Genomic DNA, 56,247 nt, shown 5'->3' with positions numbered 1-56,247 from the left:
CGGCGCTGGTGGTGGCCGTGCTGCTGCTGGTGGGCGCGCCCCTGGCAGGGGCCGTCGCCGGCCTGTGGGCCCATGAGGACGCGCGGGCGACGGCGGCCGAGCAGCGGGCGGAACGGCATCGGGTGCGGGCCGAGGTCGTCAGCCGGCCGCCGGACACGCTGCCGACTGCGGAGGGCATCCGGGACTCCTACCGGGTCACCGTGCGGTGGACGGAGCCGGGGCAGACGACGCGGACGGCCACCGCGCGGGTTCCGGCGGGCACCCAGCAGGGTGACGTGGTCCCCGTGTGGTTCGACGCGCGGGGCCGGAGCGTCGAGCCGCCGACGGACGGCACGGCGGTGTGGCAGCACACGATCGTCCTCGGTGTGGCCACGGCGGGCGGCACGGCCGCCGTCGTCCTGCTCGGGCACACGATGGTGCGCCGGGTGGCGATGCGGCGCCGGCTGGACGAATGGGACCGGGAGTGGGCGCGGACGGGCCCCGAGTGGAGCCGACGCAGCGCGTGAGCTCCCCGGCGCGGACAGACCGTCGCGAGGACCCGGCCGGTGCGTGGACAGGGTCTGGCGAGCGCTTCCACCGCCCACGTACGGTGTGATCATTCGTTCGGCCACTGTACAAAAGGCGGTTGTTCATGGCCCTGTTCGACCTGTCCCTCGAGGAGCTTCGCGAGTATCGGAGCGCGTCCACCGAGCCGGAGGACTTCGAGGCGTTCTGGTCCAAGACCCTCCAGGAGGCCCGCGAACACGACCTGGACGCGCGCTTCGAGCCCGTCGACACGGGGCTGGCGACGGTGCGCGTGTACGACGTGACGTTCTCCGGGTTCGGCGGTCATCCCGTGAAGGCGTGGCTGACGCTGCCCGCCGGGGCCGAGGAACCGCTGCCGCTGGTCGTGGAGTTCGTCGGGTACGGCGGTGGCCGCGGCCTGCCGCACGAGCACCTGCTGTGGGCGTCGACGGGCCGTGCGCACTTCATCATGGACACCCGCGGCCAGGGCAGCGCGTGGGGCGGCGGGGGCGCCACCGCCGATCCGGTGGGCGGCGCGCCGGCGTACCCGGGTTTCATGACGCGGGGCATCGACGCACCGGAGAACTACTACTACCGCCGTGTGTTCACCGACGCGGTGCGCGCCGTCGAGGCGGCCCGGTCGCATCCGCTGACCGACGCGGCGCGCACGGCGGTCCTCGGCGCGAGCCAGGGCGGCGGCATCAGCATCGCCGTGGGCGGCCTGGTGCCGGACCTGGTGGCGGTCGCCCCTGACGTGCCGTTCCTGTGCGACTTCCCGCGCGCGGCGACCCTGACGGACCGTCACCCGTACCGGGAGATAGGCCTGTTCCTCAAGACCCACCGCGGGCGCACGCAGGACGCGCTGCGCACCCTGTCGTACTTCGACGGGGTGCACTTCGCGTCGCGCGCCTCGGCTCCCACGCTCTTCTCGGTGGCCCTGGAGGACCAGACCTGCCCGCCGTCGACGGTGTTCGCCGCCTTCAACGCGTGGGCGCACGAGGACAAGGCGATCGAGGTGTACGACTTCAACGATCACGAGGGCGGCGGCCCTCACCACGAGGCGGCCAAGGTGCGCTGGCTGCGCTCGCACTCCTGAGACGCTACGACCTTCCCTCCGGTCCGACCAGTCGGTATGTTCGGGGAGCCCGGGCCGCACGGCCGCCGTCCGGGCTTCCGGCGGATCACGGAGGGCCCATGTCCGAGCACGCGCCACAGGTCCACGGCCACTGCGACGCGCGCTTCGCCGCGGTGCGGACGGCGTTCGAGGAGAACTTCCGGGAGCCGGGCGAGCTGGGCGCCGCGGTGACCGTCATGGTGGACGGCGTGACCGTGGCCGACCTGTGGGGCGGCTGGGCCGACCGGGCGCGCACGCGCGCGTGGGAGCGGGACACCCTGGTCAACGTGTGGTCGACGACGAAGGGCCCGGTGGCACTGTGCGCGCACATCCTGGCCGACCGGGGGCTGCTGGACCTCGACGCGCCGGTGGCCGCCTACTGGCCCGAGTTCGCGGCGGCGGGCAAGGAAGGGGTGCTCGTCCGGCACCTGCTGTCCCACCGCGCGGGGCTGTCCGGTCTGCGCGAGCCGCACACCCTGGAGCAGCTCTGCGACTGGGAGCTGACGACCGGCCGCCTCGCGGCGATGGAGCCCTGGTGGGAACCCGGCACGCACTCCGGCTACCACGCGATGACATACGGCTTCCTGGTCGGCGAGGTCGTGCGGCGCGTCTCCGGTCTGCTGCCGGGAGCCTTCCTGGAACGGGAGGTGACGGGTCCGCTCGGCATCGACTTCACCATCGGGCTGCCGGAGAAGGAGGCCGGGCGGGCCGCCGAGCTGGTGCATCCGCCGGCCGCGTCGAGCGGTGAGCAGTCCGCGGTCCTCAGCCGGCTCGCGCCCGCCGCCATCGCCGCGCTGGCCAATCCCCCGTTGGGCGCGGAGCAGGCGAACTCGGCCGAGTGGCGGGCCGCCGAGATCCCGGCCGCGAACGGCCACGGCACCGCACGGGCCGTCGCCGCGCTGTACGCCATCCTGGCCGGGCGGGGTTCCCACGCCGGCCGCCGCGTCCTGTCCGCCGAGGCCGCCGAGCGGGTGCGCGAGGGACAGGGCAGCTGCCGGGACCTGGTGCTGGGCGCCGGTCTCGCGCGTGACACGGAGATCGGGCTCGGCCTGTGGCTCAGCGGCCCGACCGGCTCGTACGGGCCCAATCCGCGGGCTTTCGGACACGACGGCTTCGGCGGCTCCTGCGGCCTCGCGGACCCGGAGGCCGGGTTGTCGATGGGGTACGTCATGAACCGCATGGGCCCGCACATCGCGGACGACCCGCGCAAGACGGCGCTGGTGAAGGCCGTGTACGAGGCGCTGTGAGGGTGTGCGGGGCGGTCCGGTTTCGGCCGATCGGACCGCCCACCCTTCCCTATTGGTTTAGACCAATGCTAGATCTGGTGGCGCACAAGCCCGCTCGGCACGCACCCCCAGGAGGCGCGCGGCATGGCCCGCACCACCCCCCACGAACGGCCCATGTACTGGCGGATAGCGAAGGAGTTGCTCGACGAACTGCGCGACGGCACCATCCCGCCCGGTGAACGCCTCCCCGGTGAGCGGCAGTTGGCGGAGCACTTCGGGGTCAGCCGGGTGACCGTCCGGCACGCGCTGGACGTGCTGCGCCGGGACGGGCTGGTCGCGACCGACCGACGAGGCACCCACGCCGCCCTCCCCGGAGCGCCGGTCGGCACCCTGTCCTTCCTCGCCTTCCCCGTGGGCGCCGGGACCGGGGACGACCCCGCGGCGGTGGACCGGGCCACCGTCGCGTGGGGACCGCCCCCGCCGGGGCACGCCGAGGCGCTCGGACTCGCCCCGCACCGCCCGACGCTGGTCCACCGTTACGCGTCCGGGGGAACCGACGGTCGCGGGCCGCGCACGGCCGTGACCTCCTTCTCCCCGATCGCCGTCGCCGAGGTGCCCGAACTCGCCCGCTACCGCGACCGCGCCGACACCACCGGATCACCGGAACTGCGCCGCGCCTACGACTGGATGCGCCGGGCGGGCCTGACCCTGCACCACCGGGACGCCCTCACCGTCGACGACGAGGCCCGCGCGCTGCGGGTCACACGCCGCGTCCACGACCAGTACTCCCGGCTGCTGGAGATCACCGACCTCGTGATGGACGCCCGGCACGAGGAACTGGTCTACGCGTTCACCCTTCCGGCGGCGGACGCGCCGTACCCCGCCGGGACCCCGCACGGTGGGTGCAGAGCCGTGCGCTCTGAGTCGATTCGCGCGCCGCGTCCGCTGTCAGTATCGGCGCATGACGACGCATGACGCGCAGCAGATCGAGGCGGCCAACGCCTCCGACCGCACTCCGGTCGTCTTCGTGCACGGTCTGTGGCTGCTGCCGAGCAGCTGGGACCGCTGGGCGGCCCACTTCGAGAAGGCCGGCTACGCCCCGGTCTCCCTGTCCTGGCCCGACGACCCGGAGACGGTCGAGGAGGCCAACGAGCACCCGGAGGTCTTCGCCGGCAAGACGGTCGGGCAGGTCGCCGACCACCTGCAGCAACTGATCGGCTCCCTCACGCGCAAGCCGGCGATCATCGGCCACTCCTTCGGCGGCCTGCTCACGCAGATCCTCGCCGGGCGTGGCCTGTCGGCCGCGTCGGTGGCGATCGACCCGGCGCCGTTCCGGGGTGTGCTGCCGCTGCCGATATCCTCGCTGCGCGCGGCGGCGCCGGTGCTGACCAACCCGGCCAACCGCAACCGGGCCGTGCCGCTCACCTACGACCAGTTCCGCTACTCGTTCGCGAACGCGGTGAGCGAGGAGGAGGCCAAGGAGCTGTACGAGACGTTCGCGGTGCCCGCGCCGGGCGCGCCGCTGTTCCAGGCGGCGACGGCCAACATCAACCCGTGGACGGAGGCGAAGGTCGACACCGAGAACCCGGACCGCGGCCCCCTGCTGATCGTCTCGGGCGAGAAGGACCACACGGTGCCCTGGGCCCTCTCGCACGCCTCCTTCAAGAGGCAGCAGCACAACCCGGGCGTCACGGAGATCGTCGAGATCAAGGACCGCGGGCACGCGCTGACCATCGACCACGGCTGGCAGAAGGTCGCGGACACCGCCCTGTCGTTCGTACGGCGCTTCGTCTGACCCGCGGGTCAGGGCACCCGTCGCGCCTCGACCATCCGGACGCGTGGGCTTCCGTCGCTCCTGGTGCCGAACTCGGGCAGGGTGCGGAGGTCCACGCGGAAACCGGCGCGTTCCAGTTCGCGGCGCACCTCACCGAGCCGGAAGGCCCGGTAGTACATCACGAACGGCGGCCGCCACACGGCGTTGCGCACCCGCATCACGGCGTCGAAGCCGAGGAGCATCCAGAAGGCCGGGGAGGACGGGCGGGGCGGCGCGAGCACCGGGAAGGCGAAGCGGCCGCCCGGTCGCAGCGCCCCGTGCACCTGCGCGAAGAGACCCGGCAGCTCGCGCGGCAGGAAGTGCCCGAACGCACCGAAACTGACGACGAGGTCGAAGGCGGCCGTGAACGGCAGGGCGCGGGCGTCCGCCCGCACCCAGGACACCCGCGGGCCCTCCGGACGCGTGCGCTCCCGGGCGACGGCGAGCATGCCGGCGCTGAAGTCGACCCCGGTGACGCTGCGCCGGCACACGGTCGCCAGCACCTCGACGCCGGCGCCGGTGCCGCAGCACAGGTCGAGTCCGTCGTCGTACGGGCCCGTCCGGCGCAGGGCCGAGGCGACCGCGTCCAGGACGGAGTCGGGGGTGCGGAAGGGCGTGTGGTCGAACTTGGGCGCGAGCAGGTCGTAGCCGTGCTCGACGGACGACAGCGCCTGGACGGCGAGTTCGCGCAGCGTGGGGCCTTCGGGGCTGAACATCGGCGTCAGCCTATCCCCGCCGGGTGAGGGCAGCGCGGCGCTCCAGCACCGTGAGGGCACGTTCGCACCAGCGCACGTTCTGCTCCTCGAAGCCGATGCCGCCCATCAGGGTCAGGTAGGGGCCGATCCGGTCGGCCTCGCCCAGGTACTCGTCCTCGCTGCGGCCGTCGAGGAGCCGTTCGCGCACGCGCTCGTAGCGGGCGAGCTTGGCGCGCGCCCAGGTCAGGCGCTCCTCGATCTGGGCACGGGTCACCCCGGGATCCACGCCGTCCATCGCCTGGATCCTGACGAGGAGTTCGTCGCGGATGGCGGTGGGCCGGCGGGGCGGGGTCGCGGCGAAGGCGCGCAGGTCCTCACGGCCGGCCTCGGTGAGCGTGAACATCCGTTTGTTGGGCCGGCGTTCCTGCTGCACGACCCGTGCCTGGATCAGTCCGTCCTGCGCGAGCTTCTCCAGTTCCCGGTAGAGCTGCTGCGGGGTCGCGGGCCAGAAGTTGGCGAGTGAGACGTCGAAGGTCTTGGACAGCTCGTAGCCCGAGGCCTCGCCTTCCAGGAGGGCGGCCAGGACGGCGTACTTGAGGGACATGTGGACATGGTACGGGCCGGTGATTATTGTCATCGGCACCTATTCAAATAGTTGTCCATGAGGGGATCTCGATGCGCGCGTTCCGTGAAGCGGTGGAGGCCGGCGACCTCGAGGCCGTGGAGGCTCTTCTGGCGGAGGACGTGGTGTTCACCAGTCCGGTCGTGTTCAAGCCGTACCCGGGCAAGGCGATCACCGCGGCGATCCTGCGGGCCGTGTCGCAGGTCTTCGAGGACTTCCGGTACGAGCGGGAGCTGGCCGGCGCGGAGGGCCGTGACCACGCGCTGGTGTTCACCGCCCGGGTGGGTGAGCGCGAACTCACCGGCTGCGACTTCATCCATGTGAACGAGGACGGCCTCATCGACGAGCTGACGGTGATGGTGCGGCCGTTGTCGGGTGCGCAGGCGCTGGCGGCGGCGATGGGGGCGCGGTTCGAGGAGATCGTGAAGGCTGCGGAGGCACGGTCGGCCTGACCGGGCCGGGGACGCGAGGGCGTCCCCGGGCGGGCGGTGCCGGCGTCAGTTCCTGAGTTCCTCCAGGGTCGCCCTGCTGTCCGCCTTCAGCCAGTCGGTCACCTTGTCGAGCTGCGGCGGGTCCTGGTCCTCGTCGTAGGAGGAGAGGTAGACGCTGTAGTTCATCGTGTACGTCACCCAGCCGTCACGCACCGCGAGCGTGACGTCCATGGAGCCGCTGTCGGAGCCGGTGGTGGTGTCCTCGCTGACGACGTAGGCCTCGTCACCGATGCCCGTCACGGTGTCGACGTCGTAACCCGAGCGGCTCTGCCCGTAGTTCTTCCACCGGGCCGTGAACTCCGGCCCGGGGTCGGTCTGCTTGTGGAGGCCCAACTCGATGGAGAGGTAGGCGTCCGAGTAGGTCGAACCCGACTTCTTCAGGCTCAGACTGCAGTAGCTCTCGTCGAGCGCGTCGTGCTCGAGTTCGTTGTGGGTGGGGGAGCTGTCGTCCTCCGGGTACTCCTCCTTGAACGACGAGTAGTCGGCGCTGCTGCAGAGGTTCGAGGGCGCCGAGTAACCACCCAGGTCCGCGTCGGCTCCCCGGCCGCCGATCAGGAAGACGCCGGCCGCCCACGCGGCGGAGGCCACCACCGCGCCGGCGACGGCCCACAGGACCGCCCGGCCGGCACCGCCCGAACCGCCGGCGGGCGGGAGCGCCGCGGGGCCGTACGGGCTCTGCTGCAGGTACGGATTGGCCGGCTGACCCGGACCCGGCTGACCCGGCTGACCCGGCTGACCCGGCTGACCCGGCTGACCCGGCTGACCCGGTTGACCCGCCAGGGTGGGCTGGGCGTAGAAGGCCTGTTGGCCCGGCTGTGAGGCCGGTGCCGGCGGCGGGAAGGCCGCCGTCCCGCCGGGGCCCGGCGACTGCGGGTGCGGATAGGGGTACGCGCTCGGCTGGGCCGGCGTCTCGGAGGGCTGCTCGGGCTGGGACGGGGGCTGAGGCGGGGTGGACATGTCGTGAAGATAAGGCAACGATGGCGGTCAAGTCCCTTGTCGGCAGGGATCGTTATGGTCTGGGGACATCTGGTGCAGGATGAAGACACCTCGGTCCGGACCAGGCTTCCGCACCCTCGGTGACCGTTGCCGTTCGCAGCACGGGGCACCGATGCGGGGAGCACGGGAACAGACGGGGCGCCCACCACGTTCACCTCAGCAGGGGTTCCGCGCCCCGTAGCCACGGCCGCACGCCCGGTGCTACGCTCGCGTCAGCATCTGTGTTCGCCGCCTTTGCCGGCGCCGATGCCAGTTCTCCTTTCAGTGCGCTGATCCACCCCTCTTCAGGCCGGTGCGACAGCTTCTCCGCAGCCCTGGTGAGCGTGACGACCGCGTCGCACCCGAGGCTTCGCTCCACGCCGTCGGAGGCGCGCGCTCACGCCCCTTCCCTCACGGCTCCCTCCCCCTTCCCCCGCGCATGTCTCATGCCTTCCGTCCTCGAAAGGACCGACCACCATGACCACCACCCTCGAACACCCCCTGGTCCAGCGACAGCCGGCCCAACTCGTCACCGGTGTCCTCGACATCGACGGCAGCGGGAAGGGTCACCTGCGGGCCGAGAACTGCCTGCCCTCCCCCGCCGACCTCCAAGTTCCGCCCGCCCTGATCCGCCGACTCGGCCTGCGCAAGGGCGACTTCGTCACAGGGATGCGCGGCGCGCAGCGGGCGCTGACCGACGTGGCGTGGGTCAACGGACGCGCGCCCGAGGAGTTGCGTGGTCGCCGTCACTTCCGTGACCTCACGCCCCTGCACCCGCACGAGCGGCTCCGCCTCGAGCACCCGGCGGCCGGCCTCGCCGGGCGCGTCACCGACCTGCTCGCGCCCGTCGGCAAGGGTCAGCGCGGGCTGCTGGTCGCCCCGCCCAAGACGGGCAAGACCGTCCTGCTCCAGCAGATCGCCGCCGCCGTCGCCGGCAACCATCCCGAGGCCCGACTGATGGTGGTGCTGCTCGACGAACGCCCGGAGGAAGTGACCGACATGCGGCGCTCCGTGCGCGGCGAGGTCTACGCCTCGACCTTCGACCAGGCGCCCAAGCAGCACATCGCCCTCGCCGAACTCGTCGTCGAGCGGGCCAAGCGGCTCGTCGAGGCGGGCGAGGACGTCGTGATCCTCCTGGACTCGCTGACCCGGCTGTGCCGGGCGCACAACAACGCGGCCGCCGCCGGGGGCCGCACCCTCAGCGGTGGCGTCGACGCGACCGCGCTGCTCGGCCCGAAGCGGTTCTTCGGCGCCGCGCGGGCCGCCGAGGAGGGGGGCTCGCTCACCGTTCTCGCCACCGCCCTGGTCGAAACCGGCTCCCGTGCCGACGACTTCTTCTTCGAGGAGCTCAAGAGCACCGGCAACATGGAGCTCCGCCTCGACCGGGAACCGGCCTCCCGCCGGGTCTTCCCCGCCGTCGACATCGACGCCTCCGGTACGCGCCGTGAGGAACTCCTCCTCTCCCCCGGCGAGTTGACCGTCGTACGCGGACTGCGCCGCGCGCAGCGGGCGCGGGACGGCCGGGCGAACCTGGAGGCGCTCCTGGAGCGGATGCGCGAGACGCCGGACAACGCGACGTTCCTGCGCCGCATCCAGCCGACGCTGCCCGCCGCGTAGGTCGTCACCGACGAGTACACCGCACCCGCGGCCGCGGGGCACGCGCGGTGCGGCATCCGGGTGCACGCGCGCGGTGTCCGGCACGGGCAGCGCGGGGATGGCCCGGTTCATTTCTACGTTAATCATATGATCATCGGAATCTCTTCACGGATCGCTGCCGCCTCAGCTTGCGTGATGTGTGCGGCCGGTGTCCTCGTCCTCGGCCCCGCCACCCCCTCCCCCGCACCCGGCCCCGCCCCAGCCCCCGCCCGAGCGGATGCCGAAGCGCCCGACGGGCCGTGGGCCACGGCGCCATGGCCCGGCCTGCTGTACCGCTCCGGTACACAGGTCAGACCCCGCCGCGCGGCGCCCGAGCTCCCGGATCTCTCCGCGCAGTCGTGGCTGGTGGCCGACGCCCGTTCCGGCGATGTGCTGGCCGCGTCGAACGCGCACCTCCCGCTGCCGCCCGCCAGCACCCTCAAGATCCTGTTCGCGCTCACGGTGCTGCCCTCCCTGCCCGGGGGGATCCGGCACCGGGTGGCCGACGAGGAGCTGACCGGCATCGGGCCCGGCAGCAGCCTCGTCGGCGTCGCCGAGGGGCGTACGTACGAGGTCACCGACCTGTGGCGCGGGGTGTTCCTCAGTTCCGGCAACGACGCCGTGCGCGTCCTGGCGGCTCTCAACGGCGGCTGGCACACCACGGCCGCCCGGATGCAGGCCAAGGCACGGTCCCTCGGCGCGCTCGACACGTATGTGCTCTCCCCCGACGGCTACGACACGGACGGACAGGTGTCCTCGGCGTACGACCTGTCGGTGTTCGGGCGGGCCGGGCTGCGCAACCCCGACTTCGCGCGGTACTGCGCGACGGTGGAGGCGTGGTTCCCCGGGCGCGACGGCGGGACGTTCCCCATCGTCAACACCAACCGGCTGCTGACCGGGGCGAACGGCGTCGCGCCGTACCCCGGGCTGATCGGCGTCAAGAACGGCTACACCACGGAGGCGGGTCACACGCTCGTCGCCGCCGCCCGCCGCGACGGGCGCACGCTCGTCGTGACGGTGATGAACCCCCGGGCAGGTGGCGGACTCGCCGTCTACGAGGAGGCGCGCGCACTGCTCGACTGGGGGTTCGAGGCCCGCGGGCACGTCGACCCGGTCGGCTCGCTGGACGCCCTGCGGGCCCGCCCGCGACCGGGACCCGACCCGGTTCCGGCGCCCGCCGCGGCCTCCGTCGACGACGACGAGGGACCGGGCTGGTCGGAGGCGGCCGTCATCACGGGCGGTTCCGTGGTGGGCGGCACCGTGGTGGCTCTGGTGCTGTGGGTGTCCCGGCGCCGTCCCTCCGGGCGATGACCCACCGGCAGCCACACCAGCAGGCCGAGCGTGATCCACGTGTAGACGTTGCCGCACAGGAAGCCGTCGACGCCGGACGCGTCGTCGCGCCACAGCCACACCACGCTCGTGCACAGCACCGCGTACACGGCACTCGCCACCCGCGGGTGCCCGGCACGGATCAGTACGGCGAAGGACGGCAGCAGCCGGACCAGGTGGTGCACCCCGGTGATGGGGCTGACCAGGCAGGCGGTCAGGCCGGTCAGCGCGAACGCCGCCCGCCAGTCCCCCGCGGCCGCCGCCCGCCGGGACCGCCACGCCCACCCGAACGCCACCAGCACCACCAGCACCGCCCAGACGGCCCGGCTCTCCACGCCAGCCGGGCCAGGACGCCCTGGAGCGACTGGTTGGAGACGTAGTCGAGACGGCCCACCGGGGTGGTGTCCCACAGGGTCCGCGTCCAGTAGAAGCGGGAGGCGTCCGGGGCGGCCAGGGCCGCCAACGCCGTGGCCCCGACGGCGACCCCCGTGGCGACGGCGGCCGCACGCCGGCGGTGGGCGACGAGCAGCAGGCCGATGCGGGCGGGCAGGGCGCCGGCCGTCTCGCCGCCCAGGGCGAGACAGGCCGTTCCGGCCGGGCCCAGCACCTGGCAGCGGCGGAGGTCGGCGGGGAACGCGATGGCCGGCACTCCGTCAGCGTGCCGACGCCGGGTGGCCGGAAAACGACGTGCCGCGTTCCGGGCGGCGGCCTGCGCGTGACCCCCGCGTGAGCATGACGGGACCGTCAGAGGAAGCGCGGACTGGACACGGGCCCGGGCGACTTCACCCGGGCGCGGTCTCCGCGCAGCCAGGTGCTGCGGATCGCCGTCACGAAGTCCGTGAGCCGCTCGACGGGGTCCGCGGGGGTCTCACCGTCGCCCCGGTCCGGTGCCCGGTCGGCGGCCACGATGTCCGCGGCGATCTCCGCCTCGGGCCGCCCGTCGGGCTCCCCGCGCTCCACGGCGCCGTCGGCGTTCTGCCGCAATGTCTCGCCCCAGGGCGCCACCACCGACTGGTGGAGCAGCGTGACGCTGTCGGGGGTGACGGCGGGCGTGTCGGTCCAGCAGCTCGCGTGCTCGTGGAGCACCTGCCCCGGGGCTCGTTCGAAGAGCTGTCCGAGGGTCTCCGGTCCCCGGTCCGCGCCTGCCGTCTCGTTCAGGTCGTAGGCGATGACGACCGTGTCCGGGCGGCCCGCGTCGAAGGGCTCCGCCGGCAGGCCGAGGACCTGTGCGGCGGCCAGGCCCAGGATGCGGCTGCCGCGGTCGGGCAGCAGGGACACCGAGCGCGGGCGCACCTGCGCCGCGTCGAGGACCGTCTTGAGCCGCAGCAGGCCCTGAAGGCAGGTGTCGTGGGTGTCCTGCAGGAAGGCGTACCGGCCCGTCATTCCGGCGTCGAAGCCGTACGGGGAGAGCGTGCCCAGCACGGTGCCGCCGATGACGTACTGCCAGCCGCGCAGGTCCGTGGCGTCCAGCGCGCTCGCCGCCCCCGCGCTCGCCGCGCGCTCGAGGACGCGGTTCTGCCGGTCGCGGGCGGGCAGCCACATCTCGTCGTCCGGGGGCGGCAGCAGCGCGTGGTGGCGGCGGGCCAGCTCGAGGTCGCCCGCCAGGACGGCGTTGAAGACCAGCAGGTAGCGGTCGGGCCACTCGGCGAACCTCCCTTCGCGCGCGGCCAGGACGTCTGCGGCCTCCCGGTGCCGGCCCTGGTCCTCGTACGCCGAGACCAGTTCGCGCAGGGCCGCCGGGGAGTCCGGCGCCAGGCGCACGGCCTCGCGCAGCGCGGGTATCGCGAGGTGGGACACGCCGCGTTCCACGCACGCGTACCCGTAGTCGTAGAGTTTCTGCGCCTTGTCGGGCTGTGCGGTCAGGGCGGTGGCGGCCTGCCGGAGGTCGTCGAAGCCGGAGGCCTCGGCGGCCCGTGCGACCACCAGGGCGACCTCCGCGAGGGGCTGGGGCTCGGAGGCCTGACGCAAATGGCGCAGTGCCCCGGGGACGTCGTGCGCGTCGAGGCACTCCCAGGCCTCGAGCAGTTCGGGGGACTTGGGGCGGCGGAGCTTGCGCGAGAACATGCGGAGGATCCTCGCCGGTGCGGCGGCGCCTCCTCAACCGAGTTAACGGCGGCCCCCGTTGGGGGCCTCGACCGGGGAAGGGTCAGAAGACCGACAGTCCCGTCATCGTCGTGAACCGGTCCAGGGCGGCCACACCGGCCACCGAGTTGCCCCGCTCGTCCAGGCCCGGGCTCCACACGCACAGGGTGCAGCGGCCGGGGACGACGGCGATGATGCCGCCGCCGACGCCGCTCTTGCCGGGGAGGCCCACCCGGTAGGCGAAGTCGCCGGCCGCGTCGTACGTGCCGCAGGTCAGCATGACGGCGTTGACCTGCTTGGCCTGGCTGCGGGTGAGCAGCCGGCTGCCGTCGGCGCGGACGCCGTGGCGGGCGAGGAAGGTGGTGGCCAGGGCGAGGTCGGCGCAGGACGCGGTGATCGAGCACTGGCGGAAGTACTGGTCGAGCAGGGCCGGTACCGGGTTGTCGATGTTGCCGTACGACGCCATGAAGTGGGCGAGGGCGGCGTTGCGGTCGCCGTGCGCGGACTCGGAGGCGGCGACCTCCCGGTCGAAGTCGAGGGCGGGGTTGCCGCTCTCGGCGCGCAGGAACGACAGGAGTTCGCCGGCCGCGTCTCCGGTACGGGTGTGGAGGCGGTCGGTGACGACGAGGGCGCCCGCGTTGATGAAGGGGTTGCGCGGGATGCCGTTCTCGTACTCCAGCTGCACCAGCGAGTTGAAGGGGTTGCCGGAGGGCTCGCGGCCCACGTGCTCCCACAGTTCGTCGCCCTCGCGGGCCAGGTCCAGGGCGAGCGTGAAGACCTTGGTGATGGACTGGGTGGAGAACGGCTCGCGCCAGTCCCCCACCCCGTACACCGTGCCGTCCAGTTCCGCGACGGCCATGCCGAAGCGCCGCGGGTCGCGGGCGGCTAGCGCCGGGATGTAGTCGGCGGACCGGCCGCGGCCGGGCGTGCGCTCCATCTCCTCGGCGATGCGCTCCAGGATCGGCTGGAAGGTGAGGGACGACGTCGCTGTCATGATCACCATTGTGCCTCCTCCGGGCCGGCCGTGGGGCGTCGCCGCAGGTCAGGGTGGGTCAGGCGCCGGTCACGCCAGAGGTGAGCCGCTGCCGGCGACGACCTCGGGGCGCAGCAGGTCGGCGAGTCGCTCGGCGGGCAACAGGCCCTTCTCCAGTACGAGTTCGGCGACACCCCGGCCGGTGACGAGGGCCTCCTTGGCGATGTCGGTGGCCGCGGTGTAGCCGATGTGCGGATTGAGCGCGGTGACCAGGCCGATCGAGTTCTCGACCGTCGCGCGCAGCACCTCGGTGTTGGCGGTGATGCCGGACACGCAGCGCTCGGCCAGGGTCAGGCAGGCCGCGCGCAGGTGGGTGATCGACTCCGACAGGGAGTGCAGGATGACCGGCTCGAACGCGTTGAGCTGGAGCTGTCCGGCCTCGGCGGCCATGGTGATGGTGACGTCGTTCCCGATCACCTCGAAGGCGACCTGGTTGACCACCTCGGGGATCACCGGGTTGACCTTGCCCGGCATGATCGACGAACCCGCCTGCACCGGCGGCAGGTTGATCTCACCCAGCCCCGCGCGCGGCCCCGACGACAACAGCCGCAGGTCGTTGCAGCTCTTCGACAGCTTCACCGCGATCCGCTTGAGCACCCCCGACATCTGCACGAACGCCCCGCAGTCCTGGGTCGCTTCGACCAGGTTGGCGGCGGTCACCAGCGGCAGACCGGTGATCTCGGCGAGGTGACGGCGGGCCGACTCGGCGTACCCCGCGGGCGCGTTCAGACCGGTGCCGATCGCGGTGGCGCCGAGGTTGATCTCGTGGATCAGCTCGACGGCCTCGGCGAGCCGGCTGCGGTCCTCGTCGAGCATGACGGCGAACGCGGAGAACTCCTGGCCGAGCGTCATCGGCACCGCGTCCTGGAGCTGGGTGCGGCCCATCTTCAGCACGTCGCGGAACTCCACGGCCTTGCGGCCGAAGGCGTCCTGCAGCACCGCCATCGCCTTGAGCAGGCCGCGCACCGCGAAGACGGTCGCGATCTTGACGGCGGTCGGGTAGACGTCGTTGGTGGACTGGCCGAGGTTGACGTCCTCGTTGGGGTGCAGGTGCCGGTACTGGCCCTTGGCGTGGCCCAGCAGCTCCAGCGCGCGGTTGGCGACGACCTCGTTGGCGTTCATGTTGGTCGAGGTGCCGGCGCCGCCCTGGATCACGTCCACGACGAACTGGTCGTGCAGCTTGCCCTCGCGGATCTCGCGGCAGGCGGCGACGATCGCGGCGGCCTTCTCGGGTGCGAGCAGCCCGAGTTCCTCGTTGGCGCGGGCGGCGGCCTCCTTGACGGCGGCGAGGGCGTCGATCAGGTGCGGGTAGGCGGAGATCGGGGTGCCGGTGATGGGGAAGTTCTCGGTGGCGCGCAGCGTGTGGACGCCCCAGTAGACATCGGCGGGGACGTCCCGGTCGCCGAGCAGGTCGTGCTCGCGGCGGGCAGCGGCGTTCATGAGGATGCGGTTCCTCTTCCTGAGGAGGTGATGACGATCGCCCCTGAAGGGGCGCGGGGCTTTTGCCGATGTGCGGCGACCGCTGCGTGGGCGCGACCGCCGCGTGGGCGCGACCGGCCACAGAGGAGAACGGGCCGACGCGGCGGAGCTACACGCAGGCCGTCAGGGTCGCCGGGTCCAGTGCGCGCACCGGGCGGACGCAGCCGACCGGTTCGCCGCCGCCGAGCAGGGGTTCGCCCGCGAACTCGGCGAGGAGCGCGGGGTCGACGCCGGCGCGGGCGAGGGCGGCCGCGGCCACCGGGACGCGGGCCCGGTCGGCGCCGTCGGCGATCTTCACGGCGACCGCGCGGCCGTCGGGGAGCGCGGCGACCTCGACGCCCTCGAAGCCGTCCTTGGCCAGCAGCCCGGGCACGGCCCGCATCAGCGCGGCCACGTCCCGGCCGGAGCCGGAGGCCATCTCCGCGTGGTCGCGCATCGCGTCCGCCACGCGCGCCTCGGGGGTGCCGGGTGCGGCGGTGGTGACGCGGGCGGTGGCGCGGGCGAGGCCGTGCAGGGAGACCGAGAAGAGGGGGGCGCCGCACCCGTCGACGGTGACCCGTGCGATCCGCTGCCCGGTGAGGTCCTCGACGATCTCGGCGATCGCCTGCTGGAGTGGGTGCCCCGGGTCGAGGTAGCCGTCGAGGGACCAGCCGTTGAGCCTGCAGGTGTACAGCATCGCCGCGTGCTTGCCGGAGCAGTTCTGCGCGAGGCGGGAGGGCAGGCGCCCTTCCCGGACCCACGCGTCGCGCACGACCGGGTCGTAGGGCAGGTCCGGGACGTTGCGCAGGTCGTCCTCGGTGACGCCGGCCAGCTCGAGGATCCGCCGGGTCCCGGCGAGGTGGCGCTCGTCACCGGAGTGGCTGGCGGCGGCGAGCGAGAGCAGCTCGCCGTCGAGCGGGAGTCCGGCCCGCACCATGGCGACGGCCTGGAGGGGCTTGAGCGCCGAGCGGGGGTAGAAGGCCGCCTCGACGTCGCCGAGCTGGAAGTCGATCCGTCCGGCCGTGCCGAGGACGACCACGGAGCCGTAGTGGATGCCCTCGGTCACCCCGCCGCGGACGAGGTGTGCGACGGGTGCGTGGAGGGGTTCGCGGATCGCGGGGGCGTCGGCGAGGGAATTGCTGTACATCACTGCCTGGATCACTGGTGGGTTGTCGTGGGCCGGCGCCGGGTTCACGCGTCGGCCCCGGGCGTGGTGCGCGCGAGGCGGCCGCCGGAGCCGAGGAGGAGGCCGGTGTTGCGGGTGCCGCCGATGGCGATCACGTCGACGTGGCGGGACCTGAGGGACGTGCTGTACCCCTCGTCTCCGGCGCCGACACGGCCAGAACGTTTCTGCACAGGGCGCCCGGTCCGCGCGTCCTTGCGCAGGGACTGCTCGCTCACGCCTCGGGTCCGCCTTCCGTGGGGGTGTCCGTCCGCGCGGAACGCACGATGTCGGTGAGGGTCGTCTCGACGCGGTCGAGGTGGTGACTCATGGCCTCCACGGCGTCGTGTTCGGAACCGTCGATCAGCGCCTCCACGATCGCCCGGTGCTCGCGGTTGGACTGCTCGCGGCGCCCGCCCAGCTCGTTGAGGAAGGCCGACTGACGCGCCAGTGCGTCGCGGATCTCCTCGATGACCCGGCGAAAGACCGGGTTCTGGGCGGCCTCGGCCACCGCGAGGTGGAAGAGGCTGTCCATCGCGACCCACGCGGTGGTGTCCGTCTCCCGCTCCATGCGGTCCAGGAGGTGGGCCAGGTGGTCCAGGTTCTCGGGGGTGCGGCGCAGGGCGGCGTACCCGGCGACCGGGATCTCGACGTGGCGGCGCACCTCGAGCAGGTCGCTGGCCGCGTAGTCGCCGAAGGTGGGGTCTTCGACGGCGTTCGCGACCACGAAGGTGCCCTTGCCGGTCCGGGAGACGGTCAGGCCCATCGTCTGCAGGGCGCGCAGGGCCTCCCGCAGGACGGGCCGGGAGACCTCGAGGGTGCGGCAGAGCTCCGCCTCGGAGGGGAGCTTGTCGCCTATGGCGTATTCGCCGCGCTCGATGGAGCCACGGAGGTGTCCGAGCACCGCTTCCATCGCGCTGACGCGACGCGGTGTCCGGCCACCTGTCTGGCTGTCTGACAGGTTCACGGGAGAGATGTTCCAGGGGACCTGGGGAGGATGTCAAGGCAGGTGAAAGGAAACATTCAGCGCGTGGGTCACTTGAAAACGGGAATGCCCGCCCGAGTGGTGGGTCAGCCGTGGAGCACTCCCGTGCCGAGCAGCCCGAACAGCAGCACGCCGACGACGATCCGGTAGATCACGAAGGCGGTGAAGGAGTGCTTGGCGACGAACCTCAGCAGCCAGGCGATGGAGGCGTAGGCGACCACGAAGGACACGGCCGTGCCCACGGCCAGGGGCGCCGCTCCCGCACCCGTGCCGAGGGCGTCCTTCAGCTCGTACAGGCCGGCGCCGGTCAGGGCCGGGATGCCGAGGAAGAAGGAGAGGCGGGTGGCGGCCACACGGTCCAGGTCGAGCATGAGGGCCGTGGACATGGTGGCGCCGGAGCGGGAGAAGCCGGGGAAGAGCAGTGCGAGGATCTGGGAACTGCCGACCAGCATCGCGTCCTTGAACGAGGTGTCGTCCTCACCCCTCTTGTGGCGCCCCGTCCGGTCGGCCGCCCACATCACGCCGCTGCCGGCGATCAGCGAGCCCGCGACCACCCAGAGGGAGGCCAGCGGTCCCTCGATGAGCGGCTTGGCGGCCAGGCCGACGGCGACGATCGGGATCGTCGCGCAGATCACCCACCAGGCGAACCGGTAGTCGTGCCGGTGGCGCTCCTCCTTCCTCCGGAGGCCGCGGAACCAGGCGGAGAGGATCCGCGCGATGTCCTTGCGGAAGTACACCAGCACGGCGGCGATCGCCCCGACCTGGATGACGGCCGAGAACCCCACGACCGCGTCGTCGTCGACCGGGATGCCCATCAGGCCCTCGGTGATCTTCAGATGGCCGGTGGAGGAGACGGGGAGGAACTCGGTCACTCCCTCGACGGCTCCGAGGACGACGGCCTGGCCGACGGAGATGGCGCTCATGGGATCCCGTTCTGCGGGTGGGTCGACGGTGCGGTGCCCAGTCCTACCAGGCGCGGGTTCGGATCCGGTCGACCTACGGCCACACGGCCTGTCCGAGGGCGACCCCGGCGAAGGCCGCCCCGAGCCCCGCCGCCACGCTTCCCACGACGTTCGCCACGGCGTACAGCCCCGCGCCCGTCTCGGCCAGCCGCAGGGTCTCGTAGGAGAAAGTGGAGTACGTCGTCAGCGCCCCGCACAGGCCGGTACCCAGGAACAACCGCAGGTCGGGGTCGACGGTGGCGGCGCCGGTCAGCACGCCGAGGACGAGGCAGCCGACGACGTTGACCACGAAGGTGCCCCAGGGGAAGACCGAGTCGTGCCGCGACTGGACCGCGCGGTCGGTCAGATAGCGGAGCGGGGCGCCGATCATTCCCCCGGCGACGACCATGAGCCAGTTCACGACGACCTCTTACCCTCCACGTCCGGTTCGCCCGGGTTCGCGTCCCGGCCGACGTACCTGATGACCTCGCACTCGTCGAGGATCACGAGCCCTTCGGTGACGAGTTCGTCGAGATGCGGCAGGAAGGCGCGTACGCGCTCCTCCGTGTCGACGATCACGACGGCGACCGGGAGGTCCTCGCTGAGGGAGAGCAGCCGGGTGGTGTGGATCAGCGAGGAGGCGCCGAAGCCCTCGACGCCGCGGAACACGCTCGCGCCCGCGAGGCCCGCCTCATGGGCGCGGTGCACGATCTCCGTGTACAGGGGCCTGCCGTGCCAGGTGTCGTCCTCGCCGACCAGTGCCGTCAGACGCCGGGCGCGCCCGGTGAGCCTCGTCATGGCCGCCTCCGGAGCAGGACGCGGCGCGTCGCGGTGGCCGCGAGCCACACCGCCGTGAGCGCCGCGAGCGGGGTCGCGGCCAGGTAGGCCAGGGCCGTGCCCGGCCGGCCCGCGTCGAACAGTTGCTGCAGGTCGACGGCGTACGTCGAGAAGGTGGTGAAGCCGCCGAGGACGCCCGCGCCGAAGAAGGGGCGGACGAGGCGGTGGGGGGTGAGCGCCTCGGTGATCAGGACCAGGAACAGCCCGATGACCGCGCAGCCGACGACGTTGACCCAGAACGTGGTCCAGGGGAATCCGCCGGTCCGCGCGGGCCACCAGAGCGAGGCGGCGTAGCGGGTGACGGCCCCGAGGCCGCCCCCGACCGCGACGACGGCGACCACCGGGAGCCGGCCCGCCCCGGCGGGCCGCCGCGGTGTGCTGGTACGGAGACTCTCGGGCTCCGGGGCTTTCATGTCGTACGTCTCTCCTGCCCGGCGCCCCTCGGCCCGGCCCGCGGGGTGGATCACGCCGCAGACCAGCGTAACGCCGGATCAGGGGGACGCGGGTGCCTCGCAGACGGCGACGCCCCGCTCCCACAGGCTGCCCAGGACCAGCCGGCCGCCGGCCTCGCAGACGCTGGTGACCATGCGGAAGCCGGAGCGGCGGCGGGCGAGGTGGTGCAGGACCCGGCCCTCGTCGTCGACCGCGAGGACGCCGGTCGTGCCGGAGGGCTGGAAGGGGGCGTGCACGGCGAGGCGGGCGGCGCGGCGGCGGACGGCGGGGCCGGCGCGGTGGAGGAGGTCGAGCGGGGGGACGCGAGGACCCGCGAGTGCCACCCAGACCGGGCCGTCGGGGGCGCCGCGCCACAGGTTGTCCGGGTAGCCCGGCAGGTGCTCGACGAAGGGTTCGGCCTGTCCTGCCCTTTCCCCGGTCAGCCGGCAGCGGGTGAGGCGGCGGGCGCCGGTCTCGGCGATGATCAGGAAGGAGCCGTCGGCGCTCGGGGCGAGACCGTTGGCGAACTGCAGCCCTTCCAGCACCACCTCGGGGTCCCGGTCGCCGGGCGCGAGGCGCAGCAGACGTCCGGTGCCGGAGTGCTCGACGAGGTCGCCGATCCAGTCCCGCAGGGGGTGGACCCGGCTGGAGACGGTGAAATAGACGGTCCCGTCGGCCAGGGCGACCACGTTGCTGCAGAACCGCAGCCGCTCCCCCGCCACCGCGTCGGCCAGCACACGCGTCCGGCCGCTGTCCGGGTCGATCCGCAGCAGGGCTCCGTCGGCGTCGCACACCAACAGGTCGCCGTCGGGCAGCGGTTCGAGTCCGAGCGGTCGTCCGCCGATGGCGGCGATCCGCTCGGCACGGGCGCCTGCCGGGTCGTCCAGGCCGTCGATGCGCAGGATCCGCCCGTCGGCGAGTCCGGTGAGGACGCGGCCCCGTGCGTCGGCCACGACGTCTTCGGGACCCTGGCCGCCGAGGGCGACGTACCGTACGGGGACGAGAGCCTGGGGACGGTCCATACGCGGTGCTCTTCCTCTCGTGACGTGCCGTTGCCGGGAGACGGACCGGTGCCCGCGCTCCTTGCCTCACTGCCCCTGGTCCCCGCGCTACCACCCCTTCTCGAACATCCTGGCCACCTCGGCGATGCGCATCTCGTCGCGCCGGTAGTAGGTGCGGCGGCGGATCCGCTTGGCGCTCAGCAGGCCCAGGTCGGTGAGCAGGGCGAGGTGGGTGTCCGCCACCCCGCGGCGCACGCCCAGCTTCGCCGCGACGGCGTCCGCGGTGACGCCGTCCTCGACGAGGTCGGCATGGCGTTGCGGAGGGAAGTGCCGGGCGGGCTCCTTCAGCCACTCCAGGATGTCCAGTCGCCGTTCACCCACAGGAGTCCTGAGCATCGTCGTCCCTCCGTCCCGTTCGCCGGGGCTCCCTCGTCCCGCGTCTTCCCACTCTTCCGCAGGAGAGGCCACCGTGTCCCGGAGTCCGGCGCCCTTTGGCGCGATCGAACACCCTTGCGCAGAAACGGAGTTGCCCCGGACCGCCGAACACGGTGAAGGGCCCGGCCACGCGGTGGCGGCCGGGCCCCTCGGTCATGCGGTCACGGGGTCAGCGGTGGCTGAACCAGGCCATCGAGGACAACGCCCGGTCGTCGTAGCCGAACAGGGCCTGGTTCTCCCAGCCGTTGCCGGAGGAGGCGTCGGTCGGGTCCCAGCCGTTGCCGGTGACGGCGGTCCAGGTGGACTCCCAGTAGAAGACGCCGAGTCCACGGCCGTTCGGGACGGCCTCGACGATGCTCGCCACGTCCTTCATCCACCGGGTCTGGCCGACGACCGTGGCCGGGTAGCCGGAGACCAGCTCGCTCGGGAGGTCGATGATGTTCTCGTGCGGGTCCTCGCTGTCCAGCCGGAAGGGGTACGCCGTCTCGGCGACGAAGACCGGCCTGGAGTAGCGGGAGGCCGCGTCGTCGAGGGTGGTCTGGAACTCGGCGAGCGTGCCGTGCCAGTAGCCGTAGTACGACAGGCCGATCACGTCGAACTTCACGCCGTTGGAGACGGCGTTGTCGAACCACCAGCGCGTGCCGGAGAGGTCACCGCCCTTGGCGAGGTGCAGCGCCACGGTCGTACCGGAGCTGACCGCCTTGACCGCGTCGTAGCCGGAGTTGAGCAGTCCGGCGAGCTGGGACCAGTTCGAGGTGGAGCCCGCCGGCCACAGCATGCCGCCGTTGATCTCGTTTCCGACCTGCACCATGTCGGCGGTGGTGCCCTGCGCCTTGAGGGCGTTGAGGACGTCGTACGTGTGGTTGTAGACGTCCGTCCTCAGCTGGCTGTAGGAGTGTCCGCTCCAGGCGGACGGCACGGACTGCGCACCCGGGTCGGCCCATGTGTCCGAGTAGTGGAAGTCGACGAGCAGCTTCATGCCCTGCGCCTTGACGCGCTTGGCCGCCGCCAGCACGCGCGTCTTGTTGTTGTAGCCGTCGGCGGGGTTCACCCAGACCTTCAGCCGTGCGTAGTTCTGCCCGGCGTTCTTGAGGACGGCGAGCGCGTCCTGCGTGGTGCCGGAGCTGTTCTTGTAGACGCCGCCCTTGGCCTCGCTCTTGATGAGGGAGGAGACGTCGGACCCCTTGATGGACAGGCCCGTCGAGCCCGAGGTGAAGGTCAGGTCGTCGACGTTGATCCAGTTCCCGGCATTCGCGTCGGAGTTGATGCTGATGGTGCACTGGTTGTTCGTCACCGCGACCGAGGTGACGATCCGGATCCAGCCGCTCGAGGAGACCGGTAGGTCGGTGCGCTGCTCGGCGCTGCCGCAGTTCTTGAGCGCTATGTACGCGGAGTTCTGGCCGCCGCCGGAGCGCACCCAGGCGGTGAGCTTGTAGGTCCCGTTGGTGAGCCCGGAGAGGTACTGGTAGGTCTCGACCTTGTAGGCGGAGGACGACCAGTGGCTGAGGCGGTAACCGCCGCCGTGGCCGCCCGCCTCGGTGAAGGAGGCGGAGTTCTGGCCCGCCGCCGAGTACGTGGACCAGCCGGCCGGCGTGGCGGTGCCGGTGCCGTCGGACTCGAAGCCGCCGTTGGTCAGCGTGGAGGCCGCCCGGGCGGTCTGCGCCGGCAGGGCGGTGAGGGCGAGCCCCGCGGCGAGCGGGAGCAGCAGGGCTCGGAGCGTGCGTCTGGGATGGAACATCGTCGTCCGTCGTCCCTTCGACGTGATGGGTGGGGATGCCCTCACGGGTGAGGGGTCCCGTTGGGGGGTCCCTCGTGAGGCGAGGGGCCCCCTCCGCCCGCGGCTCGCGGCTCCACGGGCGGAGGGGGAGTCGGCTCAGCCGTCGAGTCGGACGACCCGGACGGCTCCCGCCGGGACCGCGAGGCGGCCGGCGGCGGGTTCGCCCGTCAGCAGCTCGGTGCCGGGCGTGTCCAGGGGCACCTTGGCGTCGGCGCCGGTGTGGTTGATCGCGAAGAGGTAGCTGCCGGTCTCGCCGGTGCGGCGTACGACCTCGACGTCCCGGGGCAGGTCGGCGCGCGGGGCGATGCGGGCGTCCTCGGCGGCCCGGCCCAGCAGGGCGTCCAGGCCCTCGTGGCCGAGGCGGGTGGAGACGTACCAGGCGCTGCCCGCGCCGAGGCGGTGGCGGGTGATCGCCGGACGGCCTGCGGTGAGGCCGTCGGCGTACGTCCAGACGGTCTCGGCGCCGCGTGGCACGACGACTTCCGTCCACACGTCGCCGCTCAGCTCGGACCCGTCCGGGCCGGTGATCCGGACGCACTCGCCCTTCAGCAGCGGCGAGAACTCCTCGACGGTCAGACCGAGGACGTCGCGCAGCGCACCCGGGTAGGCGCCTTCGTGGACGGCGTCGTGCTCGTCGACGATGCCGGAGAAGAACGACACGACGAGGGTGCCGCCGTTCTCGACGTACTCCCGGAGGTTGTTCCCGGCCGCCTCCGTCATCAGGTAGAGGGCGGGCACCACGACCAGGGGGTATGCCGACAGGTCGGCCTCGGGGTGGGCGAAGTCGACGGTGAGGTGGCGGTCGTAGAGGGCCTCGTAGAAGGCGTCGGCCCGCTCACGGGGGTCGTGGTCCTCGCTGGGGCGCCAGGCGAGGTTCTGGGCCCACCAGGAGTGCCAGTCCCACAGGACGGCCACGTCGGCCTCGGTGCGGGTGCCGCGCAGGGGGCTGAGGGAGTCGAGGGAGCCGCCGAGCTCGACGACCTCGCGCCACACGCGGGTGTCGGTGCCGCCGTGCGGGACCATCGCCGAGTGGAACTTCTCGGCCCCGCGCCGGGACTGCCGCCACTGGAAGAACATCGCGCCCTCGGAGCCGCGGGCGACGTGCCCGAGGGAGTTGCGGGCCATCTGACCGGGGGCCTTGGCCGGGTTGCGGGGCTGCCAGTTGACGCCCGAGGTGGAGTGCTCCAGGAGGAGCCAGGGGGCGCCGCCGGCGACGGAGCGGGTGAGGTCCGCGGCCATCGCGAGGTTGACGTGGGTGCGGCGGCCGTCGGTGATCAGGTAGTGGTCGTTGGTGACGATGTCGACCTCGCGGCCCCAGGCCCAGTAGTCGACCGAGTCGCACTGGCTGAGGGCCGTCATGAAGTTGGTGGTCACCGGGACACCGGGCGCGAGGCGGTGCAGGATGTCCCGCTCCGTCACGAAGTTCTCGCGCATGGTGGCGTCGGCGAACCGCTTGTAGTCCAGCGCCTGGGCCGGGTTGCCGACGGTCGGGGTGGTGCGCGGCGGGTTGACGTCCTCGAAGCTGCCGTAGCGCTGGCCCCAGAAAGCGGTGCCCCAGGCCTCGTTCACCGCGTCGACGGTGCCGTACGTGGTCTCCAGCCAGCGGCGGAAGTGGGCGGCGCAGGAGTCGCAGTAGCAGGCGGAGACGGGGACGCCGTATTCGTTGTGCACGTGCCACAGGGCGAGCGCCGGGTGGGTGCCGTAGCGCTCGGCGAGCCGGGTGGTGATGTTCGCCGCCGCCGCGCGGTAGTCGGCGTTGCTGTGGCAGATCGCGGCGCGGGAGCCGAACTCGTAGCGCACGCCGTCGGCGGTGACGGGGAGCGCCTCGGGGTGCCTGCGGTAGAACCAGACGGGCGGGCACACGGTGGGCGTGCCCAGGTCGACGCGGATGCCGTTCTCGTGCAGCAGGTCGATGATCCGGTCCAGCCAGCCGAAGTCGTACACCCCGGGGGCGGGCTCCAGGAGGGCCCAGGAGAAGATCCCGACACTCACCATGGTGACGCCGGCCTCCCGCATCAGCCGGACGTCCTCCTGCCAGACGCTTTCCGGCCACTGCTCGGGGTTGTAGTCCCCACCGAAGGCGAGCCTGGTGAGGCCCTTGGGGTTGGTCTCCGGCATGGATCTCTCCGTTTGGTCGATCATTTGGGAACGTGCACACACAGCTCCGGTGGTGCGATCCCAACATAACCGCACAGCAACAACCATTGACAAGTGTCCGGGATGTTTCTCTACTGTGAACGCTCACAGAAGCATGGCAGGTTCTCGCAGCAGGCGGGGACCCAGGTCAGGGGAGAAATCCATGCCCAACGCGAAGCGCCGTCGGCTCTCCAAAGTCACAGCCACCGCTGTCGCCGTCACGCTCGGCAGCACCGCCCTCGCCGCGTGCGGCTCGTCCGACGAGGACGGCGAGGCCCGGTCGGGGCCGGTCTCGCTCACGTACTGGACCTGGACGCCCGGCATGGACAAGGTCGTGGACCTGTGGAACAAGGGGCCGGGGAAGAAGGAGCAGATCACCGTCACGGTGAAGAAGCAGGCGTCCGGTGACACGCTGGTCACCAAGATCCTCACCGCGCACAAGGCCGGCAAGGCCCCGGACCTGGTCCAGGCCGAGTACCAGGCGCTGCCGACGCTGGTCAGCAATGACGCGCTGGCGGACATAGCGAAGGACGTCGGCGACGCGAAGGCCAAGTTCGCCGAGGGCGTCTGGCAGCAGACGACGCTGGGCACGGACGCCGTGTACGCGGTGCCGCAGGACATCGGCCCGATGATGTTCTACTACCGCGAGGACCTCTTCGAGAAGTACGGCCTGACGGTCCCGACGACCTGGGAGCAGTTCGCCGAGACCGCCCGCGCGCTGAAGAAGAAGGCCCCGGACATCGACCTGACCACCTTCTCCGCCAACGACTCCGGTCTCTTCGCGGGCCTCGCCCAGCAGGCCGGCGCCCAGTGGTGGACGACCTCCGGCGACAAGTGGAAGGTCGGCATCAACGACGCGGCCACCAAGAAGGTCGCCGACTTCTGGGGCGGCCTCGTCGCGGAGGGCGCGATCGACAACCAGCCGATGTACACGCCCGCCTGGAACAAGGCGCTCAACACCGGCAAGCAGATCGCCTGGGTCTCCGCCGTGTGGGCCCCGGGCACCCTGACCACCGCCGCGCCCGACACCGAGGGCAAGTGGGCCATGGCCCCGCTCCCCCAGTGGTCGCAGAGCGAGAACGTCACCGGCAGCTGGGGCGGCTCCTCCACCGCCGTCACCACGGACTCCCAGCACAAGGAGGCCGCCGCGAAGTTCGCCGCCTGGCTGAACACCGACGGCGACGCGCTCAACGCGCTGGCCAAGGAGGGCGGCATCTACCCGGCCTCCACCTCCGCCCAGCTCAGCGGCGCCTTCACCACCCCGCCGGCCTTCTTCTCGAACCAGCCGGACTTCTACACCAAGGCCGCCGACATCGCGAAGACCACCGCTCCCTCGGCCTGGGGCCCGAACGTGAACGTCGCCTACACCACCTTCAAGGACGCCTTCGGCGCCGCCGCGAAGAACAAGTCGGACTTCACCGTCGCCCTGGACAAGATGCAGGCGGACACGGTCGCCGACATGAAGAAGCAGGGCTTCGAGGTCTCGCAGTGAAAAGCGCAGCACGCCGGACGTCGTACGGGGTCAAGGGGGCCCCGTACGGCTTCCTCCTCCCCGCGACGATCCTCTTCGCCCTGTTCTTCGCCCTGCCCATCGGGTACGCGGTCTGGCTCAGCCTCCACAAGGTGAAGGTCTCCGGGCTCGGCCTCGGTTCCGGCGCCCGCAAGGAGGTCTGGGCCGGCCTGGACAACTACACCGCCGCCTTCACCGACAGCGAGCTGCTGCACGGCGCGCTGCGCGTGCTGGGCTACGGCTGCATCGTCGTCCCGGTGATGCTGGGCCTCGCGCTGCTGTTCGCGCTGATGCTCGACTCCGAGAAGGTGCGGCTCGCGCCGTTCACTCGCCTCGCGATCTTCCTGCCGTACGCCATCCCCGGCGTGGTGGCGGCACTGCTGTGGGGCTTCCTGTACCTGCCGGACGTCAGCCCCTTCTACTTCGTGCTCGACAGGCTGGGCCTGCCGCAGCCGGACCTGCTGGACGGCGGTCCGCTGTACCTCGCCCTGTCCAACATCGCGATCTGGGGCGGCACCGGCTTCAACATGATCGTCATCTACACCTCGCTGCAGGCCATCCCCGCCGAGGTGTACGAGGCGGCGAAGCTGGACGGCGCGACCCCACTGCAGATCGCCCTGCGGATCAAGATCCCGATGGTGGCGCCCTCGCTGGTGCTGACCTTCTTCTTCTCGATCATCGCGACGCTCCAGGTCTTCAACGAGCCGACCACCCTGAAGCCGCTCACCAACTCCGTGTCGACGACCTGGAGTCCGCTGATGAAGGTGTACCGGGACGCGTTCGGCACCGGTGACGTCTACGCGGCGGCCGCCCAGGCCGTGATCATCGCGCTCGCCACGCTGCTGCTGTCCTTCGGGTTCCTGCGGGCCGCGAACCGTCGAAACAAGCGGGACGTCAGTCAAGGAGCCGCACGATGAGTTCTCTTGCCGTCCAGAAGGTCCCCTCGGCGGCCGGCGCCACGGGGGCCGACCGCAGCCGTCCGCCGCTGCGCGGCCGTATCGCGCTCGTCCCGACCGTCACCCTGCTGCTGGGCGCGCTCTACTGCCTGCTGCCGGTGGCATGGGTGGTGATCGCGTCCACCAAGTCCGGGCGTGAGCTGTTCTCCACCTTCACCTTCCTGCCGGGCACCGGCTTCGCCGACAACCTCCAGGACCTCAACGCCTACCGCGACGGCGTCTACTGGACGTGGATGGGCAACTCCGCCCTCTACGCCGGTCTCGGCGCCCTGCTGTCGACGTGCGTGTCCGCGTTCAGCGGCTACGCGCTCGCCACCTACCGCTTCCACGGCCGCGAGACGATCTTCAACGTCCTGCTCGCGGGCGTGCTCATGCCGCCGATCATCCTGGCGGTCCCGCAGTACCTGCTGCTGGCCAAGGCCGACCTCACGGACTCCTACTGGTCCGTGCTGCTGCCGCAGATCCTCTCCCCGTACGGCGTCTACCTCTCACGGATCTACGCGGCCGCGGCCGTCCCCGGTGACGTGGTGGAGGCCGGCCGGATGGACGGGGCGAGCGAGTGGCGGATCTTCACCCGGATCGCGCTGCCGATGATGGTCCCCGGACTGGTGACGGTGTTCCTGTTCCAGTTCGTGGCCGTGTGGAACAACTTCCTGCTGCCGTACATCATGCTCAGCGACGACGAAAAGTTCCCGATCACCCTTGGTCTGTTCACGCTGCTGGAACAGGGGGCGAACACCCCCGCGCTGTACACGCTGGTGATCACCGGCGCGTTCCTCGCGGTGCTCCCCCTGGTGGCGCTGTTCTTGATCATTCAGCGGTTCTGGAGCCTGGATCTGCTGTCCGGAGCCGTAAAGTCATGACCATGAACAATGGTGCGGGGGGCCGGCGCAAACCGCCGACGATCCACGACGTGGCGCGCGAGGCAGGGGTCTCACGAGGCACCGTCTCGCGCGTCCTCAACGGCGGCCACTACGTCAGCCCGTCCGCCCAGGAGGCGGTCAACGCCGCCATCCGCAAGACGGGTTACGTCGTCAACCGGCACGCCCGCTCGCTGATCACCGGACGTTCGGACTCGGTCGGCTTCCTGCTCACGGAACCGCAGGAGCGGTTCTTCGAGGACCCCAACTTCAACGTCCTGCTGCGGGGTTGCACCCAGGCGCTGGCCGCGCACGACATCCCACTGCTGCTGATGCTCGCCGGCACCGAGGACGAGCGGCGGCGCATCACCCGGTACATCACCGCCGGGCACGTCGACGGGGTGCTGCTGGTCTCCAGTCACTCCGGGGACCCGGTCGCCCAGGAGCTGCGCGAGGCGGGCGTGCCGCTGGTCGCGTGCGGCAAGCCGATCGGGATCGGTTCGAAGGTCAGCTACGTGGCCGCCGACGACCGCGACGGGGCCCGGGACATGGTGCGCCACCTGCTGGCGCTCGGCCGCCGCCGGATCGCCGTGGTCACCGGCCCGCTGGACACCCCGGGAGGTGTGGAGCGCCTCGCCGGCTACAAGGAGGTGCTCGCGGAGGCGGGCGTCGCCCACGACGAGCGACTGGTCGTCTCCGGCGACTACAGCCGGGCCAGCGGCGAGGCGGGCGCCGAGCGGCTGCTGGCGCAGGCGCCCGACCTGGACGCGGTGTTCGTCGCGTCCGACCTGATGGCACAGGGCGTACTGGCGACGCTCCGGCGTGCGGGGCGCCGGGTGCCCGAGGACGTCGCGGTCGGCGGCTTCGACGACTCCCCCGCGGCCACCGCCGCCAGCCCGGCCCTCACCACCATCCGCCAGCCCTGGGACCGGATCAGCAACGAGATGGTCCGCGTGCTGCTCGCGCAGATAGGCGGCGAAGACCCGGCCGCGGTGATCCTGCCGACGGAACTGGTGAGACGCGAGTCGACCTGAGGAGTCGGGCCGCGCGGACCGAGCGAGCGGGCCGAGCGGGACCGACTCAGGCAATCCGGCCGCTCGGGACCGGCGCGGAACCGACCGCTGAGGACCGGTGAAGGCCGAGCCGGACCGATCGGGACCGGTGCGGGTCGCGAATCGGTCCCGCACGGCTTCCTTGCAGCGCTTGCAGCCGCACTAGTTGCACGGTAAACAAAAGGCGCCGTCGGTGTTACCGTGCGGGTATGGCAGCGAAGACGGCCGGGGCCGGCCTGGAGGAGCAGTGGCGGGGCATCCTGTCGGTGCACGCGCGCACGATGTGCGAGATCGACCGGGTGCTGCATCCGCACGGCCTGGGCGCGAGCGACTTCGAGGTGCTCGACATCCTCGCCTCCGAGGCGCCGCGTCAGGGTGACCAGTGCCGGGTGCAGAACCTCGTGGAGCGGGTCCACCTGAGCCAGAGCGCGCTGTCCCGCCTCATCGGCCGGCTGGAGAAGGACGGTCTGGTGGAGCGTTCCGTCTGCGCGGAGGACCGGCGCGGCGTCTGGGTGGCCCTCACCGACAAGGGCCGCGAACTGCACGCCGAGGTGCGGCCGCTCCAGCGAGAGGTGCTGGAGCGGATGCTGAGCGGCTCCTGGTGACCTGGAACGCGGGGCTGCGGCTCACCGGACCAGCAGGGTGCGCACCCCTTCCGAGGTGAGGGTCAGCGGGTGGGCGCCGGCCGCGTCGATGGAAAGCGACAGGTCGGCCTCCGGCCACTGCGCGGCGAGCGCGCCGAGGGGCACCAGGCGGTAGCGGGCGACGTCCGGCAGCAGGTCGATCATCTCCGGCTCGGAGGTGAACACCGGCACCACGGGCGCGCTGCCGGGCTGCTCCAGCACGGGCAGCGCCAGCGTGCTGGGGTTGGTGACGTCCTCGTCGGTGGCGTCGTCGGGCACGGGCACGAGCACGTCGCAGTGCGCGAGCGTGTCCAGCGCCGCCGTGTCCCCGGTGTCCCGGGCCAGCGCGTCCAGCGCCCGCGCGGCGGGGGTGGCGTTCGTGTCGTGGGCTGGTGTCTCCATGGCAGTTCCCCAGGTAGCGGCGGTCGGACGGTCCGTCCGGACGGGACGCCCGGACGGGCGCGGTCCGGCCTCGCGTACCCGGGCCCGCGGGGGCTCAATCGTCCCGGTGCCGGATCGACGGCTGCGGCCGTCTCACCCGGCGAGCACGTCCGCGACCGTCGTGACCCGGATCAGCGGTCGGTACAGGTCCATGACGTACAGGGCCTTGGCGTGGGAGTCGTCGTCGGCGCCCGCGCAGGCGTCGGCGACCACCAGCACCTCGGTGCCCGCGTCGGCGGCGGCCGGCGCCGCGGACAGCACGCAGCAGTCGGTGCTGACGCCGGCCAGGACGAGCCGTCCCTCCGGTGCGACGCGTGCGGCGAGGTGCGGGGTCCACTCGCCGAAGGTGGGGGCGGCCAGCACGTCGTGTGCCGAGGGGGCGAAGTCCTCGGTGAGATGCCACAGGGGCGCCTCCGGGGGCTGCCGGGCCAAGGGCCACCGCTCGTAGTACGCGCGCCGGGCGCCGCTGGGCCGTTCCGGGGCCACGAAGCGGGTGAAGGTGACGCGGTCGCCGAAGGCCGGCAGCAGGCTCCGTACGCCTGCGGCGCCCTCGGCGAACCGGGGGCCGCGAAGGGACTCGCGGGATCGGCGAAGACGCGCTGCATGTCGATGACGGTGAGCAGGCCCGCGGTCATACGGACTCCCTGGTGGCGGCCTGGGCTTCCTGCGCCCGGACGCTGCCGCGCGCCAGGACGAGGGTGCCGAGGAAGCCGAGGGCGAGGGCCGCGAGGACGCCCAGGTTCGCGAAGGCCCAGTCGCCCGACCTGCCGCCCAGCCCGATGGGTTCGAGCAGATAGCCCTGCCACCCGAGCCAGCCGGCGGAGGAGTTGGTGACCAGACCCCAGCCCAGTGCGGTGGCGGCGACGATGAGCAGCAGCGGCCGGGCCGGTACGTCGCCGTAGCGGCCTTCGGGCCGGAAGAGGTCGGCCTCGTCGTAGGCGCGGCGGCGCAGGGCGAGGTCGGCGAGCATGATGCCGCACCAGGCGGCGATGGGGACGCCGAGGGTGGTGAGGAAGCCCATGAAGGGGCCGAGGAAGTCGTCGGCGAAGAAGACGATGTAGATCGAGCCCGCGATCATCAGGATGCCGTCGAGGAGCGCGGCCAAGGGGCGGGGAATGCGCAGGCCGGCCGAGAGGAGGGCGAGACCGGAGGAGTAGATGTCGAGGACGGCGCCCCCGACCAGGCCGAGGACGGCGACCACGGCGAACGGCACCAGGAACCAGGTGGGCAGGATCGTCGTCAGCGCGCCGATCGGGTCGGCGGCGACGGCCGTGGAGAGCGCCTCGGAGGACCCGGCGAGCAGCAGGCCGAACACCAGCAGGAGCAGCGGTGCCAGGGAGGCGCCGAAGGTGGTCCAGCCGGCCACGGCCCGGCCGGAGGAGGAGCGCGGCAGGTACCGGGAGTAGTCCGCGGCGGCGTTGACCCAGCCCAGGCCGAAGCCCGTCATCATGAACACCAGCGCGCCGATGAACTCCTGGGTGGAGCCGGCGGGGATCGCGCTGACGGTGCTCCAGTGGACGTGGTCGGCGACGAGCCCCACGTAGACCAGCGTGAGCAGGCCCGTCACCACCGTGATCACGGCCTGCAGCCGCATGATCAGGTCGAAGCCCATGACTCCGACGACGACGGTCAGGGTGCCCACCAGGATCAGCGCGACGACCTTGGTCCCGGTGTCACCGCCCCAGGCGAGCCGGTCGAAGACGGTCGCCGTGGCCATGGCGGCGAGGGAGACGAGGACCGTCTCCCAGCCCACGGTGAGCATCCAGGAGATCGTCGAGGGCAGGCGGTTGCCGCGGACGCCGTGGGCGGCGCGGCTCAGGACCATCGTCGGTGCGGAGCCGCGCTTGCCGGCGACGGCGACGCAGCCGCAGAGCAGGAACGAGAAGACGATGCCGATCACGCCGGCGACCAGGGCCTGCCAGAAGGAGATGCCGAAGCCGAGCGCGAACGCGCCGTAGCCGAGCCCGAGGATGGAGACGTTGGCGCCGAACCAGGGCCAGAACAGCGTGCGGGGCGTGCCCCTGCGTTCGTCGTCGCGGATCACGTCCAGCCCGTGGGTCTCCACCTGGAGCGGTCTGTCCACCGGTGCGTGCGGTCCGTCCACCGTTGCGTCGGCGGAGCGTCCGCCGTGGGGGTCCGTCATCGTCGGCCTGCCTGTCGGATCCTGCGCGTCCCGCGGGGGCGAGGGACGCGGGGCTCGTGGTCACACGGGACAATCAGCGTGCTGGCGGTGGCGGTCGCCTCCGGCGACTCGCGTGAGATCATCCCTCCATGAGCAGCGACGTGGAAGTGAGCGCTCTGGCGATCAACGTCACGATCCCGCAGGCGCTTCGCTGGACGGATACCCGACGTGGTGAAGCGTTCACACTCACCACACTCAACGTCCGGCTTCTCCCGGACGGTCGCCTCGCCGCCAAGGCCTACGGCCGACCGGTCGGCGGTGGCCGGGGCGCATACGTCTCCTTCCCCGTCCCCGACAAACCCGAACTGGCGGCCCTGATCGCCGACGCTGCCAGCCGCGCCGGGGCGTTGTGGGCCGCCCATCGTGGTCTCGGCTGAACGCGGCTCGACCGGAAGACGCACGGTGACGGCTGCGGACTTCGGCCTCGCGGCGATGCCTGGGACGGTAGGTCTCCTTGCACGACGCGAGTACGACTGACGGAGCGCGCAGGGGAGTTCATCGGGCCGTATCTGCCGATCGGTGAGTTCGGCGCCTCGTCGGCCGCGAGGTCCTCTCGCTGCCCTGCCCGCGCACGTTCACGTCCGGCGGCGTCAGGCCCAGGGGCGGGTCGGCTGTCGTCGCCGGAGGCGCAGGCCGCTCGCCCCAAAGGTCCGGTGTCCGGCGGGCACTTCGGCTCGCCCAGCGGAGGCCGGTATCCGACCGGCGACTCCACTGGCTCTCGAGTGAGCCTCACGCGAACCGGCCGAATGTGGGAGAGGCATGATCAACAGGCATGCCGTTCCGTATGTTTCCGAAGCAATTGGGAGGACATCTATGCAGATTCGCTCTCGTCTGGCCAAGGCAGGCATGCTGGGCGCCGCTGCCGCGGCCGCCCTCGCGTTCTCCGCGGCCCCGGCCTCCGCGGCTCCGGCGGTGACCGCTTCGCCGAGCACGGGTCTGTCCAACGGCCAGACGGTGACCGTGACGGGCAGCGGCTACCCCGCGGGTGCCGAGATCGCCGTGTCGCAGTGCGGTGACGGCAACAAGTGCACCGACACCCTGGCGACGGCCACCGTCGGCGCCGACGGCGGCTTCACCGCGAACTACACCGTGCAGAAGGTGTTCACGGCCACCGACTGGAGCACCGGCTCCACCGTGTCCGTCGACTGCGCGGTGCAGCAGTGCCAGCTGGTCGCCTACCTGGAGACCGTCGGCCCGGTGGGCACCGACATCTCCTTCGGCTGAGTCCCACCGAGCCGCCCCGGGGCCCTCGGCGGGCACCGATCCACGGGCGCGCTCGTGCCCTCTGGGGCCCGGCGCCGGCCGGGCCCCATGTGGGTCGCCGCTCCGACCGGGCCTCAGATCGGCTGGGGCTCGAAGTCCCAGTACGGGCGCGCCCTTGAGCGCATGTAGTGGGTCTGGGGGTGGTCCGGGCCGTGGCTGTGGGACAGGGCCGCCAGCGCCCTGCGCTCCCGCTCGTCCGCCTCCCCGGTCCGCCCCAGCCGGCGCAGGTCCTGCGCCAGCCCCGCCTCCAGGTTGACGGCCAGCACATGCCCCGCGCCCACGGCGGCGACCGCCCGGTCGAGCGCGTCCCTGCCCAGCTCCGCCGCCGCCCGCGGATCCCCCGCGGCGGCCATCGCCGAGGCACAGTTCATCGCGCAGCCCAGCGCCCACACGTGCCCGCGCCCCACCGCCGCCTCCAGCTCCCGCATGGACTGCGCGGCCAGCTCCAGAGCCGCGTCGGCCTCCCCGTCGTCGAGGAGCAGGATCGCGCAGTTGTTGCGGGCGCCGATCGCGTACGGGTGCAGCTCCCCCAGCTTGTGCGCGTAGGCGGCGGCCGTCGTCTCGACCAGTTCGCGGGCCTTGTCGCGCCGGCCCAGCGCGCGCAGCAGCATCGCGTAGTCGAGGGAGACCAGCAGCACGTCGGGATGGTCGGCGCCGGAGAGCAGGATCAGCCGGCGGCGCCCCTCCCGCATCAGGGCCCGTGCCGTCTCCAGCTCGCCGTCACGGCGCAGGCACAGGGCGAGGTTGTGCTCGGCGAGCAGGGTCTGGCGGTGGTCCTCGTCGAGGGTGCGGCGCAGCAGGTGCGCGTTGTACTCCTGCAGGCTGCGGGCCTCGCGCAGCCTGCCCAGCAGGCGCAGCATCCGGGCGGTGTAGGTGCCCGACTGCAGGGTGCGGCGCTCCCGGGAGCCGAGCAGCGCGACCCTGCGGTCGTAGACCTCGCGGTGCAGGGCGCAGGACTCCGCGTAGTGGCCCTGCAGGCCGAGCGCCAGGGCGAGGTTGGTGCGGAACTGGAGGGTCTGCGGCACGTACCGCTCGCCCCTCTCCGCCGCTCCTCGCGCCGCCTCCTCGTAGAGGGCGCGCGCCTCGTCGTACCGGCCGCGGGCCATGAGGGTGCCGCCGAGGCCGTCCTTGGCGCGCAGCAGTTCGGTGCCGGTGAGGCCGGTGGAGGCGAGGAGGGTGAGCATGGCGCGGCCGGCCTCCTCCGCCTCCTCGTACCGGCCGAGGCCGCGCAGCATGCGGGCCTCCTGGTCGGCGGCGGCCAGGGCGCTGCGCTCGGTCGCCCCGGAGGTGCGCCGCCAGCACCGCAGGACGCGCCGCGCGGCCTGCAGGCCGTCCTGGTACTCGCCGCGCACCCGCAGGTACTCGATGCAGTTCAGCAGGAGCCGGCGTACGTCGCCGTCGTCGGACTCCGCCGCGCCCGAGGGTTCAAGGTGGGGCAGGAGTTCCGCGTAGCGCTGCCAGTGCGCGGGGTTGCCGGGTTCACCGGGGTCGGAGTCGACCAGGACACGGGCGGCCGTGGCCGCGTAGAGCCGCTCGGTCCGCGGGGTGAGTCCGGCGCGGATGAAGTGGCGGAAGCTGCGGTGCATCCGCAGCGAGACGATGCTGACGAAGTCCTGCCGGGAGTCGGTGTCGTACTCCACCCGCATGGACGTCAGCTCGGAGATGGTGAGCAGGGCGGCGTCCCAGGCGCCCGGTTCGCCGACGAGCCCGGCGAGGTGGGGCGGCAGCCCGCTGGGGCGGGCGGAGCGCAGCAGCCGTACCGGGAGCATGTCGGGCGAGAAGAAGGTCAGCAGCAACAGCAGGGCGTGAACCGCGGGTGAGCGGTCCTCCAGGGTGCGCAGGGTCCTCGCCCACACGAGCCGGTGGGCGGGCGGTACGTCGAGTGCCGGGCCGGTGCCGTTCGGGTCGCCCTTCTTCAGCGCCTTCAGGTACTGGGTGATGTCGGCGGCGGGGTTGGCGTCGATCCAGGCGGCGCTCTGGTCGATGACGAGCGGGAGGTTCTGCAGGACGTCCGCGAGTTCCTCGGCCTGCCGCTCGCTCATCTGCGGGGCGCGTCGGCAGGCGAAGGCGACGCTCTCCTCCCGTGCGAAGGGCGGGAGTTCCCGTGCCACGGCGCCGTACCGTGTCCAGGCGTCGGTCTGCGCGGTGATGACGACCTGGCCGCGTCCCTCGGGGAGCAGCGGGGCGATCTCGTCGACGTCCTCGGCACCGTCGAAGATCACCAGCCAGCGTCCCTCGTCCCGCGCGAACGCCCTTTGGAGGGCTTCGATCTGGCCCGTGAGCTGGTCGCCCTCGCCGAGCCCGACGAGCCGGGCCAGGGCCGCGAAGCCCTCGCGTGCGGCGGCCTTCGTCGCGGAGGGCACCCACCAGATGAGGTCGTACTCGCCGGCGAACCGCCGCGCGTACTCGGTGGCGGTCTGGCTCTTGCCGACGCCGGGCGGTCCGTGCAGCAGCACCCGGCGGCCCTGGCCGGTGCCGGAGGTCAGGACTTCGTGCACCTCGTCGAGGAGGTCCTCGCGGCCGGTGAAGCGGGGATTGCGGCGCGGGGCGTTGGTCACGTCCGGCGGGTCCTCGGGGTAGCGGGGGCCCTCGTCCGGGCGGGCGTAGGGGCGGCGCGGAACCAGGCCGACCATGCCGAGCACCCGGCGCCGGGCCTCCTCCGGGCCCACCCCGCGCAGGGTCACCGCGCCGAGGCTGACCGCCTCGTCGGGCAGCGCCCTGGTGGTCACGGTGACCGCCCCGACCCGGTCGCGCAGCCGCGGCATGACCGCGTGGAGCACCTGCGCCCACTCGCGGTTGCGTCCCGTGTCGAAGCGCAGGTACCAGTCGTCCAGCACCAGCAGGACGCGTCCCGGCCCGCTGAAGAAGTCGTGGAGTTCCCCGACTTCGGGCAGCCGGCTCAGCGGGGACCACCGCACCTCGTTGACCGTGCAGCCCTCCTGGGCGAGCGCCCAGGAGATCCACCGGGCCCAGCCGTTGCTCACGCCGGCGTACACGAGGGAGACGGGGCAGGGAAAGGCCGACGACAGCCCTGCGCTCATGGGCAGGCTCCTGGGGAATCGCGAAGCTCAGGAAGACCGGAATCCCATTGTGCGTCAATTCTTCGGAGCGGACGAGGTGTTGCTGTTCCGGTGGCCTTCGGGCGGGCGGTGACCTTAGGTCGGGGCCCGCCGCCTTGGGCCGGCGCGCGCCCCGGCGGTGAACGACCGCTTTCCTTCCGGCTCGTCAGAGGGGCTGGGGTTCGAAGTCCCAGTAGGGCCGTACCCGGCGCTGCGCGTCCCGGGTGTGCGGATGCTCCGGCCCGAGCGAGTCGCCGAGCCTGCGCACGGCGTCCTCCTCGAAGCCCGCCGCCTGACGCACCCGTCCAAGGGCCCGCAGGTCGTCGGCGAGGGCCATCTTCGCCGACAGGGTGAGCGGGTGCGCGCCGCCGAGGGCCCGGCCGGCGCGCACCAGTGTGTCGTGACTGATCTCGTGGGCGCCTTCGACGTCGTTGGCGCGGCTGCGCGCGGCGCTCAGGTTCAGGGCGCAGCCGAGGGCCCAGGGGTGGTCGGGGCCCACCGCTGCGGTCATCTCGCGGTGCGCCGACTCCGCGTGCCGCAGGGACGCGTCGCGGTCGCCCGCGTGCCCGAGGGCCATGCCCACGTTGCCGCGGGTGCCGATGCTGTACGGGTGGTCGCGGCCGAGCAGGCGCGCGTACCGTTCGGCGACGGACTCCGCGTACTTCATGGCCGTGCCCAGCTCGCCGTGCTCGCGCAGGAAGGTGGCGTAGTCGGCTTCCGCGACGAGCGTCTCGGGGTGCTGCGGGCCGAGCACCTGCGCGGCGCGGAAGGCTGCGGAGGACAGCCGGTCCCTGGCCTCGTCGTAGTCCCCCGCGCGGCGGCGGCACATGCCGAGCTGGTGGTCGGCGCTGATGGACTGCGGGTGGCGTTCGTCGGAGATCTGGCGCAGGGTGCGGACGATCTGCTCCAGGCGTGAGGCGGCCTCCGGGTAGTCGCCCATGAGGCGGATGAGGCGGGCGTAGACGGCGCCGGAGTGCAGGGTGAGGTAGTGCCGGGAGCGCAGCCGGCGCTGGCGGATCTGCAGGACCTCCCGGTGTATCTCCCGGGCCTCGGCGTAGCGGCCGAGCAGCATCAGGGCCAGGCCCAGGTTGTGCCGGGCGGCCAGGGTCTGCGGGGCCTCGGTGCCGAACTGTTCGGCGAAGCGCGCCGCCGCCTCCGTGAACAGCTCGCGGGCCTGGGTGAACTGCCCGAGCGCGAGCAGCGTGCTGCCCAGGCCGTCCTTGGCGCGCAGCAGGTCGGGGTGGTCGGCGGGCTTGTCGGCGGTGAGCCGGCGCACCACGGTCCGGCCGAGCTGCTCGGCCTCGTGGTAGCGCCCGGCCTGGCGCAGGATGTTGCCGCGTTTGTGGTGCAGGGACAGCAGGGCGCCGTGTGAGGGGTCGAGGCTGCGCTGCCAGCGGGCGAGGACCTCGTCGCAGAGCTTCAGACCGCTGCGGTACTCGCCGCGCACCCGCAGGTACTCGACACAGTTGAGCACGAGCTCCTGCACGGCGGGCCGGCTGGAGTCGAAGGCCCCGGCGAACTCCAGGTGCGGGATGAGCCGGGCGTAGCGGCTCCAGTCCCGGGTGTCGGCGGGCCGCCGCGGATCGGCGCTGATCAGCACCTGGCAGGCCATCTCGGTGTACAGCCTCCTCTCGGCGGGCGGGAGTTCCTCGCGCAGGAACCGGTGGTAGAGCCGGTGCATGAGGACCTGCTCGACCACCGGGTTCTCCGCCAGCTCCTGCTGGTAGTCGAGCCGTACGGCCGTGTACTCCGACAGCCGGCGCAGAGCCAGGTGCCAGGCGCGCGGATCCCGGACGAGTTCGTCCAGGTCGTCGTGGAGGTCCTTGTAGTGGACCTCGGTGAGCAGACGGACGGGGATCTCGTTGGGTGAGAAGAACGCCAGCAGGTTCAGCAGCATGGCGGCCTTGGGGTGCCGCTCGCGCAGGGTGCCGAGGGTGATCGACCACGCGGTGTGAAAGCCCTTCGGGTAGGTGGCCTCGGTCTGTATCTGCGCGGACTTGGGGGTGTCCTGCAGTTGCTGAATGTACTCCCGCACCGGCAGGTCGTTGGCGTCCAGCCAGGCAGCGGTCTGCGCGAGCAGCAGCGGGAGGTCCTGGACGGCGGAGGCCAGGGCGTCCGCCTCGCCGGGGGTGACCCGGGGGGCGCGGCGCCGGACGAAGGCGACGCTCTCCACCCGGGAGAAGGAGCGGATGCCGATCTCACGGATGCCGGGGACGGCGGACCAGTCGCGGGTGGTCGAGGTGAGCAACACGTGACCGTGACCGTCCTCCGGCAGCAGGTCGGCCAGTTGGAGGGCGTCGTCCGCTCCGTCGAAGACCAGCAGCCGGCGGCGGCTGCGCTCGTCGGAGCGCAGGGCTTCCTGCACGGCCCTGATCCGCTCCCCGATGCGTTCGCCGACGGGCAGGCCCAGGCGGGGGGCGAGCGCTGCGAGGCGCTCGCGGGCGTTGGCCCGGTGGGTGGCGTCGATCCACCACACCACGTCGTAGTCGTTGCCGAAGCGGTGGGCGTACTCGGCGGCGATCTGCGTCTTGCCCGTGCCGGTTCCGCCGTACAGGACCAGCCGGGTCGTGACCGGGTCCTGGCTCCCCGCTCCGGTCAGGAGGGTGTGGATGCGGTCCAGTTCGGCGTCGCGGCCGGTGAAGCGCCGGTTGCGCCGGGGGATGTCGAGGACCTCCGGCGGCTCGTTGGGGAACCGCGGGGCGTCCGTGGGCAGCGGCACCACCGGTCGCGCCGGGTCGATGGACAGCCTGCGCAGCAGCCGTCGTACCGCCTCGTGTTCGTCCAGGTCGTGCAGGTCCACGGGGCTGAGCAGGTCGACGGAGGCGGGCACCTCCTGGGTGGCCACGGTGACGGCGGCGAAGCGGTCGGCGTGCGGCGGCACCATGTCCGACAGGACGCGCTGCCAGTCCTCCTCCGGGATGGGCCCCAGTTTGAAGTACCAGTTGTCCAGCACCAGCAGGATGCGTCCCTCGGCGGCGAGGAGTCCGCCGAACTCGGACTCGAACGGCACGTCCACCCGCGGATCCCAGCGCACCGTGGTCGCCTCCAGGCCACGGGCCCTCAGCTGGTGGGCGATCCACGACGCCCACGGCCGGTTGAAGCCGGCGTAGCTGATGGTGACGTGCTCGCCACTCGGCTGGCTGCGGTTTCCCATACGGCTGGTCTCCTGCCCTGCGGGTCGGGTGGGCTGCGGCTCGAAGGGGCTGCTGCGGGTCGTCGGTGGGGCCGGGCTGGTGGGTCGGGCGGGCTGTGATCGGGCGGGCTGTGAAGCGGGTGGACCGGGGGTCGGACGGGCCGTGGATCAGATGGGCTGCGGTTCGAAGTCCCAGTGTGGGCGTTCCAGTTGATCCGCCGACCGGGTGTGCGGATGCTGGGGTCCGAGGGTGTCGCGGAGCCGGGCCACCGTCTCCTGCCGTACGGCCTCGGCCTCGTCGGCGCGGCCCAGCTCGCGCAGGTCGTGGGCGCGGGCGGTCTCCGCGGCGAGGGTGAGCGGGTGCCGGCTCCCGAGACGCCCGGCGGCGAGGCCGGCCAGCTCGCCGTCGTGGACGAGTGCCGCCTCTGCCCGTCCCGCGTGGGCGAGCATGGCGGTGAGGTTCAGCCGGCAGCCCAGGGTCCAGGGGTGCTCGTCGCCGACCGCGCGGGTCATCAGCCGCCAGGCGGTCTGCGCGGAGGCCTCCGCCTCGGCGAGCTCGCCGCCGTCGGAGAGCTGGGCCAGCGCCAGGTTGCTCAGCGAGCCCGCCGTGTAGGCGTGGTCGGGGCCGAGCAGGCTCAGGTAGCGGTCGTAGACGGTGCGGGCCAGTGCGTGGGCCTCGCGGGGGCTGTCCTCGCGTATCAGGGTGGTCCGGTCGGCCGCCATCATCAGCGACTCGGGGTGCCATTCGCCCTGGGCCTGCTCGGAGCGCTTGAGGACGCTCGTGAAGAGGGAGGCGGCCTCGTCGACCAGTCCGTCCCGGCGCAGGCACTGGGCAAGGTTGTGCTCGGCGCGCAGGGTCTGCGGGTGGTGGGGGCCGAGGGTGCGGCTGTGCAGACGGGCGTTGTGCTGCTGCAGGGACAGCGCGTCCCGGTAGCGTCCCAGCAGACGGGTCATCCACGCCATGTGCAGGCCCGAGTAGAGGGTGGAGAAGTGGTCCGCGCCGTGCCGGCGGCTGCGCAGTTCGAACAGCTCCCGGTGCAGGTCGAGGGATTCCTGGTAGCGGCCGAGCAGGCCCAGAGTGAGGGCCATGTTGCTCTTCGCCTCCAGGGCGCGGTCGCTGTCCTGTCCGAAGCGGGCCGCGTGGCCGTGCCACACCTCCTCGAACAGCTCCCGGGCGCGGGAGAAGCGGCCCAGAGCCATCAGCGTGCCGCCCAGGCCGTCCTTGGCGCGCAGGAGGTCGGGATCGTCGGGCTCACGGGACGCCAGCAGGTCCACGACCTCGGCCCCGACGGCCTCCGCGTCCCGGTAACGGCCCATCCGCCGCAGCAGGTTGGCGTGCTGGTGCACCAGGATCAGCATGTCCCGGTCGGTGCCCGGATGCCGGGCCCGCCACTGGGCCACCGCCTGCTGGCACAGCCGAAGACCGGTGTCGTACTCGCCGCGCACGCGGAGGTTGTTGATGCAGTCCAGCAGCAGGGTGCGCACGTTCGGCTCGTCGCGTTCCAGGACGCCCGCGTGGTCCAGGTGCGGGATCAGCCGGGCGTAGGCGGGCCACTCGCGCGGATCCACGGGCCGGCCGGGGTTCGCCGCGGCCAGGATGGCGCAGGCGGCGGCGGACAGGCTCGCCCGGGTCCGGGCGTCGAGGTTGCCGCGGATGAAGCGGTGGTACAGCCGGTGCATCTGGGCCGACTCGACGCCGTACTCCAGGGAGGGGTCCTGGGTGTGGTTGAGGTGGATCGCGGTGAGGTCGGCCAGGGCCTCGAGCGCCTTGTCCCACCGGATGGAGTCGGAGACCGTGCCGGCGAGACTGCCGGGTGGGAAGACACTGGTGGGCGCGGCGGTGATGAGCTGGACGGGGATCGCGTCCGGGGAGAACATCGCCATCAGCTCGATCAGGTCCGCGGCCTCCGGATTGCGCTCGCGCAGGGCGTTGAGGAAGTGCGCCCAGGACACCACGAAGCCCTGGGGGTAGTCGGCCTCGATCGTGACGGCCAGCTCGGCCGGGGACTGCCGCTGGAGGGCGTCGGCGTACTCGGCGACCGGCTCGCTCTGGTTGGCGCTCAGCCAGGCGGTGGTCTGCGCGAGAACCAGGGGGAGGTCCTGGGCGGCCTCGGCGAGTTGCTCCGCTTCCGCCGCGGTGGCGCGGAGCACCCGGCGCAGGATGAAGGCGACGCTCTCGTTCCGGGTGAAGGGCCGGACCGTGTACTCCTGGAAGCCCAGCAGGCTGACCCAGTCCCGGGTGAGGCTGGTGACGAGCACGTCGCCCCGGCCCTCCGGGATCAGGTCGCGGATCTCCGAGACGTCGTCCGCTCCGTCGAAGATCAGCAGCCAGCGCTGCCGGGGCCCGGTGCGCTCGCGCAGGGCGGCGTGCACGGCGCGGATGCGTTCACCGGCGTCGCGGCCCGCCGCCAGTTCCAGGTGGACGGCGAGGGAGGCGAACTCCTCGCGGGCCCGGCTGCGTTCGGAGGCCCTGATCCACCAGACGACGTCGTAGCCGTCGCCGTAGCGGTGGGCGTACTCGGTGGCAAGCTGGCTCTTGCCGACGCCCGGAATGCCGTGCAGGACGACCCGTGCCCCGGCGGGGCCGGACTCGGCGAGCAGTTCCGAGACCTCCTCCAGGTCGTCCTTGCGGCCGGTGAAGTACCCGTTGCGGCGGGGGGCCTCGAGGACCTGGGGAGGTTCGTTCGGGAAGCGGGGACCGTCCGGGGTGTCCGGGGGGTCTCCGGCCGGGACGCCGAGCCGTTCGAGGAGCAGGCGCCGGGCCTCCTCCTCGTCGAGTCCGGCGAGGTCGAGCGGGCGCAGCAGGCCGGCGCCCTCGGGCAGGTGCTCGGAGGTCAGGGCGATCGCCGCGAAGCGCTCCCGGTGGGGGCCCACGATCAGCCGGAACGCCTCGGACCAGGCCTGGGCGGTGTGCAGGTCCCGGCGCAGGGCACGCTCGTTGACCAACAGCAGGACCTGTCCCGGCGCGGCGAGCAGCGCGCCGAGCGACTCGGTGGGGGTGCGGGAGGCGGTGTCCCAGTGCAGCAGGGTGGTGGTGCAGCCGGCCCGCTCCAGCTGGCGTGCCGTCCACATGGCCCAGGAGCGGCTCTCGCCGGCGTAGCAGATGCTGATGTGGCCGGTGGCCGGGGTGCGCTCCGGGCTGCCGCCGGTGTCCGGCTCACCGTCCGTCGTCTCCCCCGTCGCGCCCGCCGCCGGCTCCGCCGGGGGGACGGGCTCGGGTTCCGCGGCCGGCGGGGCCGGCAGCAGGTACATCGCGCCGTCGGCGGTGTTGAGCCAGCCGCTGCCCGGGCCGACCCACTCCTCGACGGCCGTGTCGCGTTCGATGAGGATCGTGCGGATGGACGTGGCGGTGACCAGCTCCACGACGCGCGGATCGGTGTCCGGGACGGTGATGGCGAAGGCGTCGGGCCCCAGGGCGCTGTCGCTGACCACCAGCCGGGGTTCGGCCCACCGCAGGTACAGCGGCACCTGGGGCAGTCCCTCGGCGATCACGGAGACGTCGGAGAGCGCCAGACGCTGGGGCCGGGGCGCCTTCGGGGGGTCCTCGGCGAGCTTGACCGCGGAGAGGGTCAGCAGCTGCCAGGCGGTGGTGGAGCGCTGCACCCGCTCGGGCAGGGTGTCCCAGGCGCCGAGGAACCAGCGGGCGACGCCCTCGCGGTCCTCCTCGACCAGGGCACGCAGGGCGGGCTGGAGCGACTCCTCGATCCGCTGGTCGGCCTCGCGTCCGCCACTGACGGCCTGCCAGGTCGCCGTCTCCTGGGTGATCATGGCGGGGCTCTGCCCGGCGCGCACCTCCTGGAAGGTGGGCCAGAGGTTGTGGATGGGGTCGTCCGCGGCGGCCCTCCGCAGCCGGTTGCCGAGTTCCGCGCGCAGTTCGGGCAGCAGCCCGGTGTCCAGGACGACGAAGCCGAAGCCGCGGTGCTCGACCAGCTCGCCGAACCACAGGTCGACCTCGGCGGCGACGTCGAGACCCCGGGCCGCGCGCAGCCGTACGGCCCGCATCAACTCGGGTTCGATGCGGGCGGCGATGCTCAGCAGCACGGCCAGGTCGCGGCCGGGCCCGGAGCGCACGCTCACCGCCGGGCTCCCAGCGCCTTGCCGACGGTGGTGCCGCGGTCCCAGGCCACCATGGGCAGCCGGGTGCGGGCCGCCCAGTCGGGCCAGTGCCGCTCGGGCAGCGGCACCAGGGCCACGGGTTCGCAGCCGCGCTGATGGATGGAGTCGATGGTGGTGCGCCACTCCTGCTCGGTGGCGCGCCAGGGACTGAGCAGGGATCCGCCGGCGCCGAGGTCGGACAGGATCAGCACCCGCACACCGGGCCTGGGCGGCCGGTAGGGCCGCTGCCAGGTGGTCCGGGGGCCGGGGCCGGCGCCGCGCAGAGGTACGTCGGCGAAGCGCAGGACCTGGGTGCCGGCGACGCCGGCGAGCGCGCGCACATGGCCGATCACGTCCTCGACGTCACGGGCGAAGGGCTCCATGGCGGCGGAGGTGTCGGCGAGGATCTGCACGCCGTAGCGCAGGGTCGGCAGCGGCAGGCGGGGGATGGCGGTGAGGGGGCGGGCGTGGGCGAGTTCCTCGGTGGCGCGTTCGACGTCGAGTTCGCCGTCGCGGGTGACCCTGGCGAGCAGGACGGTGAGGAGCGCCGCGGTGGAGCGGGGGGCGAGCAGCGGGAGGTGCGGGAGGCGGGTGGGGGGCTCGTCGCGGCCGCGGGGGCGGGCCATGGGGTCGGTGGTCCAGCGGGTGGGGTGCCGGGGCTGCTGTTCGACGGGGACGAGGACGGTCACCGTGCCGGCCCCGGCGGGTGTGGGGCGGCGCCGGAACAGGGGCTGGTTGCGCTCGGGGGGGTGCCGCTCGGGGTGCTCCTCGCGGGCGTTCGTCTGCCGGGCGGGTTCGCCCCGGCCCTCCTCCGCTCGTGGGTGCCGCGCGGAGTCGGCGGGGCCGCCCCCGACGCCGAGCAGTCCCGCGATGCGGGCGAAGTCGTCCGGGGTGCGGGCTCCGAGGGCGCGCGCGGCTCGGGCGACGTCGCCCAGCCAGGCCTCCCCCATCATGCGCGGTCACCGGCCATCTGCTGGGGTTTGATCAGGACGTTGCGGGTGAGCAGCTGCCACTCGTGGTCGCCGGGGCGGATGCCCAGCGACCGGCAGGCGAGCAGGGCGTCGAGGTACTCGGCCGTGCTGGGGCGGCGGACGCCCTGCTTGTCGGCGTGCTGGCGGACCTTCATGAGCTCGCCGGCCACCGCGCCGGCGAGTGCCCGGTCGGCGTCCGTCACCTCGCCGGGCCACAGCGCCATGTGCTCCTCGGCGATCCGGACCAGCATGGCGTGGTCGTGCTCCGGCAGCACGTGGACCACGCAGCGCCGCAGCAGTGCCTGCGGCAGCTCCCGTTCCTCGTTGGTGGTCAGGACGACGAGGTGGCGGGCGCGGCGGCCCTCGTCCTTGGACTCGCTCTCCTGGCCCGCCGGACGTTCGGTGCGGATCTCCCGGCCGATCTCGGCCACGGTGAACCGGTGGGAGCCCAGCGGCACCAGCAGGCTGTTCGGTACGTCCGGGTCGGCCTTGTCGATCTCGTCGATGAGGACGACGGCCCGGTCGGGCCTGCGGGTGGAGTTGACCTCTTCCAGGGGGTCCGGGCAGGGGTCGGTGACCTCGACGCCGTCCGGCCTGCCGCGCCGGCGGGCCGAGTCGGGCGCGAGTGCCCACCACAGGACGCCGGGCTCCACGTAGCTGGCGTCGTCGGGCGTCGCCCCCTGGCGCACGGCGACCTGGGCGTCGGCGAGCCGCCGGACGCTGTCGAAGCTCCACAGCAGGTCGCGCGGCTGGGTGCGGTAGGTGACGACGTGTTCGTAGTAGCGCCACTGCATCTGGGTGGCGATGTACGGTGCCAGGGAGGACTTGCCCGAGCCCGGCATGCCGCGCAGGAGCAGCGGGCGCCCGGTGGCGAGGGCGACGCGCACCGCGAAGCGGAGGTCCTCCGGCATCACGTAGACGCGGCCGTCGCTGCGGTCGGGTGTGTCGAGCCATTCGACGTCGGTCGGGTCCTCGGGCCGCTCTCCCGCGCGCACCTGATTGTCCGTCATCACGCCCCCCTGGAGTTCAGACGCTCGAGCAATCGCCGTTTGACTCCCTTGACCAGAGTCTCATGGTTCTGCCCGAACGGTGGGTCGATAACCAGCACTTCGTCAGGGTTTCCGGGCCAGCGCCCGCGCGGGTCGGCACGCCGGCCGGGCACGACCAGGACGTGCAGCCAGGGGACCTTGTCCTGCAGGTGGGTCACGACCCGGTGCACCATGGCCAGGTCGCACTTGCGCGCGTCCAGCACCAGGAAGAACCGGCCGGATTGCGTGGGCTCCTCCGGGTGGTCGAGTTCGTCGTGCGGGTCGAGGCCGACGTAGTACTTCACCGCCTTCTCGCACTGCTCGATCAGCGGTCCCTCGGCGTCCTCCTCGCCCGGGACCCCCGCGGCGAAGTACCGCGTCAGGTCGACGCAGAACGCGCGTGCCAGGTACTGCTCGCCTATCTCCGGGTTGTGCACGTTCAGGACGACGACGCGGCGGGTGGAGCCGTCCGTCTCCCGCACGATGCGCCGGGCCTCGTCCCGGTCGATCCAGACGGGCAGGACCATGTCCGCGAGCTGCCGCGCCCGGCTGCTCTCCAGGCCGCCCATCCAGGCTTCGACGACCGCGTTGGCGAGTCTCTCGACGTGGTGGGTGTCGAGCATCTGGGAGGCCAGGAACAGGTGGCCGAGCCCCGGGGTGAGCAGGCCGAGCTCCTCCTGGGGAAGGCCGAGCGCGGCCGCCATCCGGCCGAAGACGGAGGGGTCCTGGATGTGGTTGAGCTGGACGCCGATGTTCGACAGCCACTTGCTGACGGCGTCGTCGGCCGCGCGGATCTCCGGGAACCGCTCGACGAGCCGCCGGGCCTCCTGCGCCGGCGCCCGGTTGGTGGCGCGTTCCACGTCGTCGTCCGCGAGGTAGCGCAGGTCGGACTTCCTCAGCAGCCCCGAGGTCACGTCGTTGACGAGGACGGTGATCAGCACCATGTCGGGGTACAGGGTCTTGCGCCAGTGCAGGATGTTGGTCTCGCGGCGCACCCAGGAGGAGTCGAGGGCGTCCTCGTTCACCAGGACGAGCGCGGCGTCGCACTCGCCCAGGAACCGGGCGAGCTTGAGCTGCCAGGGCCGGCCGGGCAGTCTGATGTCGACGTCCAGCAGGACGCGGTAGTCGCGGTCCTGGAGGCCACGGGCTATGGCGTCCCTCAACTCCGCGGTCTGCGGATCCTCGCTGGTGCTGTGGCTGATGAACACCTTGACCACCCTTGCCCCGCCTTCAGTCCGCTGTCCACTTGGCCATCCAGCCCTCGTTCTGTACCGAGACGACGTGTTCCGTGCGCTCCGCCAGCCGGTCGGCGTCCGCGTCGGTGGTGGGGTCGAGCCGCTGCCACCAGCGGAGGATGCGCTCCAGCTCCGCGGCGGTGGTGTTGTACTCGAGGTGCAGGGCGACGTAGCGCGCGGAGGCCCCGTGGGAGACCACCGAGGCCGAGACGGCCGCGACGACGGGGATCCAGGCGGCGGCCTGTTCCACGGCGAAGGCGCCGGCCACCGCGCCCAGGAGGACGGACAGGGCCGCGAGGGCCACGCCCGCACGTTCCACGCGGCGGGCTCGGCGGGCCATCTCGTCGGCCTTCGGCCGGTAGTAGTGGTCGAGTTGGCCGCGCAGCCGGGTGGTGACGTAGCCGGCCGCGTCGCCGACGGGGGGCAGCGGCCGGTCGGCGGGGGTGAACTGCCGGGCGACGGCGTCGAGATCGGCCACCCGGGTCAGCAACGCGTCGGTGCGGCCGAGGAGTTCGGCGTCGCGGGTGTCCGGGTCGCGGTAGGGGCCGACCCCGGCCAGGTAGACGTAGGCCTGGCTCTTCAGCTCCTCGGAGACCGAGCGCAGCCGGGTCCACTCACGCACCCGGTCGGGTGCGGCGCCCCGGGCGGCGAGCGGGACGGCCCCGGCGGCGAGCAGGGCGAGGAAGGAGAAACCGCGGCCCAACGCCGGTAATGTACCCATGAGTTGGGAGGCGGCGACACCGAGTACGGCTGCCGCGACCGCGCAGCCGAGTGTCACCGCGCGGGCTCGTGCGATCGCCGCCCTGCTCCGGTTCGCCGCCTGCGACCAGCTGCTCTGCGCGCGCCAGACGTCCTCTGCCACGGCCGTTCCCCCGACGGTGCTCACACCAAGATTTTGACGCGGCTTCAACTCGTCTGCAATCACAACGGCTTCAACCGGACAGGAGCGGACCGGCCCCCAGCACCCCTTCGAGTCTGCGGGCGATGTGACGGATCAGCAACTCCAGGTCGGCGCAGTACACGGACGGGTTGCGGAATCCGCTGCCCGGCCGGTAGCGGTGGGCGTAGTGGCCTCCGCCGCAGACGCGGACCACCGGGCAGGAGCGGCACGCCTCGGAGAGCGCGGCCCTGCCCAGCTGCCGTGCGGCGATGCCGGGATGCTCCAGGACGTCGTCGAAGCTGTTGCGGAAGACGTCCATGCCGGTCGCGGGGGCCTCCTGGTAGGCCGCTTTGAGGGAGTCCACCTGTTCGATGACGCCGTCGGTCTCCACCAGGACGGCGGCGACCGGCGAGAGCCCGACGGCCTCCGCGCCGCTGGAGAAGCCGAGGAGCAGCCCGATGATCTCGGTGAACAGCCGGATCCGGGTCCGGTACCGGCCGCCGTCGAACCACCGGTCGAAGGCCTGGGCGAGCCACTCCCCGTACGGCGCCGAGCCCGCGCTGGAGGGGCCCTTGCCGGGCGGGGGCGCCGCCCAGTTGGCGTGCGGCAGGAGCAGGTCGAGGGCGGCGGGGCGGAACTCCAGCAGGGAGTCGTAGACCTCGACGGGGTCCAGGTCGAGGTCGATGGTGCACAGGATGCCGGCGTAGGCCTCGGGATGGCGGGCGAGGACGGCGAGGCCACGGGTCGCGGCGTCCCAGGAGGGGCGGCCCGCGTGGTCGACGCGCCGTTTGTTGTGGTGCGGGCGACCGCCGTCGAGGCTGACGCCGACACGGATGCCCTCCGCGGCGAGTCGACGGACGACGTCCGTGGTGAGCAGGGTGCCGTTGGTCTGGACGCTCACCTGCACCTCGCAGCCGGCGCCGGAGGAGGCGCGCACGGCGGCGCGCACTTCGGCGGCCTGCCGCAGTGCAGTGTCGGCGCCGCCCAGCAGGGGCTCACCGCCGTGCAGTTCGACGCGGATGCGGTCGAGGCCGTGGGCGGCCACGTGCTCGCCGATCCGCTGGGCGCTGCGCGCCAGTACGGCCTCCGTCACGCGCGCCGGGCGCCGCCGCCAGCTGGTGTCCGCCGCGGTGTACACGTAGCAGTAGCCGCACAGCAGGTTGCAGCGGCTGTGCAGCTTGAGCACGAACTGGTGGAAGGGAACCGGCGCGGTGCCCGCGCGCCGGAGAGCGGGTACGTCCAGCAACCGGTGCGGCCAGGGGGCCGACGTGTGCACGTCGGCCGCGGCCGCCGCTCCCCCTGGGGGACCGTGACTCACCTCAGGGACTGTCCTCGTAGTACGCGATCACCGGTCCCGCCGCGCGCGTCTCCCGCGCCACCAGCTGCCGCAGCACCTCCGTCAGCACGGGGTGGTCCACGCCGCCCCAGAGCGCTTCCGCGCTGCCGTCCGCAGCGGGACAAAGCCGGGCGGCCCGGGCCGGGCCGTCGGCCAAGAGCTGCTCCCCCAGCCGAGGATTCGACACAGCACTCCCTCCGTGATCAGCCACGGCAGCCATGGCTGACCCCGCTCCCGTGACGGGCCAAGCCTAGGGCAGCCACGTCTATCCTGAGCTGGTATCGCCCCTTCCGCACCGACGGAGTCGGAGCATTTCGGCGATGTTCGCGGACTTTCGGTGACGTCCCCCACCCGAGAGGCCCGGCAGGCGGCCCTCCGGAGCACGCCACGCCGGGCCGGCACAGCGGATTCCATCTCCCAACCCCCCGCGTTTTCAGGCCCTTTGGCCATGGCCCCGCTCCGCCGACCGTCCCGTCACCGGTCCCGGCCGCGACCGCGCCCGGCGCTGCACAGGTGGGCGCTTGAATGATCGAATGAGCAGGGGGTTAACATACGAGCGCCACCTAGCTCGAAAGAGATACCTGTGACTGTCAACGAGGACTCGTTCACCAACTGGAAGAACCGCGAGGAGATCGCGGAGTCGATGATCCCGATGATCGGCAAGCTCCACCGGGAGCGGGACGTCACGGTCCTGCTGCACAGCCGCTCCCTGGTGAACAAGTCGGTGGTGAGCATCCTGAAGACCCATCGCTTCGCCCGGCAGATCGCCGGTGAGGAGCTCTCGGTCACCGAGACGCTGCCCTTCCTCCAGGCCCTCACCACGCTGGACCTCGGCCCCTCCCAGATCGACATCGGCATGCTCGCCGCGACCTACCGGGCCGACGACCGCGGCCTGTCGGTGCGGGAGTTCACCGCCGACGCCGTCGCCGGCGCCACGGGCGCGAACAAGATCGACCGCCGCGAGCCGCGGGACGTCGTGCTGTACGGCTTCGGCCGCATCGGCCGCCTGGTGGCCCGCCTGCTCATCGAGAAGTCCGGCTCCGGCAACGGTCTGCGGCTGCGGGCCATCGTCGTGCGCGGCGGCGGTGAGCAGGACATCGTCAAGCGCGCCTCGCTGCTGCGCCGCGACTCCGTGCACGGCCAGTTCCAGGGCACGATCACGGTCGACGAGGCGAACAGCACGATCATCGCCAACGGCAACGCCATCAGGGTGATCTACGCCGACGACCCCACCGCGGTGGACTACACGGCGTACGGCATCAAGGACGCCATCCTGATCGACAACACCGGCAAGTGGCGCGACCGCGAGGGCCTGTCCAAGCACCTGCGTCCCGGCATCGACAAGGTCGTCCTGACCGCCCCGGGTAAGGGCGACGTCCCGAACATCGTCCACGGCGTCAACCACGACACCATCAAGCCGGACGAGCGGATCCTGTCCTGCGCGTCCTGCACCACCAACGCGATCGTCCCGCCGCTGAAGGCGATGGCGGACGAGTACGGCGTGCAGCGCGGCCACGTGGAGACCGTCCACTCGTTCACCAACGACCAGAACCTGCTGGACAACTACCACAAGTCCGACCGGCGGGGCCGGTCGGCGCCGCTCAACATGGTCATCACCGAGACCGGCGCCGCCTCCGCCGTCGCCAAGGCGCTGCCCGACCTCAAGGCGCGGATCACCGGCAGCTCCATCCGGGTGCCCGTGCCGGACGTGTCGATCGCGATCCTCAACCTCCAGCTCGCCCGGGAGACCACCCGCGAGGAGGTCCTCGACCACCTGCGCGAGGTGTCCCTGACCTCCCCGCTGAAGCGTCAGATCGACTTCATCAGCGCCCCCGACGCGGTCTCCAGCGACTTCATCGGCTCGCGCCACGCCTCGATCGTCGACGCCGGCGCCCTGAAGGTCGAGGGCGACAACGCGATCCTCTACCTCTGGTACGACAACGAGTTCGGTTACTCCTGCCAGGTCGTCCGGGTCGTCCAGCACGTCTCCGGCGTGGAGTACCCGACGTACCCGGCGCCGAGCGCCTGACGGACGGTCCGGCCCGCCCGGTCGGGGGCGGGCCGGACAGGACCCCTCACGCCGCCGGCGTCTCGGGCCGGCCCGGAGCCGCCCAGTGGGTGTGGAAAGCGCCGGGACGGTCGGTGCGCAGGTAGGTGTGGGCGCCGAAGTAGTCGCGCTGGCCCTGGAGGAGGGCGGCGGGCAGACGGTCGGCGCGCAGGGTGTCGTAGTGGGCGAGCGCCGCGGAGAACGCGGGGACGGGGATGCCCCGGCGGGCGGCGGACGCGACGGTCTCCCGCCAGGGCACCTGGGCCTCGGCGATCTCCGCGGCGAACTCCTTCTCGGCGAGCAGGCTGACCAGCTCCGGGTCGGCGGCGTACGCGGTGCGGATGCGGTCCAGGAAGGAGGCGCGGATGATGCAGCCGCCGCGCCAGATCCGGGCGACGGCGCCCAGGTCGATCTTCCAGCCGAACTCGCCCGCCGCGTCCTGGATCATCTTCCAGCCCTGGTCGTAGGCGATGACCTTCGAGGCGTACAGGGCGTGCTCCACCTGAGAGGTGAAGCGTGCGGCCTCCGTGCGGCTGAGCGGGGGCGTGGTGCCCCCGGGCAGTCCGGCGTAGGCGGCGCGCAGGTCACTCTGGCCGGAGGCGGCGCGGGCGAAGGTGGCCTGGGCGATGGCGGTGACCGGTGAGGCCAGGTCGAGGGCCGTCTGCACGGTCCAGCGGCCCGTGCCCTTCTGGCCGGCGGCGTCCGCGACGACGTCCACGAACGGCCGGCCGGTGGCGGCGTCGGTGTGGGCGAGGACCTCGGCGGTGATCTCGATCAGGTAGGAGCCGAGCCGGCCCTCGTTCCAGGCGCGGAAGATGCCGGCGATCTCGGCGGGACCGTAACCGGCGACCTGGCGCAGCAGGTCGTACGCCTCCGCGATGAGCTGCATGTCCGCGTACTCGATGCCGTTGTGGACCATCTTCACGAAGTGGCCGGCGCCGTCGGTGCCGACGTGAGCGGCGCAGGGCTCGCCGCCGACCCGCGCGCTGACGGACTCGAACATCGGGCCGAGCACCTCGTACGACTCGGTCGAGCCGCCGACCATGATCGACGGCCCGTTCAGGGCCCCCTCCTCACCGCCGGAGACACCGGTGCCGACGAAGTGGATGCCGCGCTCGCGCAGGGCCTGCTCGCGGCGGCGGGTGTCGGCGAAGTGCGCGTTGCCCCCGTCGATGATCATGTCACCGGGCTCGAGGAGCGGGGCGAACTCGTCGATGACGGCGTCGGTGACCGCGCCCGCCTGCACCATGATCATCAAACGGCGGGGGCGTTGCAGCGCGGCCACGAACTGCTCGGCCGTCTCCGCGGGGACGAACGCACCCTCGTGCCCGAACTCCTCGACGAGCGCGCGCGTACGGCCCGCGCTCCGGTTGTGCACCGCGACGGTGTGGCCGTTGCGGGCGAAGTTGCGCGCGAGGTTGCGGCCCATCACGCCGAGGCCGGTGACGCCGATGGCAGCGGTTGCGTTCATGAGGTACGTCCCTTGTATCGGTGGCGCGGTCGGGGCGGGCGGCCCCTCCTGCCACCAGGTACGGCCCGGAAGCCGGTTCTTCTCGATGCCGCCCGAGGACGGCTGCGGCGCGCCGCGCCGCTACGGCCGCCGGTGGACAGCTCCGCTCCCCCGGCGGACGTCCGGCGTCATGACACCGGCGTCACCCGAACCGGCGGAATGCGGACGTGTTCGCCGGGGAAGACGGCCCGGATCGCCGCCGCTCCTCCGAGGATGCGGGCACTGCTCGGCCGGTGAGCCTCGGCCGGTGAGTCCCGGCCGTTGAAAGGCGCCCCCTGTGACCGCACCCGACCCCCTCCCCCCTGCCCTGGGACACGGCGCAGGCCGCCGACGCCTACCGGGACCGGGACATGCGCCTCGCCCGGAACCTGGGGCACGGGGACGCCGAGGACGGGGACAGCGAGGGCGGGGACGCCGGGAACGGGGAACAGCGAGGGCGGGGACGCCTCCGGCGGATCCGGTGACTCATCCTGCGGTCCCCCTCCCGGTCGGAGCCGGTGACCAAGGCGGCGGTCCCGGGCGGGGCCAAGGGGAGCCCTCGGCCGTGGCCAACGGGGAGCTCGCCGGTCGGGGCGTACGGGGAGCTCGCCGATCGGGGCCCGGGTGTGGCCGAAGCCACGTCGGTGGCTGGGCTTCGGCCATGTCGCCCCGCGGGGGCCGCGGGCTACCGTTTCCGGCATCCCGTTTTCTCGTACGCAGCCCGGACGGACCTCAGTGCGCGCAGACCTCTCCTCCCTCATCGCGGCGACCGCCCAGTGGCTGACGCGGGCCTACCCGGCCTCCGGCGGCGCGCTGGCCTCCGCCCTGTGCGAGGTGCAGGCGCGCCAGGCGGTCACCGTCGCGGCCTGGCTGCGGTATCCGACCGTGATGGACGCGGCTCTGGTCGGCATGGCGGGCCCGGGTGGTTCGGCCAAGCTGGACTGGATCAGCGGCGCCGACGGGCGCGAGGGCGAGCAGGCGGACGGGGAGGCCGAGGCCTGGCGCAGCTGGGTCGACGAGGTGGTGGCGAGCTGGGCGGCCTGCCTCCTCACGGACCCCGAGCTGGCCGCGCTGGCTGTGGCCGGCCTTCACGGCGGGGATCACACGACCGGCATTCCGCTGGAGTTCCGCCGGCTGGTCGCCCCGGACGCCCGCGACCGCCAGGCGGCGGCCCTGCTCCGTCACCCCGACCTGTTGGCCCCGGTGGCCGAACTGCACCAGGCCCAGTTGCTGGATCTCCTGGGGCCTGGGCAAGCCCTCATCGCCTGATCCGAGCTCTGACCCCTGGCCTCGAAACCCGCGCCACCGAGCGAATTCGGCCGCCGAGCGAACTCGTGCCACCGAGCTGAGGGCGCGCGCCGAAGGCAACCGGACGTGCGGACCCGAAGATCTTCCGTGCGGTCCGGTCCGCCACCCGGCCGACCGGTGGGGACAGCGGGGGTCGTCCATGGCTGCCGCCAGGTGCGCGACCCTCGCGGAACGGGCCGCGCCGGGTGCGGGGCCCGTGCCGCCGCGCGCGTGGTGCGGCTCAGGCGGCCGTGCTCAGGGCCTTCCGCTCGGCGATCTCGTCGCCCGGGGCCGGCACGGGCACCGGCTGCCGGCTGCGGCGGGCGCGCAGAAGAAAGCCCGCTCCGATCGAGGTGGCGATGAGGAGGCCGCCGGTCACCAGGGCGCCGCGGGCGCCGGCCAGTTCCAGGAGGAGGCCCAGGACCGGAGGGCCGCCCAGACTCCACACCGTGCCGATGCTGCCCCACACGCCGAGCACGCGCCCCCGCAGGTGGGCGGGCGGGTCGGTCTGCAGGACGGCCCTGCCGGCGGTGTCGGAGAGCGACTGCACCACGGCCATGGGAAGGACCATGATCAGCAGGACGGCCAAGGAGGGGGACAGTCCCGCCACCACCTGGAGCAGCGCTCCCGTGGCGGCCAGGGCGCCCACCGCCCGGACCGTCGGCCTGCGCAGCCGCGCGCCGAGGACCGCACCGAGGATGCCGCCGACGGCGAGGACCGTGGAGACCGCGCCGAACGCGCCCGCCCCGCCCGCCAGGGGTCCGGTGACGAGCACGGCGAGGGTGAGCCCGTAGTTCCGTCCGAAGACGCTGCTGATGCCGGTGATGCTCGCGAGCGCGACCAGGCGGGGCCGGCGCGCGAAGAAGACCAGGCCCTCGCGGACGGTCATGTCGGCGTGCCGGTCGCGCCGCCGCGGGATCACCGGTGGGGCGGGCGCGCCGCGCGTGCCGGCCCGCGCACGCCCGGCCGCGCCGTACGCCGGCCGCAGGAACGGGATGACCGCCGTCACGAAGAGGAACGACAGCCCGTTGGCCGCGTACGCGGCGGCCGTGCCGAGGAAGCCCACCGTGATGCCGGCCAGCGCCGCGCCGGCGAGCCGGCCCGCGTTGTGGACCAGCGCGCCGACGCCGATGGCGGACGGCACGTCCTCCGCCGGCACGAGGTCGTTGCCGAGCAGCGCACAGGCCGGCCCGTCGACGGTCGCGATCGTGCCGGTCACGGCTGCCAGCACCATCAGCGACGTCATGTCCAGGCGGTCCAGCGCGATGAGCACGGCCGTGGTGAAGGCGACCGCGCCGAGCAGGGCCTGGCTGACGGCCGCCGTCAGCTTGCGCGGCCAGCGGTCGACGGCCGCGCCGCCCAGCACGCTCATGAAGAGCGCGGGCGCGGCCTGGACGGACATGGACAGGCCGGTCGCGGCGGCGGAGCCGGTGATCTCGAGGACGAGCAGGTTCTGGACCGTCAGCTGCATCCAGGTTCCGGCGTTCGACAAGAAGTTCGCGAAGGACCACCAGCGCATGCTGCGGTACCTCAGGGACCGCCAGGGCGAACGCGAGGCCTTCCCCCCGGAGGACGGGGCGGGGCCGGAGACGGTGTCCGGGGCAGGGCGAGGCGCGGACACAGGAGCGGAAGACACAGTGCGGTACCCGAGAGGCGAGCGGTGGTCACAGGACAGGCGAAACCGGGGAACGCCGGCTGCGCTGCGCGGCCACTCCACCTAGTCGGTTACGGCGCGGACCATGGTGGCAGACGGGACGCATGAGGCCGTGGCGGGGCACTTCGCCGCACCGGGACCGCGCGCCTCAATCCGCCCTGCTCGTCGAGGGTTTGCCGTGTCGAGTGCGGTTGCTCACAGGTTCGGGCAGCATCCGGACAGATCCGGGCACCATGTGACAGATCACGGGAAACGGGCCCCTCCTGCGCGCCACCCGTGGGCGCGCACTGACCGGAGCACTGGCCACCCTCGGCCTCTGCAGCCCCGTGCAGCCCTCACCGGCACGGGGGGGGGGGGGGGGGGGGGGGGGCCGGGGGGGGGGCGGGGGGGGGGGGGGGGGGGGGGGGGGGGGGGGGGGGGGGGGGGGGGGGGGGGGGGGGGGGGGCGCCGGGGGGCGGGGGGG

47 protein-coding genes and 2 pseudogenes (1 of these 49 only partly in view) are annotated in these 56,247 nt (G+C 72.6%); 17 read left to right on the top strand and 32 right to left on the bottom strand.

Annotated elements, in window-relative coordinates; all coding sequences use genetic code 11:
• The 5 genes from ACIHAR_RS00245 to ACIHAR_RS00225 form a co-directional block, all read left to right on the top strand.
• On the top strand, positions 1-506 hold the 3' portion of the coding sequence (locus ACIHAR_RS00245; RefSeq protein WP_365456728.1) for a hypothetical protein. The gene continues 76 nt to the left of window position 1, outside the view; 506 of the gene's 582 nt are visible here — the last part of the coding sequence; the start codon falls outside the window, past its left edge; its stop codon occupies positions 504-506.
• Positions 507-631: 125 nt separating this feature from the next.
• Entirely contained in the window at positions 632-1,600 is a 969-nt protein-coding gene (locus ACIHAR_RS00240; RefSeq protein ID WP_365456731.1) for an acetylxylan esterase, read from the top strand.
• Positions 1,601-1,698: 98 nt separating this feature from the next.
• Positions 1,699-2,865: a serine hydrolase domain-containing protein gene (locus tag ACIHAR_RS00235; RefSeq protein WP_400015498.1), complete on the top strand. Its 1,167-nt coding sequence runs from the start codon at positions 1,699-1,701 to the stop codon at positions 2,863-2,865.
• A 123-nt stretch (positions 2,866-2,988) separates the two neighbouring features.
• The gene (locus ACIHAR_RS00230) at positions 2,989-3,819 is read left to right on the top strand and encodes a GntR family transcriptional regulator (RefSeq protein ID WP_365456737.1); all 831 of its coding nucleotides are present in this window, start codon (positions 2,989-2,991) and stop codon (positions 3,817-3,819) included.
• Positions 3,806-4,639, top strand: a complete 834-nt coding sequence (locus tag ACIHAR_RS00225) for an alpha/beta hydrolase (RefSeq protein WP_400015496.1) — start codon at positions 3,806-3,808, stop codon at positions 4,637-4,639. Before ACIHAR_RS00230 ends, ACIHAR_RS00225 begins: the two co-directional genes overlap by 14 nt.
• 8 nt (positions 4,640-4,647) lie before the next feature.
• On the opposite strand, the gene ACIHAR_RS00220 is transcribed toward ACIHAR_RS00225, so the two are convergent.
• Together ACIHAR_RS00220 and ACIHAR_RS00215 are read right to left on the bottom strand one after the other, a co-directional pair.
• The gene (locus tag ACIHAR_RS00220) at positions 4,648-5,373 is read right to left on the bottom strand and encodes a class I SAM-dependent methyltransferase (RefSeq protein WP_400015494.1); all 726 of its coding nucleotides are present in this window, start codon (positions 5,371-5,373) and stop codon (positions 4,648-4,650) included.
• A gap of 10 nt (positions 5,374-5,383) precedes the next feature.
• Positions 5,384-5,956, bottom strand: a complete 573-nt coding sequence (locus ACIHAR_RS00215; protein WP_365456745.1) for a PadR family transcriptional regulator — start codon at positions 5,954-5,956, stop codon at positions 5,384-5,386.
• Between the two features lie 71 nt (positions 5,957-6,027).
• On the opposite strand from ACIHAR_RS00215, the gene ACIHAR_RS00210 reads away from it, so the two are divergent.
• Entirely contained in the window at positions 6,028-6,426 is a 399-nt protein-coding gene (locus ACIHAR_RS00210) for a nuclear transport factor 2 family protein (RefSeq protein WP_365456748.1), read from the top strand.
• A gap of 45 nt (positions 6,427-6,471) precedes the next feature.
• Here the strand turns inward: ACIHAR_RS00210 and ACIHAR_RS00205 are convergent, their stop codons facing one another.
• Entirely contained in the window at positions 6,472-7,422 is a 951-nt protein-coding gene (locus ACIHAR_RS00205) for a hypothetical protein (RefSeq protein ID WP_400015491.1), read from the bottom strand.
• 495 nt (positions 7,423-7,917) lie between these two features.
• On the opposite strand from ACIHAR_RS00205, the gene rho reads away from it, so the two are divergent.
• Positions 7,918-9,057, top strand: coding sequence for a transcription termination factor Rho (gene rho, locus ACIHAR_RS00200; protein WP_400015489.1), 1,140 nt, complete (start codon positions 7,918-7,920; stop codon positions 9,055-9,057).
• Between the two features lie 126 nt (positions 9,058-9,183).
• The gene (locus tag ACIHAR_RS00195) at positions 9,184-10,386 is read left to right on the top strand and encodes a D-alanyl-D-alanine carboxypeptidase family protein (protein ID WP_400015487.1); all 1,203 of its coding nucleotides are present in this window, start codon (positions 9,184-9,186) and stop codon (positions 10,384-10,386) included.
• Here ACIHAR_RS00195 and ACIHAR_RS00190 read toward each other — a convergent pair.
• The 15 genes and pseudogenes from ACIHAR_RS00190 to ACIHAR_RS00120 all read right to left on the bottom strand — a co-directional run.
• Positions 10,382-11,053: pseudogene (locus tag ACIHAR_RS00190) on the bottom strand (glycosyltransferase 87 family protein); the annotation flags it as partial. The gene ACIHAR_RS00195 and the pseudogene ACIHAR_RS00190 sit on opposite strands and share 5 nt — an antisense overlap.
• Before the next feature lie 95 nt (positions 11,054-11,148).
• On the bottom strand, positions 11,149-12,468 hold the full coding sequence (locus ACIHAR_RS00185; protein WP_400015485.1) for a hypothetical protein: 1,320 nt from the start codon (positions 12,466-12,468) through the stop codon (positions 11,149-11,151).
• 82 nt (positions 12,469-12,550) lie between these two features.
• On the bottom strand, positions 12,551-13,489 hold the full coding sequence (locus ACIHAR_RS00180; protein ID WP_365456763.1) for a glutaminase: 939 nt from the start codon (positions 13,487-13,489) through the stop codon (positions 12,551-12,553).
• 60 nt (positions 13,490-13,549) lie between these two features.
• Complete coding sequence (aspA, locus tag ACIHAR_RS00175) at positions 13,550-14,959, bottom strand: aspartate ammonia-lyase (RefSeq protein WP_365456766.1); 1,410 nt, start codon at positions 14,957-14,959, stop codon at positions 13,550-13,552.
• A gap of 148 nt (positions 14,960-15,107) precedes the next feature.
• Positions 15,108-16,124: an asparaginase gene (locus tag ACIHAR_RS00170; RefSeq protein WP_400015481.1), complete on the bottom strand. Its 1,017-nt coding sequence runs from the start codon at positions 16,122-16,124 to the stop codon at positions 15,108-15,110.
• Between the two features lie 44 nt (positions 16,125-16,168).
• Positions 16,169-16,378, bottom strand: coding sequence for a hypothetical protein (locus tag ACIHAR_RS00165; protein WP_400015479.1), 210 nt, complete (start codon positions 16,376-16,378; stop codon positions 16,169-16,171).
• Positions 16,375-17,052, bottom strand: coding sequence for a FadR/GntR family transcriptional regulator (locus ACIHAR_RS00160; protein ID WP_400016297.1), 678 nt, complete (start codon positions 17,050-17,052; stop codon positions 16,375-16,377). The genes ACIHAR_RS00165 and ACIHAR_RS00160 overlap by 4 nt, the downstream gene beginning before the upstream one ends.
• A gap of 158 nt (positions 17,053-17,210) precedes the next feature.
• Positions 17,211-18,047, bottom strand: a complete 837-nt coding sequence (locus ACIHAR_RS00155; protein WP_400015477.1) for an undecaprenyl-diphosphate phosphatase — start codon at positions 18,045-18,047, stop codon at positions 17,211-17,213.
• A 73-nt stretch (positions 18,048-18,120) separates the two neighbouring features.
• Positions 18,121-18,486 (bottom strand): fluoride efflux transporter CrcB, encoded by a 366-nt coding sequence (gene crcB / locus ACIHAR_RS00150; RefSeq protein ID WP_388749273.1) that lies wholly within the window; start codon positions 18,484-18,486, stop codon positions 18,121-18,123.
• Entirely contained in the window at positions 18,483-18,863 is a 381-nt protein-coding gene (locus ACIHAR_RS00145) for a DUF190 domain-containing protein (protein WP_400015475.1), read from the bottom strand. The genes crcB (ACIHAR_RS00150) and ACIHAR_RS00145 overlap by 4 nt, the downstream gene beginning before the upstream one ends.
• Complete coding sequence (crcB, locus tag ACIHAR_RS00140; protein WP_365456780.1) at positions 18,860-19,315, bottom strand: fluoride efflux transporter CrcB; 456 nt, start codon at positions 19,313-19,315, stop codon at positions 18,860-18,862. Before crcB (ACIHAR_RS00140) ends, ACIHAR_RS00145 begins: the two co-directional genes overlap by 4 nt.
• 78 nt (positions 19,316-19,393) lie before the next feature.
• Positions 19,394-20,356 (bottom strand): SMP-30/gluconolactonase/LRE family protein, encoded by a 963-nt coding sequence (locus ACIHAR_RS00135; RefSeq protein WP_365456783.1) that lies wholly within the window; start codon positions 20,354-20,356, stop codon positions 19,394-19,396.
• Positions 20,357-20,443: 87 nt separating this feature from the next.
• Positions 20,444-20,731 carry an ArsR family transcriptional regulator gene (locus ACIHAR_RS00130; RefSeq protein WP_384654937.1) on the bottom strand — a complete coding sequence of 96 codons (288 nt, stop codon included), beginning with the start codon at positions 20,729-20,731 and terminating at the stop codon, positions 20,444-20,446.
• A gap of 208 nt (positions 20,732-20,939) precedes the next feature.
• A complete protein-coding gene (locus ACIHAR_RS00125) occupies positions 20,940-22,508 on the bottom strand; it encodes an arabinogalactan endo-beta-1,4-galactanase (RefSeq protein ID WP_400015472.1) in 1,569 nt (522 codons plus the stop codon).
• Positions 22,509-22,643: 135 nt separating this feature from the next.
• Positions 22,644-24,665, bottom strand: a complete 2,022-nt coding sequence (locus ACIHAR_RS00120; protein ID WP_365456791.1) for a beta-galactosidase — start codon at positions 24,663-24,665, stop codon at positions 22,644-22,646.
• A 181-nt stretch (positions 24,666-24,846) separates the two neighbouring features.
• Between ACIHAR_RS00120 and ACIHAR_RS00115 the strand changes: the two genes are divergently transcribed.
• The 5 genes from ACIHAR_RS00115 to ACIHAR_RS00095 all read left to right on the top strand — a co-directional run bounded on the left by ACIHAR_RS00115 (position 24,847) and on the right by ACIHAR_RS00095 (position 29,666).
• On the top strand, positions 24,847-26,175 hold the full coding sequence (locus tag ACIHAR_RS00115; RefSeq protein WP_365456794.1) for an extracellular solute-binding protein: 1,329 nt from the start codon (positions 24,847-24,849) through the stop codon (positions 26,173-26,175).
• The gene (locus ACIHAR_RS00110; RefSeq protein WP_365456797.1) at positions 26,172-27,110 is read left to right on the top strand and encodes a sugar ABC transporter permease; all 939 of its coding nucleotides are present in this window, start codon (positions 26,172-26,174) and stop codon (positions 27,108-27,110) included. Before ACIHAR_RS00115 ends, ACIHAR_RS00110 begins: the two co-directional genes overlap by 4 nt.
• Positions 27,107-28,012, top strand: a complete 906-nt coding sequence (locus ACIHAR_RS00105; RefSeq protein WP_365456799.1) for a carbohydrate ABC transporter permease — start codon at positions 27,107-27,109, stop codon at positions 28,010-28,012. The genes ACIHAR_RS00110 and ACIHAR_RS00105 overlap by 4 nt, the downstream gene beginning before the upstream one ends.
• A complete protein-coding gene (locus ACIHAR_RS00100) occupies positions 28,009-29,043 on the top strand; it encodes a LacI family DNA-binding transcriptional regulator (RefSeq protein WP_365456802.1) in 1,035 nt (344 codons plus the stop codon). The genes ACIHAR_RS00105 and ACIHAR_RS00100 overlap by 4 nt, the downstream gene beginning before the upstream one ends.
• A 227-nt stretch (positions 29,044-29,270) precedes the next feature.
• Positions 29,271-29,666: a MarR family winged helix-turn-helix transcriptional regulator gene (locus tag ACIHAR_RS00095; RefSeq protein WP_400015468.1), complete on the top strand. Its 396-nt coding sequence runs from the start codon at positions 29,271-29,273 to the stop codon at positions 29,664-29,666.
• A 21-nt stretch (positions 29,667-29,687) separates the two neighbouring features.
• Here the strand turns inward: ACIHAR_RS00095 and ACIHAR_RS00090 are convergent, their stop codons facing one another.
• The 3 genes and pseudogenes from ACIHAR_RS00090 to ACIHAR_RS00080 all read right to left on the bottom strand — a co-directional run bounded on the left by ACIHAR_RS00090 (position 29,688) and on the right by ACIHAR_RS00080 (position 32,268).
• Positions 29,688-30,086 (bottom strand): SseB family protein, encoded by a 399-nt coding sequence (locus tag ACIHAR_RS00090; RefSeq protein WP_365456808.1) that lies wholly within the window; start codon positions 30,084-30,086, stop codon positions 29,688-29,690.
• A gap of 132 nt (positions 30,087-30,218) precedes the next feature.
• Positions 30,219-30,760, bottom strand: a pseudogene (locus ACIHAR_RS00085) (cysteine hydrolase family protein).
• A complete protein-coding gene (locus ACIHAR_RS00080; protein WP_365456811.1) occupies positions 30,757-32,268 on the bottom strand; it encodes a cytosine permease in 1,512 nt (503 codons plus the stop codon). Before ACIHAR_RS00080 ends, ACIHAR_RS00085 begins: the two are co-directional and overlap by 4 nt.
• 128 nt (positions 32,269-32,396) lie before the next feature.
• On the opposite strand from ACIHAR_RS00080, the gene ACIHAR_RS00075 reads away from it, so the two are divergent.
• Positions 32,397-32,684, top strand: a complete 288-nt coding sequence (locus ACIHAR_RS00075) for a hypothetical protein (RefSeq protein WP_400015465.1) — start codon at positions 32,397-32,399, stop codon at positions 32,682-32,684.
• Between the two features lie 436 nt (positions 32,685-33,120).
• Complete coding sequence (locus ACIHAR_RS00070; RefSeq protein WP_365456817.1) at positions 33,121-33,531, top strand: enediyne antibiotic chromoprotein; 411 nt, start codon at positions 33,121-33,123, stop codon at positions 33,529-33,531.
• Between the two features lie 113 nt (positions 33,532-33,644).
• Here the strand turns inward: ACIHAR_RS00070 and fxsT (ACIHAR_RS00065) are convergent, their stop codons facing one another.
• The 9 genes from fxsT (ACIHAR_RS00065) to ACIHAR_RS00025 all read right to left on the bottom strand — a co-directional run bounded on the left by fxsT (ACIHAR_RS00065) (position 33,645) and on the right by ACIHAR_RS00025 (position 49,494).
• Complete coding sequence (gene fxsT / locus ACIHAR_RS00065; RefSeq protein ID WP_400015463.1) at positions 33,645-36,611, bottom strand: FxSxx-COOH system tetratricopeptide repeat protein; 2,967 nt, start codon at positions 36,609-36,611, stop codon at positions 33,645-33,647.
• A 184-nt stretch (positions 36,612-36,795) separates the two neighbouring features.
• Entirely contained in the window at positions 36,796-39,783 is a 2,988-nt protein-coding gene (gene fxsT, locus ACIHAR_RS00060; RefSeq protein WP_400015461.1) for an FxSxx-COOH system tetratricopeptide repeat protein, read from the bottom strand.
• Positions 39,784-39,930: 147 nt separating this feature from the next.
• Positions 39,931-43,839 carry an FxSxx-COOH system tetratricopeptide repeat protein gene (gene fxsT / locus ACIHAR_RS00055; protein ID WP_400015459.1) on the bottom strand — a complete coding sequence of 1,303 codons (3,909 nt, stop codon included), beginning with the start codon at positions 43,837-43,839 and terminating at the stop codon, positions 39,931-39,933.
• The gene (locus ACIHAR_RS00050) at positions 43,836-44,810 is read right to left on the bottom strand and encodes a hypothetical protein (protein WP_400015457.1); all 975 of its coding nucleotides are present in this window, start codon (positions 44,808-44,810) and stop codon (positions 43,836-43,838) included. Before ACIHAR_RS00050 ends, fxsT (ACIHAR_RS00055) begins: the two co-directional genes overlap by 4 nt.
• Positions 44,807-45,838, bottom strand: coding sequence for a MoxR family ATPase (locus tag ACIHAR_RS00045; protein WP_365456832.1), 1,032 nt, complete (start codon positions 45,836-45,838; stop codon positions 44,807-44,809). Before ACIHAR_RS00045 ends, ACIHAR_RS00050 begins: the two co-directional genes overlap by 4 nt.
• Complete coding sequence (locus tag ACIHAR_RS00040) at positions 45,838-47,064, bottom strand: toll/interleukin-1 receptor domain-containing protein (protein WP_365456835.1); 1,227 nt, start codon at positions 47,062-47,064, stop codon at positions 45,838-45,840. The genes ACIHAR_RS00045 and ACIHAR_RS00040 overlap by 1 nt, the downstream gene beginning before the upstream one ends.
• 22 nt (positions 47,065-47,086) lie before the next feature.
• Positions 47,087-47,953 (bottom strand): DUF4231 domain-containing protein, encoded by an 867-nt coding sequence (locus ACIHAR_RS00035; protein WP_400015454.1) that lies wholly within the window; start codon positions 47,951-47,953, stop codon positions 47,087-47,089.
• 70 nt (positions 47,954-48,023) lie between these two features.
• On the bottom strand, positions 48,024-49,289 hold the full coding sequence (locus ACIHAR_RS00030) for an FxsB family cyclophane-forming radical SAM/SPASM peptide maturase (protein WP_400015452.1): 1,266 nt from the start codon (positions 49,287-49,289) through the stop codon (positions 48,024-48,026).
• 1 nt (position 49,290) lies between these two features.
• Positions 49,291-49,494 (bottom strand): hypothetical protein, encoded by a 204-nt coding sequence (locus ACIHAR_RS00025; protein ID WP_384655001.1) that lies wholly within the window; start codon positions 49,492-49,494, stop codon positions 49,291-49,293.
• A gap of 396 nt (positions 49,495-49,890) precedes the next feature.
• Between ACIHAR_RS00025 and ACIHAR_RS00020 the strand changes: the two genes are divergently transcribed.
• The gene (locus ACIHAR_RS00020) at positions 49,891-51,336 is read left to right on the top strand and encodes a glyceraldehyde-3-phosphate dehydrogenase (protein ID WP_365456847.1); all 1,446 of its coding nucleotides are present in this window, start codon (positions 49,891-49,893) and stop codon (positions 51,334-51,336) included.
• Between the two features lie 46 nt (positions 51,337-51,382).
• On the opposite strand, the gene gndA is transcribed toward ACIHAR_RS00020, so the two are convergent.
• A complete protein-coding gene (gndA, locus tag ACIHAR_RS00015; RefSeq protein WP_400015450.1) occupies positions 51,383-52,825 on the bottom strand; it encodes an NADP-dependent phosphogluconate dehydrogenase in 1,443 nt (480 codons plus the stop codon).
• A 753-nt stretch (positions 52,826-53,578) separates the two neighbouring features.
• Here gndA and ACIHAR_RS00010 point away from each other — a divergent pair.
• On the top strand, positions 53,579-54,112 hold the full coding sequence (locus ACIHAR_RS00010) for a hypothetical protein (protein WP_365456853.1): 534 nt from the start codon (positions 53,579-53,581) through the stop codon (positions 54,110-54,112).
• 259 nt (positions 54,113-54,371) lie between these two features.
• Here ACIHAR_RS00010 and ACIHAR_RS00005 read toward each other — a convergent pair whose 3' ends face one another.
• On the bottom strand, positions 54,372-55,649 hold the full coding sequence (locus ACIHAR_RS00005) for an MFS transporter (RefSeq protein WP_400015447.1): 1,278 nt from the start codon (positions 55,647-55,649) through the stop codon (positions 54,372-54,374).
• Positions 55,650-56,247 lie beyond the last annotated feature (598 nt).

Origin of the sequence: Streptomyces sp. NPDC052016 (assembly GCF_044548445.1) — a bacterium.
GTDB lineage: Bacteria > Actinomycetota > Actinomycetes > Streptomycetales > Streptomycetaceae > Streptomyces.
This window is presented reverse-complemented; position numbering and strand designations above follow the sequence as displayed.

What these genes read in the sequence shown, in the direction of transcription:
- ACIHAR_RS00240 (WP_365456731.1), top strand. Translation starts at nt 632, where the DNA reads ATGGCCCTGTTCGACCTGTCCCTCGAGGAGCTTCGCGAGTATCGGAGC.
- ACIHAR_RS00235 (WP_400015498.1), top strand. Translation starts at nt 1,699, where the DNA reads ATGTCCGAGCACGCGCCACAGGTCCACGGCCACTGCGACGCGCGCTTC.
- ACIHAR_RS00230 (WP_365456737.1), top strand. Translation starts at nt 2,989, where the DNA reads ATGGCCCGCACCACCCCCCACGAACGGCCCATGTACTGGCGGATAGCG.
- ACIHAR_RS00225 (WP_400015496.1), top strand. Translation starts at nt 3,806, where the DNA reads ATGACGACGCATGACGCGCAGCAGATCGAGGCGGCCAACGCCTCCGAC.
- ACIHAR_RS00220 (WP_400015494.1), bottom strand. Translation starts at nt 5,373, where the DNA reads ATGTTCAGCCCCGAAGGCCCCACGCTGCGCGAACTCGCCGTCCAGGCG.
- ACIHAR_RS00215 (WP_365456745.1), bottom strand. Translation starts at nt 5,956, where the DNA reads ATGTCCCTCAAGTACGCCGTCCTGGCCGCCCTCCTGGAAGGCGAGGCC.
- ACIHAR_RS00210 (WP_365456748.1), top strand. Translation starts at nt 6,028, where the DNA reads ATGCGCGCGTTCCGTGAAGCGGTGGAGGCCGGCGACCTCGAGGCCGTG.
- ACIHAR_RS00205 (WP_400015491.1), bottom strand. Translation starts at nt 7,422, where the DNA reads ATGTCCACCCCGCCTCAGCCCCCGTCCCAGCCCGAGCAGCCCTCCGAG.
- rho (WP_400015489.1), top strand. Translation starts at nt 7,918, where the DNA reads ATGACCACCACCCTCGAACACCCCCTGGTCCAGCGACAGCCGGCCCAA.
- ACIHAR_RS00195 (WP_400015487.1), top strand. Translation starts at nt 9,184, where the DNA reads ATGATCATCGGAATCTCTTCACGGATCGCTGCCGCCTCAGCTTGCGTG.
- ACIHAR_RS00185 (WP_400015485.1), bottom strand. Translation starts at nt 12,468, where the DNA reads ATGTTCTCGCGCAAGCTCCGCCGCCCCAAGTCCCCCGAACTGCTCGAG.
- ACIHAR_RS00180 (WP_365456763.1), bottom strand. Translation starts at nt 13,489, where the DNA reads ATGGTGATCATGACAGCGACGTCGTCCCTCACCTTCCAGCCGATCCTG.
- aspA (WP_365456766.1), bottom strand. Translation starts at nt 14,959, where the DNA reads ATGAACGCCGCTGCCCGCCGCGAGCACGACCTGCTCGGCGACCGGGAC.
- ACIHAR_RS00170 (WP_400015481.1), bottom strand. Translation starts at nt 16,124, where the DNA reads ATGTACAGCAATTCCCTCGCCGACGCCCCCGCGATCCGCGAACCCCTC.
- ACIHAR_RS00160 (WP_400016297.1), bottom strand. Translation starts at nt 17,052, where the DNA reads ATGGAAGCGGTGCTCGGACACCTCCGTGGCTCCATCGAGCGCGGCGAA.
- ACIHAR_RS00155 (WP_400015477.1), bottom strand. Translation starts at nt 18,047, where the DNA reads ATGAGCGCCATCTCCGTCGGCCAGGCCGTCGTCCTCGGAGCCGTCGAG.
- ACIHAR_RS00145 (WP_400015475.1), bottom strand. Translation starts at nt 18,863, where the DNA reads ATGACGAGGCTCACCGGGCGCGCCCGGCGTCTGACGGCACTGGTCGGC.
- crcB (WP_365456780.1), bottom strand. Translation starts at nt 19,315, where the DNA reads ATGAAAGCCCCGGAGCCCGAGAGTCTCCGTACCAGCACACCGCGGCGG.
- ACIHAR_RS00135 (WP_365456783.1), bottom strand. Translation starts at nt 20,356, where the DNA reads ATGGACCGTCCCCAGGCTCTCGTCCCCGTACGGTACGTCGCCCTCGGC.
- ACIHAR_RS00130 (WP_384654937.1), bottom strand. Translation starts at nt 20,731, where the DNA reads ATGCTCAGGACTCCTGTGGGTGAACGGCGACTGGACATCCTGGAGTGG.
- ACIHAR_RS00125 (WP_400015472.1), bottom strand. Translation starts at nt 22,508, where the DNA reads ATGTTCCATCCCAGACGCACGCTCCGAGCCCTGCTGCTCCCGCTCGCC.
- ACIHAR_RS00120 (WP_365456791.1), bottom strand. Translation starts at nt 24,665, where the DNA reads ATGCCGGAGACCAACCCCAAGGGCCTCACCAGGCTCGCCTTCGGTGGG.
- ACIHAR_RS00115 (WP_365456794.1), top strand. Translation starts at nt 24,847, where the DNA reads ATGCCCAACGCGAAGCGCCGTCGGCTCTCCAAAGTCACAGCCACCGCT.
- ACIHAR_RS00105 (WP_365456799.1), top strand. Translation starts at nt 27,107, where the DNA reads ATGAGTTCTCTTGCCGTCCAGAAGGTCCCCTCGGCGGCCGGCGCCACG.
- ACIHAR_RS00100 (WP_365456802.1), top strand. Translation starts at nt 28,009, where the DNA reads ATGACCATGAACAATGGTGCGGGGGGCCGGCGCAAACCGCCGACGATC.
- ACIHAR_RS00095 (WP_400015468.1), top strand. Translation starts at nt 29,271, where the DNA reads ATGGCAGCGAAGACGGCCGGGGCCGGCCTGGAGGAGCAGTGGCGGGGC.
- ACIHAR_RS00090 (WP_365456808.1), bottom strand. Translation starts at nt 30,086, where the DNA reads ATGGAGACACCAGCCCACGACACGAACGCCACCCCCGCCGCGCGGGCG.
- ACIHAR_RS00080 (WP_365456811.1), bottom strand. Translation starts at nt 32,268, where the DNA reads ATGACGGACCCCCACGGCGGACGCTCCGCCGACGCAACGGTGGACGGA.
- ACIHAR_RS00075 (WP_400015465.1), top strand. Translation starts at nt 32,397, where the DNA reads ATGAGCAGCGACGTGGAAGTGAGCGCTCTGGCGATCAACGTCACGATC.
- ACIHAR_RS00070 (WP_365456817.1), top strand. Translation starts at nt 33,121, where the DNA reads ATGCAGATTCGCTCTCGTCTGGCCAAGGCAGGCATGCTGGGCGCCGCT.
- fxsT (WP_400015463.1), bottom strand. Translation starts at nt 36,611, where the DNA reads ATGAGCGCAGGGCTGTCGTCGGCCTTTCCCTGCCCCGTCTCCCTCGTG.
- fxsT (WP_400015461.1), bottom strand. Translation starts at nt 39,783, where the DNA reads ATGGGAAACCGCAGCCAGCCGAGTGGCGAGCACGTCACCATCAGCTAC.
- ACIHAR_RS00050 (WP_400015457.1), bottom strand. Translation starts at nt 44,810, where the DNA reads ATGATGGGGGAGGCCTGGCTGGGCGACGTCGCCCGAGCCGCGCGCGCC.
- ACIHAR_RS00045 (WP_365456832.1), bottom strand. Translation starts at nt 45,838, where the DNA reads ATGACGGACAATCAGGTGCGCGCGGGAGAGCGGCCCGAGGACCCGACC.
- gndA (WP_400015450.1), bottom strand. Translation starts at nt 52,825, where the DNA reads ATGAACGCAACCGCTGCCATCGGCGTCACCGGCCTCGGCGTGATGGGC.
- ACIHAR_RS00005 (WP_400015447.1), bottom strand. Translation starts at nt 55,649, where the DNA reads ATGCGCTGGTGGTCCTTCGCGAACTTCTTGTCGAACGCCGGAACCTGG.